This is a genomic window from Clostridium amylolyticum (assembly GCF_900142075.1).
Classification (GTDB): domain Bacteria; phylum Bacillota; class Clostridia; order Clostridiales; family Clostridiaceae; genus Clostridium_AA; species Clostridium_AA amylolyticum.
In genome coordinates, this window is the sequence record NZ_FQZO01000003.1 from 115,344 (window position 1) to 173,014 (window position 57,671).

44 protein-coding genes and 1 riboswitch (1 of these 45 only partly in view) are annotated in these 57,671 nt (G+C 31.0%); of the genes, 39 read left to right on the forward strand and 5 right to left on the reverse strand.

The genetic code is table 11. The features are described from left to right. Window positions 1–111 precede the first annotated feature (111 nt). Window positions 112–1,476, forward strand: a complete 1,365-nt coding sequence (locus BUA82_RS07935; protein ID WP_073006414.1) for an L-cysteine desulfidase family protein — start codon at window positions 112–114, stop codon at window positions 1,474–1,476. A 204-nt stretch (window positions 1,477–1,680) separates the two neighbouring features. Here BUA82_RS07935 and BUA82_RS07940 read toward each other — a convergent pair whose 3' ends face one another. Further along, complete coding sequence (locus BUA82_RS07940; protein ID WP_073006415.1) at window positions 1,681–2,016, reverse strand: magnetosome magnetite crystal formation protein family; 336 nt, start codon at window positions 2,014–2,016, stop codon at window positions 1,681–1,683. A 218-nt stretch (window positions 2,017–2,234) separates the two neighbouring features. Between BUA82_RS07940 and BUA82_RS07945 the strand changes: the two genes are divergently transcribed. Continuing rightward, on the forward strand, window positions 2,235–2,510 hold the full coding sequence (locus BUA82_RS07945) for a hypothetical protein (RefSeq protein WP_073006416.1): 276 nt from the start codon (window positions 2,235–2,237) through the stop codon (window positions 2,508–2,510). 274 nt (window positions 2,511–2,784) lie between these two features. Then, window positions 2,785–3,615 (forward strand): hypothetical protein, encoded by an 831-nt coding sequence (locus BUA82_RS07950; protein WP_073006417.1) that lies wholly within the window; start codon window positions 2,785–2,787, stop codon window positions 3,613–3,615. Window positions 3,616–3,995: 380 nt separating this feature from the next. On the opposite strand, the gene BUA82_RS07955 is transcribed toward BUA82_RS07950, so the two are convergent. Both BUA82_RS07955 and BUA82_RS07960 read right to left on the reverse strand, forming a co-directional pair. After that, window positions 3,996–5,585, reverse strand: a complete 1,590-nt coding sequence (locus BUA82_RS07955) for an ABC transporter permease/substrate-binding protein (protein ID WP_073007141.1) — start codon at window positions 5,583–5,585, stop codon at window positions 3,996–3,998. 8 nt (window positions 5,586–5,593) lie between these two features. After that, a complete protein-coding gene (locus BUA82_RS07960) occupies window positions 5,594–6,721 on the reverse strand; it encodes an ABC transporter ATP-binding protein (protein WP_073006419.1) in 1,128 nt (375 codons plus the stop codon). Window positions 6,722–7,027: 306 nt separating this feature from the next. Between BUA82_RS07960 and BUA82_RS07965 the strand changes: the two genes are divergently transcribed. Both BUA82_RS07965 and BUA82_RS07970 read left to right on the forward strand, forming a co-directional pair. Beyond that, on the forward strand, window positions 7,028–7,939 hold the full coding sequence (locus BUA82_RS07965; protein WP_073006421.1) for a helix-turn-helix transcriptional regulator: 912 nt from the start codon (window positions 7,028–7,030) through the stop codon (window positions 7,937–7,939). Between the two features lie 87 nt (window positions 7,940–8,026). Next, window positions 8,027–8,284, forward strand: coding sequence for a zinc ribbon domain-containing protein (locus tag BUA82_RS07970; protein ID WP_073006423.1), 258 nt, complete (start codon window positions 8,027–8,029; stop codon window positions 8,282–8,284). Between the two features lie 114 nt (window positions 8,285–8,398). Here BUA82_RS07970 and BUA82_RS07975 read toward each other — a convergent pair whose 3' ends face one another. After that, window positions 8,399–9,019: a GntR family transcriptional regulator gene (locus tag BUA82_RS07975; protein WP_073006425.1), complete on the reverse strand. Its 621-nt coding sequence runs from the start codon at window positions 9,017–9,019 to the stop codon at window positions 8,399–8,401. Between the two features lie 362 nt (window positions 9,020–9,381). Here BUA82_RS07975 and BUA82_RS07980 point away from each other — a divergent pair, with 362 nt between their 5' ends. From BUA82_RS07980 to BUA82_RS08035, 12 genes are all read left to right on the forward strand, one after another. Further along, window positions 9,382–10,149 (forward strand): SDR family NAD(P)-dependent oxidoreductase, encoded by a 768-nt coding sequence (locus tag BUA82_RS07980; RefSeq protein ID WP_073006427.1) that lies wholly within the window; start codon window positions 9,382–9,384, stop codon window positions 10,147–10,149. 369 nt (window positions 10,150–10,518) lie between these two features. Beyond that, the gene (locus BUA82_RS07985) at window positions 10,519–12,225 is read left to right on the forward strand and encodes a sensor histidine kinase (RefSeq protein ID WP_073006429.1); all 1,707 of its coding nucleotides are present in this window, start codon (window positions 10,519–10,521) and stop codon (window positions 12,223–12,225) included. Further along, the gene (locus tag BUA82_RS07990) at window positions 12,218–13,846 is read left to right on the forward strand and encodes a response regulator transcription factor (RefSeq protein WP_073006431.1); all 1,629 of its coding nucleotides are present in this window, start codon (window positions 12,218–12,220) and stop codon (window positions 13,844–13,846) included. Before BUA82_RS07985 ends, BUA82_RS07990 begins: the two co-directional genes overlap by 8 nt. 103 nt (window positions 13,847–13,949) lie before the next feature. Next, window positions 13,950–15,200, forward strand: coding sequence for an ABC transporter substrate-binding protein (locus tag BUA82_RS07995; RefSeq protein ID WP_073006433.1), 1,251 nt, complete (start codon window positions 13,950–13,952; stop codon window positions 15,198–15,200). 198 nt (window positions 15,201–15,398) lie between these two features. Then, window positions 15,399–16,271, forward strand: a complete 873-nt coding sequence (locus BUA82_RS08000; protein WP_073006435.1) for a carbohydrate ABC transporter permease — start codon at window positions 15,399–15,401, stop codon at window positions 16,269–16,271. Window positions 16,272–16,282: 11 nt separating this feature from the next. Then, complete coding sequence (locus BUA82_RS08005) at window positions 16,283–17,107, forward strand: carbohydrate ABC transporter permease (RefSeq protein WP_423230450.1); 825 nt, start codon at window positions 16,283–16,285, stop codon at window positions 17,105–17,107. A gap of 15 nt (window positions 17,108–17,122) precedes the next feature. Beyond that, on the forward strand, window positions 17,123–19,828 hold the full coding sequence (locus BUA82_RS08010) for a glycoside hydrolase family 2 (protein WP_073006440.1): 2,706 nt from the start codon (window positions 17,123–17,125) through the stop codon (window positions 19,826–19,828). A gap of 10 nt (window positions 19,829–19,838) precedes the next feature. Next, the gene (locus tag BUA82_RS08015; protein WP_073006442.1) at window positions 19,839–22,025 is read left to right on the forward strand and encodes a glycosyl hydrolase family 65 domain-containing protein; all 2,187 of its coding nucleotides are present in this window, start codon (window positions 19,839–19,841) and stop codon (window positions 22,023–22,025) included. Window positions 22,026–22,132: 107 nt separating this feature from the next. Next, on the forward strand, window positions 22,133–23,218 hold the full coding sequence (locus tag BUA82_RS08020; RefSeq protein WP_073006445.1) for a glycoside hydrolase family 172 protein: 1,086 nt from the start codon (window positions 22,133–22,135) through the stop codon (window positions 23,216–23,218). A gap of 44 nt (window positions 23,219–23,262) precedes the next feature. Continuing rightward, window positions 23,263–25,824 carry a glycoside hydrolase family 38 N-terminal domain-containing protein gene (locus BUA82_RS08025; RefSeq protein WP_073006447.1) on the forward strand — a complete coding sequence of 854 codons (2,562 nt, stop codon included), beginning with the start codon at window positions 23,263–23,265 and terminating at the stop codon, window positions 25,822–25,824. A 345-nt stretch (window positions 25,825–26,169) separates the two neighbouring features. After that, window positions 26,170–28,107: a sigma-54-dependent Fis family transcriptional regulator gene (locus tag BUA82_RS08030; RefSeq protein WP_073006449.1), complete on the forward strand. Its 1,938-nt coding sequence runs from the start codon at window positions 26,170–26,172 to the stop codon at window positions 28,105–28,107. A gap of 384 nt (window positions 28,108–28,491) precedes the next feature. Continuing rightward, window positions 28,492–29,565, forward strand: coding sequence for a 2,3-butanediol dehydrogenase (locus BUA82_RS08035; RefSeq protein ID WP_073006451.1), 1,074 nt, complete (start codon window positions 28,492–28,494; stop codon window positions 29,563–29,565). 80 nt (window positions 29,566–29,645) lie between these two features. Here the strand turns inward: BUA82_RS08035 and BUA82_RS08040 are convergent, their stop codons facing one another. Next, entirely contained in the window at window positions 29,646–30,407 is a 762-nt protein-coding gene (locus tag BUA82_RS08040) for a DeoR/GlpR family DNA-binding transcription regulator (RefSeq protein ID WP_073006453.1), read from the reverse strand. A 653-nt stretch (window positions 30,408–31,060) separates the two neighbouring features. Here BUA82_RS08040 and BUA82_RS08045 point away from each other — a divergent pair. The 22 genes from BUA82_RS08045 to BUA82_RS08150 all read left to right on the forward strand — a co-directional run. Continuing rightward, the gene (locus BUA82_RS08045) at window positions 31,061–31,294 is read left to right on the forward strand and encodes a DUF1858 domain-containing protein (protein ID WP_073006455.1); all 234 of its coding nucleotides are present in this window, start codon (window positions 31,061–31,063) and stop codon (window positions 31,292–31,294) included. A gap of 54 nt (window positions 31,295–31,348) precedes the next feature. Beyond that, a complete protein-coding gene (locus tag BUA82_RS08050; RefSeq protein ID WP_073006457.1) occupies window positions 31,349–32,656 on the forward strand; it encodes a DUF438 domain-containing protein in 1,308 nt (435 codons plus the stop codon). Between the two features lie 217 nt (window positions 32,657–32,873). Then, window positions 32,874–33,269, forward strand: a complete 396-nt coding sequence (locus BUA82_RS08055; RefSeq protein WP_143148597.1) for a hypothetical protein — start codon at window positions 32,874–32,876, stop codon at window positions 33,267–33,269. A gap of 307 nt (window positions 33,270–33,576) precedes the next feature. Beyond that, entirely contained in the window at window positions 33,577–33,762 is a 186-nt protein-coding gene (locus tag BUA82_RS08060; protein WP_073006461.1) for a hypothetical protein, read from the forward strand. A gap of 261 nt (window positions 33,763–34,023) precedes the next feature. Further along, a riboswitch (cyclic di-GMP riboswitch) is annotated at window positions 34,024–34,106 on the forward strand. Window positions 34,107–34,503: 397 nt separating this feature from the next. Next, window positions 34,504–35,226, forward strand: a complete 723-nt coding sequence (locus BUA82_RS08065; protein WP_073006464.1) for a hypothetical protein — start codon at window positions 34,504–34,506, stop codon at window positions 35,224–35,226. Window positions 35,227–35,561: 335 nt separating this feature from the next. Further along, window positions 35,562–37,250 (forward strand): sensor histidine kinase, encoded by a 1,689-nt coding sequence (locus BUA82_RS08070; RefSeq protein ID WP_073006466.1) that lies wholly within the window; start codon window positions 35,562–35,564, stop codon window positions 37,248–37,250. Window positions 37,251–37,421: 171 nt separating this feature from the next. Then, a complete protein-coding gene (locus BUA82_RS08075; protein ID WP_073006468.1) occupies window positions 37,422–38,042 on the forward strand; it encodes a response regulator transcription factor in 621 nt (206 codons plus the stop codon). A gap of 74 nt (window positions 38,043–38,116) precedes the next feature. Beyond that, the gene (locus BUA82_RS08080; protein ID WP_073006470.1) at window positions 38,117–39,292 is read left to right on the forward strand and encodes a signal peptidase I; all 1,176 of its coding nucleotides are present in this window, start codon (window positions 38,117–38,119) and stop codon (window positions 39,290–39,292) included. Window positions 39,293–39,711: 419 nt separating this feature from the next. Further along, window positions 39,712–40,311: a hypothetical protein gene (locus tag BUA82_RS08085; RefSeq protein ID WP_073006472.1), complete on the forward strand. Its 600-nt coding sequence runs from the start codon at window positions 39,712–39,714 to the stop codon at window positions 40,309–40,311. Window positions 40,312–40,495: 184 nt separating this feature from the next. Then, on the forward strand, window positions 40,496–41,236 hold the full coding sequence (locus BUA82_RS08090; protein WP_073006474.1) for a hypothetical protein: 741 nt from the start codon (window positions 40,496–40,498) through the stop codon (window positions 41,234–41,236). 77 nt (window positions 41,237–41,313) lie between these two features. Further along, window positions 41,314–41,997 carry a hypothetical protein gene (locus tag BUA82_RS08095; RefSeq protein WP_073006475.1) on the forward strand — a complete coding sequence of 228 codons (684 nt, stop codon included), beginning with the start codon at window positions 41,314–41,316 and terminating at the stop codon, window positions 41,995–41,997. A 428-nt stretch (window positions 41,998–42,425) separates the two neighbouring features. Then, window positions 42,426–43,466, forward strand: coding sequence for a DUF5305 family protein (locus tag BUA82_RS08100; RefSeq protein ID WP_073006476.1), 1,041 nt, complete (start codon window positions 42,426–42,428; stop codon window positions 43,464–43,466). A gap of 206 nt (window positions 43,467–43,672) precedes the next feature. Continuing rightward, window positions 43,673–45,061 carry an alkaline phosphatase family protein gene (locus tag BUA82_RS08105; protein ID WP_073006477.1) on the forward strand — a complete coding sequence of 463 codons (1,389 nt, stop codon included), beginning with the start codon at window positions 43,673–43,675 and terminating at the stop codon, window positions 45,059–45,061. Window positions 45,062–45,099: 38 nt separating this feature from the next. Next, window positions 45,100–46,302 (forward strand): ROK family transcriptional regulator, encoded by a 1,203-nt coding sequence (locus BUA82_RS08110; RefSeq protein WP_073006478.1) that lies wholly within the window; start codon window positions 45,100–45,102, stop codon window positions 46,300–46,302. Window positions 46,303–46,494: 192 nt separating this feature from the next. Then, window positions 46,495–47,763 carry an ABC transporter substrate-binding protein gene (locus BUA82_RS08115; protein ID WP_073006479.1) on the forward strand — a complete coding sequence of 423 codons (1,269 nt, stop codon included), beginning with the start codon at window positions 46,495–46,497 and terminating at the stop codon, window positions 47,761–47,763. 153 nt (window positions 47,764–47,916) lie between these two features. Continuing rightward, on the forward strand, window positions 47,917–48,786 hold the full coding sequence (locus BUA82_RS08120; RefSeq protein ID WP_083599845.1) for a carbohydrate ABC transporter permease: 870 nt from the start codon (window positions 47,917–47,919) through the stop codon (window positions 48,784–48,786). A 10-nt stretch (window positions 48,787–48,796) separates the two neighbouring features. Further along, on the forward strand, window positions 48,797–49,621 hold the full coding sequence (locus BUA82_RS08125) for a carbohydrate ABC transporter permease (RefSeq protein ID WP_073006480.1): 825 nt from the start codon (window positions 48,797–48,799) through the stop codon (window positions 49,619–49,621). A gap of 44 nt (window positions 49,622–49,665) precedes the next feature. Continuing rightward, the gene (locus BUA82_RS08130) at window positions 49,666–50,433 is read left to right on the forward strand and encodes a PHP domain-containing protein (protein WP_073006481.1); all 768 of its coding nucleotides are present in this window, start codon (window positions 49,666–49,668) and stop codon (window positions 50,431–50,433) included. 604 nt (window positions 50,434–51,037) lie between these two features. Continuing rightward, complete coding sequence (locus BUA82_RS08135; RefSeq protein WP_073006483.1) at window positions 51,038–52,021, forward strand: Gfo/Idh/MocA family protein; 984 nt, start codon at window positions 51,038–51,040, stop codon at window positions 52,019–52,021. A 13-nt stretch (window positions 52,022–52,034) separates the two neighbouring features. Beyond that, a complete protein-coding gene (locus tag BUA82_RS08140; protein ID WP_083599846.1) occupies window positions 52,035–53,027 on the forward strand; it encodes a Gfo/Idh/MocA family protein in 993 nt (330 codons plus the stop codon). 146 nt (window positions 53,028–53,173) lie between these two features. Continuing rightward, complete coding sequence (locus BUA82_RS08145) at window positions 53,174–54,235, forward strand: Gfo/Idh/MocA family protein (protein ID WP_073006485.1); 1,062 nt, start codon at window positions 53,174–53,176, stop codon at window positions 54,233–54,235. Window positions 54,236–54,322: 87 nt separating this feature from the next. Next, window positions 54,323–57,671: the 5' portion of an alkaline phosphatase family protein gene (locus BUA82_RS08150; RefSeq protein WP_073006487.1), read on the forward strand. 545 nt of this gene lie beyond the right edge of the window; 3,349 of the gene's 3,894 nt are visible here — the first part of the coding sequence; the start codon lies at window positions 54,323–54,325; its stop codon lies beyond the right edge, outside the window.

Here is a 57,671-nt window from a genome sequence, read left to right on the forward strand (position 1 = left end):
ATCATATGCACATAAATTTGAAGTGTTGTAAACTCTGTAGGAACTTAGATTTATAGCTAAAGATAAGTAAATAGTATATGTAAATCACTATTAGTTATAAGGGGTGGTTATATGAATAAAACTGCTGAATATTTAAACATGCTAAAAAGAGAAGTTGTACCTGCGTTAGGCTGTACTGAACCTATAGCAGTGGCCTATGCTGTATGTAAAGGTGCAGAAGTATTGGGAAAGCTACCAGAAATAATAGAACTAAATTTAAGTGTAAATATAATAAAAAATGCTTTAGGTGTAGGAATACCAGGTACAGGAATGTCGGGGATAAACATAGCAGCAGCTTTAGGAGCAGTATGCAATAACTCTAGCTTAGGACTTCAGTTGCTTTCAGATTTAACGGAAGAACAGCTGCTCATGGCTAAAAATATTGTTAAAGAAGAAAGGATTAAAATAACAGTTAGCGATACTGAGGAAAAGCTATTTATCGAAGCTATATGCAAATACAAAAGTAACATCTCCAGAGTGATTATAAAGCATGAGCACACTAATATAGTTTTTATAGAACATAACGGTGTAAAGATATTTGAATATGAAGATAGTGAAGATAATAAAGAAAAATTAAATAAAATAGAAGAATTACCTATTAAAGCTATTATTGATAATAGTGAGGAAGAGAGTAAGGGTACAGAATTAAGCAAGGAATGTGCAAGCGGGGACAAGCTATTTTCCATAGAAGATATATATAATTTTGCAGTAAATGTAGGCTTTGAAGATATAAAATTCTTATTAAATGGTGCAGAAATGAATAAGAAGGTATCTGATGAAGGATTAAATCAACCTTACGGACTGGAAGTGGGAAATAAAATTAGCAAGTCCACACAATTTAATGCATTAGGTAATAATTTAATAAACAAAATCGTTGCAGCAACCGCTGCTGCTTCTGATGCCAGAATGTCTGGTTGCAAACTTCCTATAATGACTACTGCAGGAAGCGGCAACCAAGGAATTACTTGTATTATACCTTCTGTAGTGCTGGCTGAAGAATTAGGGAAAAGCGAAGAAGAATTAGCCAGAGCCTTAGCTATAAGTAGCTTAATTACCATATATATAAAAGGTTATATGGGAAGATTATCCCCCATATGCGGTGCAGGCATAGCAGCTTCCACAGGAGCAAGTGCAGCTATGACCTATCTTTTAGGTGGAGATATTAAAAATATAAAATGCGCCATAAAAAACATGCTGGCAGATGTTTCAGGCATTATCTGCGATGGAGCAAAATCTACCTGCGCTTTAAAAATAGCAACAGCTGTTAATGCTGCCATTCAATGCTCTATATTAGCCATGAGTAATATAGAGCCCTGTAGCAATGATGGAATCATAAATGATGATGTGGAAAAGACCATAGAAAATATAGGAAGCCTTGTAGCCAACGGATTTGACAAAACTGACAAGGCAATATTAGAAATAATGTTAAACAAATGATGGAAAATAGTGGAGATACCCCTGGGGTGATAACATAAAATGTAAGCACCCCAGGGGTGGTTCCATAAAGTGGGATCATCAGGGATGCTTTTCTCTTTTATGCATATAAAAAAATAATAATAATAAATCACTTATTACCTATTAACTATTACTTATAACTTACAACTTATCACTTCTTACTTCTTACCTATTATCTATTACCTATTACTTTAGTATAACTATGCCGCCGATAAGAGGTAGGGGGTTGGCCTCGCCTTTGGCGGCATTAATAATTCCTAGGATGGCTAGAACAAATATGGCTAAATTAGCTAATGGTACAAGTATTAAGTATATCATTGCAGGCATAATTTGACTTATTATATTAAGTGCGACTCCTGCTATAAAAAGTAATAAACCCTGATTGGTATGAAATTTAGCAAACTTTGATTCCCTGGCAGCAAGAAGAGGAATTAAAAATATAATGTATGCTAATACAGCCATGCCTTTATTTTTATATATGTCTTCCTTGGTAAATTCAGCATTAGGTTGTTGATTATCCATTTATACACCTCCAATAAACTTTAAGTTGTTTACATAGCACTTAGAATTAGAACATAATAATACATATTAAATTTACAGAAGAAGTATGTATTATTTTTCCTATTTTTCTTAACATTTTTAATAACAGAATATAAATAGTTTCATGAAGGGAAAAAGATGTTAAAATTTATTGGGGATAAACGATTTTATAAATACAATAATAATAGGAGTGTATTGAGATGAATTATGTTATTGGAGTAGATTCTGGGGGAACAAAAACAGAGGTAATAGCTTATAATAGCCAAGGCGAGGAACTTGTCAGGGCTTTGGGTGGATTCGGAAATATATTTATAGATAGAGAAGAGGCAGTGAAAAATATTTGTTCTACAGTGGATAAGGTTAGAGATTCCTTAGGAAGTGAAGATAAATGCTCCAAGATATACATGGGTATAGGTGGGATAGAAGGCGGAAAGCTTAAGGATGATATGGAAAAGCTACTTACTGTGGAAGTATAACTCATATAGATCATCAAATAGGGAGATTCACTAAAGTTTTAGAAGAGCATAATGAAGATATTTTAGAAGTGGCTTCAGTTTTTGAGGTCACTTCTATTTTTTATTTAGTTGTATAGATTTATGCCAAAGGGCAAGAATTTAAATAAAGGTGAAATAAGTATTTTTTTAAGATATTTTGTGATAAAAAAGTGGTTTTTTCTAATGTTTTTAATCAATTAAATCCGTATCTATTAATATAATATCATGATGAATAATATCCTGGGGGGATTATACAGTGAAGACGAAAAAAACTAAAATATTTTATCTATTTATTTTAATTTTTATTTTTGTTGGTTGCAGCAAAGGCGAGTTACTAAAGGAAACCAAAGAATATAATAATGCACAATATACAAAAAAAACTAGCTATTCAGGTTTAAGTTTAACTTCTGTAGATAAAAAACTTTCACTAGAAATGCTTAGGATGCAAGAATTAAACCAAGAAGATACAAGCAAATCAAAGGATACAAAAGCTTCGGGAAATGAAATAGATAAGATTAATGAATCTAAAAACTTAAAAGAAAAAAGTGCTGAAGATAAGGCTAAAGGAAAAAGTCTCCAAACCCAGGGCTCAAATTCAACAAACTCAAAACCTTCCGAGATAGTTCCAACAAAGCCTGTAGAAATAAAACAAGAATTATCAGATGAACAGGTGGTTAAAATTGTTAAAGATGCATATTTAACTTCTATTAACTTTTTCAACAGGAATATTGACCATAATGATAGAATAGATGATGGAATTTTCTGCAGAGCCAAAGATAAAAATTTGACCTATAATAGAATAATAGCAACATTAAGAAATCATTATTCAATATCCTTTCTAAATAAATCTAAAATAGAAAAGGACTGCATAAAAGTAGTTGATGGCAAGGTATATGTACTAGCATTACAAGGACTATATGATGCTGAAAGAGAGTTTCAAGTTTTAAATCGTAAGGATAATGATAATTATATTAATGTTAAGGTTTTTGTAAAGTCAGAGGATGGCAATATAACTTCCAATATAGTTTTAGTAAAGGAAGCAGGTAAATGGAAGGTAGACTCAGGTAATATATTTCCACAAAGGTAGTATTTTAAGCCGCTTAAACCATGAATCAAATGTTTAACTTCTAGTATATGCCTGTATTAAATTTAGAATGTTATAAATTTTAAAAAATCAAAAGCAATAAAAGGGATTATCACCCAATATTTAACTTAGAATATTGTCGGTATTAGCACGTAGAATTGCATCTACATTTCTTATCTTCTAATATTAAACTTAGAATGTGGTAAAAGTTTTAGTAATTATAAATAATAAAAAGGCTTACCCTTATGATCTCGTAATAAGGATAAGCCTTCTTTCATTCTAAGTTCCAAAGTTTAAATTAATAGGTCATGTTTTTTCTATATAAGTTGCAAATTTTAAGTTAATGAATCATGCTTTTTTATATATAAGTGTCCAATGTTAAATTAATTAATCATTCCCTTTTCTTTTAAGAAATCATCAGCTACTTTCCTAGGGTCTTCACCTAATTTGTCCACCTTATAATTTAGTTCTCTCATGGTTTCTTCACTAATGGCATTAGAAAGTTTTTTAAATTCTGTTTTAATTTCCGGATGTTTTTCTAATACTTCATTTCTTACCACAGGAACTGCATAATATGGTGGAAAGAATTCCTTATCATCTTCCAATACTTTTAGGTCAAAAGCTTTTAATAATCCATCTGTAGCAAAAGCATCGATAACATCAGCTTGATTATTGTTTAAGGAATTATATCTTAAACCGCCATCTAGGGATTTTACATCATTAAAGTTTAAGTCATAAGCTTTTTTCATACCTAAATAACCATCTTCTCTATTGGCAAACTCCATAGTACAGCCAAGAATTAGATCCTTTGAAACTTTTGATAGGTCTGAAACTGTATTTAAATTATATTTACTTGCAAGGTCTTTTTTTACTGCTAAAGCATAGGTATTGTTAAAGCCTAAAGGATCTAGCCAAGTAATGTTATATTTTTCGTTAAAGTGATCTTTTACAATTTTATAAGCTTCATCAGGGCTATTTACAGGACCATGCTGCATTATATTTACTAATCCAGTACCTGTATACTCTACATAAGCGTCTATTTCTTTTGCCTTTGCAGCGTTAAAAACCACACTGCTTCCCCCTAAGTTCATTTTTCTATCTACCTTTAAGTCTGTATTTTTTTCTAATAAACTAGCTAACATGTGTCCTAGAATCAGCTGTTCATTAAAGTTTTTTGAGCCTATTACTATAGTAGAGCCTTTTTTGCCGTAAAAGCCTACTGTAACAACTATTATTGCTATACTTATAATAGCAAGTACAACCTTGCTGCCAGGACCTTTGCTTAGAGAAAATTTATTTTTGCCACCAACTTTTATGGTGCCATCTGCTGTTTTTATTCCTTTTGGTGTAACTGCTTTTTCAATTTTACTTATTATAAAGTCCATGAGTAAAGCAAGCAAACATGCTGGTATAGCTCCAGCCAAAATCATATTATTATTTACTGTCTGAACTCCGGAGAATACCATGTATCCGAGGCCGCCAGCTCCAATGAAGGCTGCGATGGTCATAAGGCCAACGGCTGTAACTGCTGAAATTCTCACTCCAGTCATTATAACTGGAAGGGCTAAAGGAATTTGTATCATTTTCAGTATTTGTCCTTTAGTTAATCCAATACCTTCTGCTGCTTCTAAAGTATCGGGGTTAATATTCATTAATCCTGTATAAGTATTTTTTACTATGGGCAGTAATGAATATAAGAACACCATAGCTATAGCAGGTTTGCTTCCTATACCTAATACTGGTATTAAGAAACCTAAAAGAGCCATGCTGGGTACTGCTTGTATAACGCTGGCTAATCCAAGAACTGGTGTTGCAAGTTTTTTAACTCTTGTAATTAATATTCCTAAAGGAATACCAATAGCAAGAGAAAATAAAACTGCCATAAAAGTTAATTCAATGTGTTCAATTATTAATCTAAATATTTCTGCTTTTCTAGTTATTATAAAACTCCAAAACTCATTGGTTGCTGTAATAAAATTCACTAAACTCCTACCTCCTGGTCTATATACTGGTTGGACATAACTGCTAAAAGACTACTTTTTGTAATAAGTCCCACCAATTTTTCTTTATTGTCCGTTACGGGGATATATCCTAAATGATGTTCATTAAGTACATTTACTATGTCTATAATAGAGTTTTCCATGGAAACTGTTTCAAAATTAGTTTCCATTATTTCAGATAGTTTTAAATTATCTTCTTGCTTCATTCTTAAGTATTTTAAAGTTACAATACCTTGAAGCTGTTGATCTTTATTTACTATTAAAAGGCTATCCACCTTGTTGCTTTTCATTATTTCTAATCCTTGAAGTAAAGTTCTGTTTCCTATGGTTTTTACAGGATTAGGTATCATAATATCTTTAGCTTTTATAAATTCAGGTTGATTCCATATTCTATTTTTACCTACGAATTCTTCCACAAATTCATTACAAGGCTTCTTTAAAATATTTTCAGGAGTATCATATTGAATAATATCTCCATCTTTCATTATGCAAATTCTATCTCCTAGTTTTAAGGCTTCATCCATATCGTGAGTTACGAAGACTATGGTTTTCTTTAGCTCATGGTGAAGATTGTAAAGTTCATCTTGAAGCTGACTCCTGGTGATAGGATCCAGTGCACTGAAGGGCTCATCCATAAGAATGATGTCAGGATCTGTGGCAAAGGCTCTGGCCACTCCAATTCTTTGTTGCTGGCCACCGCTAAGCTCTGCAGGATATCTATCCATATATTCTTCAGGATCCATGTCTACCATTTTCAAAAGTTCTACAGTGTTTTTTCTAATTTCTTCACTGTGAGACTTTTGAATAAAAGGGATGAGACCTATGTTTTCTCCCACGGTCATATGTGGGAAAAGACCTGTCTGCTGTATTACATACCCCATATTTCGTCTTAACTGGATGGTGTCTTCTTGACTTATATTTTTTCCATTTATTAAAAGTTCTCCTGAGGTTGGTACTACCAGTTTGTTAATCATTTTTAAAGTGGTAGTTTTTCCGCATCCACTAGGCCCTATAAGCACCACTAATTCCCCTTGATTTATTTTAAGATTAATATTGTTAAGTATAATTTTATTTTTAAATTTCTTTGACACATTTTTTAGCTCTAACATCTTGTCCTCCTTATAAAATTATCTATTAAAAGTATCTACTACCATGTAAGCTTCTCCATTTAATCCCAACCGACAACTCTAATGATATCATAAAGTTGTCATATTGTAAAATTCCATTCATATTTGTACAATCTAGAATAAGGAGAATAAATGATGATAATAGCAAAAAAAGGGCTTTTTTGTGTATAAACTTCAAATTCATTAGGAAATTTTCAGTATTTCAAAGGAAAGTATAGAAAAATATAGAATTGTTTTATTATAAAAATGAAATTAGTTATATTATTATTAAGATTTGGAGTGTAAAAGATGAAAGTAGAAAGACTACTGGCTATAGTTATTAAAATGCTAAATAATAAAAGGGTTACTGCAAAGGAACTAGCAGAGTATTTTGAAGTGTCGGTTAGAACTATACAAAGGGATATTGAAGCTATAAGTATTGCTGGAATACCCATAGTATCCTATAAGGGGCAAAATGGGGGCTATGGTATCATGGAGGATTACCTTATAAGTAAAAGTTATTTTTCAGATACTGAGCAGGAGTTACTTCTCACTGCACTTAATGGTGTATACAAAGCTTATGAAGACAAAAGCTTTAAAGATATTATGGACAAACTTTTGCTTTTAAAAACCAATTCTCAGATAGATACAAGGTCTAACTTAATTATGGATTTTAGCCCTTGGGGGAACAGCGAAAGAAGAAAGAGTCAAGTAGATATGTTAAGAAAGGCTATAAATGATAAAAGGGTTATTGAGTTTGATTATATGGATATTAACGGATGTAAAACCCAAAGGAAAGTGGAGCCAAGAGCTTTGATTTTAAAGGTTAACACTTGGTATCTGCACGGTTATTGTACTTTAAGAAAGGACTTTAGATTGTTTAAGCTATCCAGAATAAGAGAGTTAAAAATACTTGTAGAGAGCTTCTATGAAAGGGAATTACCTGAGCTTAATATTATTTATGAAGATAATAGAAAGAGGGTAACACTAGTATTAAAGTTTAATCACAGCGCATTAAATAGATTAGATGACTATTTTGAAATAGAAGAATTAGTGTTCAAAGAGGATGGATATATTTATGCAACTGTAGAATACCCGGAAGATGAGTGGGTTTATAGTATGATTTTAAGCTTTGGCGAAGCTGTAGAAGTGATGGAACCTCAGCATATACGAGAATTCATTAAGATAAGAAGTCAAAATGTTTTTAGCAAATACAAATAATTATTTTAATTACGACATAAGGGTGTCTTATTACCTCCTTTATAATAAGCATAACAAAATAAATTTTAAATATAAGGAGGAGTTTTAATGGACACTAAAATATGTCAAAGTTGTGCAATGCCTATGGAGGATGTTAGCTTAATGGGGACGAACCTTGATGGTTCAAAAAATGAGGATTACTGCACTTATTGTTTTCAGAAAGGTGAATTTACCTCAGAGGTTACCATGGAAGAAATGATAGAAATTTGTGTTCCTCACATGGTACAAGGAGGAATGGAGGAATCTGAAGCAAGAAAGTATATATCAAATATTTTACCTACCCTCAAAGCATGGAAGGATAAATAAATATTTAATTATAATATAAAACAAGCATTCCTTGGACATATAATAAATGCCCAAGGAATGCTTTATAATTTTTATTACCTATTATCTCTATATTCATTAAATCATAATTTCATTTTAATCATTTAAATATTTAACCGCTCTTTCATAAGCATTTTCATCCCCCACCATAACCAAGGTATCGCCAGCTTTAAGTTCTGCGTAAGGGCCAGGGGACAATATTATTTTACCATCCTTTTTTATGGCTATTATAGTGGAGCCGGTATTTTGCCAAAAGTTAGATTCACCAATGGTTTTTCCAAGGAGGCGTGAAGTGTTAGGAATTTCCACCTCTATAGGAGCAAAAGGGTTTGAATTTCTAAAGCGTTCTGAATAATCTATTATTTTATTAATGCAAGATTTAAGCTCTTCATCTAATTTGTTTTTTTCTTCTATGAGATTCCACATATCCTTCTTCAAAGATGTTATAGAATCTATATTTTTAAACTTTCCAATAAATTTAAAGGCTTCATCTCTTGATTTTACTGTTATTCCACTGCCGGCGTTCACTGATACTATTTCCATATCTTCAAGAAGCTTAACAGATCTCCTTATAGTTTCTGGAGATACATTATACTGTCCAGCTAAAGTAGACCTTCCATGAATCTTACTGCCCATGGGAAATTCTCCATTAGCAATTCTGCTTGCAATATCAATAGATATTTGCTGATATATTGGTTTCACTATATTTTCTCCCACTTATATCCCTCCTGAAGATAATTCTTGCTTAAAATAATTAGTTATTACAATAACTAGAACAGGTAATTATTATTATTGTTATCATTTAAGATTGTATAGCATATGAAACATATTTTGCAAGTGTGTTCCAATTAATGTCACTACCCCAGGGGCACTACCTTTTTTTGGTAGTGCCCCTGGGGTAGTGACATATATTGCTATATCATAAAACACACTATTTAAAATGTTTGTGAACATTGCGTATATTGGTATAATATAAGAGGAAAGATTAACTTTTTATAGAAATAATTACATATTAACTATATATAGTTAATAAAAATTCAATATTACTGTTTTTGGTATTAAAAGGAGGAGAGTGTGTTATGAGTAGTTTGTTTGATTTAACAGGAAAAGTAGCAATAATTACTGGGGCTTCCAGTGGTATTGGAACACAGCTAGCTAGGGCTTTTGCCAGAGAAGGTGCTGATGTAGCGATACTTGCTAGGAGATATGAGAAGCTGGAAGAGCTGAGTAAGGAAATTGAGGCTATGGGTAGAAAGGTACTTCCTGTAAAATGTGATGTAACTAATGAAGAAAATGTTAAGACTGCAGTAAAAGAGATAATAGATCATTTTGGTAAAATAGATATCCTAGTAAATAATGCTGGGGTAGCTGCAGAAGGAGCCGTGGATAGCATAACTGAAGAGGAATGGGATAAAGTGTATAACACCAATGTGAAAGGTGTATTCTTTATGACAAAGCATGTGGCTAAGGTTATGATTGAGAGAAAGTACGGAAAAATAGTTAACTTAGCATCCATTTATGGAATTACAGGAAGCAAGACTTCACCTGTACATGCATACCAAGCTTCTAAAGGTGCTATTGTAAACCTTACCAGAGGTTTAGCTGCATATTGGGGTAAATTTGGTATAACAGTAAACGCTGTAGGACCAAGCCTCTTTGAAACTGAAATGACTAAAGATGGTTTATTTGAGGAACAGAACCTTAGGATGTATAATGCCTTAGTTCCTTTAGGAAGACCAGGAAAACCAGGAGAGCTAGATGGAGCGGTAATTTATTTTGCTTCTGATGCTTCCAGCTATACTACTGGGCAAACTCTTTTTGTAGATGGTGGATGGACATCTGTATAGAATTTTAACTTAGGAGTTTAGTAAAGTGAGAATAATACTATAACGGTAAGAAATATTTATATATTAGAATATAATTATGTTATAAAAACAATTTTTTTTGAACATACTATTAAAATTTAATAATAGTGTATCTTTAGAAACTGTAGAGAGTTTTAATGCTCTTTGCAGTTTTTTTCTTAAATGATAGTATGAAAATGTTGTTACTAAGTATTTTTTAGTTTTTACAAAGTGAATATTATGTTATATTTTGTCGAAGTTTATTGGACACTATATTAATAAAGTGATAATATTTTCTTAAATAATACAATAATAATTGTATGTATTTTAATATACAGTTTTATTAATTTTATTGTTAAGGATAGTGTAAATATGAAGAAAACGTTTAGAAAGAAAATGTTTATTGTCTTGCTATTAGTGTTATTTATAAGTTCATTAGGGGTATCATATATTTGGTATTTTAAAAGCAGAAGCATGATTACAGACGAAGTTTTTAAATCAACAAAGATTTTGGTAGAGGAAAGAAATAAGGATTTTGAGAAAGCCATAAAAGATTTGGATTATATGAGTATGTCTATTTCTGCTAATAATTTAAAAGTAAGCAGAGTTATTAGCAATAAATGGGATGATGCTTATCTTAGAATACAGTCCGAAAAAAAATTGCAGGAATACATGGATAGCTTGTATGGCAGCAGAAATTATATATCTACCATTGTAATAAGCAATACCATGGGTGATATTTACAAAAGAGGTAGCTCAATTAATGATGATTATATATTAAATCAAAGTTTTTATAATACACTAAAAGATAAGGGCTTAGAAAGGATAATTGTCCCCTATTATGATAAATACAACAATGTAAAGGAAATATTTATTATAAGAAATATTATTTATAATGAAAAGATAATTGGATATTCTATAGTGGGAATGTCTTATGATTATTTGAAAGAAATTTTTGATAAAAATCTACCTCAAAATAGCCTGCTATTTATTAAGAATGATAAAGGAGATAATATATATAAGAATTTTACTGATGATTACCAAAATCTTTTATTAGAAACTGAAACGATAAAGATTGAAGAAAACGGATATAAGTTAACAAATATAAAGAGGGAAAAATATCTAGTAATAAAATTTAATTCTGATTATACAAAATTCAAATTAACAGCAGTGGTGCCAACCAAAAAAATGTTTGCAGATGTTAACAAAACATTGAATAACATACTTGTATTAATACTTGTTGGTATGGGGGCTTTAGTATTTTTAGTAAATTTTATTTCTAGAGAAATAAGTAAAAACGTTCAAATATTAAGTGAAGGAATGAGGTCTTTTAGCGAAGGCAATTTGGAGGCAAAGGTTAATATAAAAAGTCAGGATGAACTAGGAGAACTGGGTCACTCATTTAATGAAATGACAGAGAGAATACAGAACCTTTTAAATAATATAAAGGAAAATGAAAAGGAAAAGGTAAATCTGGAAATTAAAGCTTTGCAGGGGCAAATAAATATGCACTTTTTATTCAACACGTTAAACACCATAAAGGATTTATGTTATATACAAAGGGTTACCAATGTAGAAAGGTTAGTTAATTCCTTAATGCAGCTATTGCATATAAGTATGGGTAAAGAGGATGGACTAATAGTCTTAAAAAAAGAAATAGAATATATAGAGCATTATTTAGAAATATATAGATATAAACATTTAGATAATATTCAGTGTTTTATTAATGTGGATGAGGATATTATGGAATGTATGGTGTTAAAATTTATACTTCAACCTATAGTTGAAAACTCTATAATTCATGGATTTGAAGATATGACGGAAAATGTAAAAGGGGTTATTTATATTAAGGGTGCAATAGAAGAAGGGGATATAAGGATAACAATAATAGATAATGGAAAAGGTTTTAAAATGGAAGATGAAAATAAAAACTTTACTGGTATTGGAATTGCCAATGTGGATAAGAGAATTAAAATGAATTTTGGACATCGATATGGCATTACTATTAAAAGTATATTAAATACCTCTACCACTGTAGAATTATTAATACCTTACATAAGGGGGAATACTAATGATTAATATTTTATTGGTAGATGACGATGTGTTAGTGTTAACTAAAATAAAGCAACTTATATTATTCTTAAAATCTGACTATCAAGTGGTTAAAGATGTTACCAGCGCTAAAGAAGCATTAGAATTTTCAAGAAATAATGAAGTGGATATTTTAATTACTGATATGAAAATGCCTAAAATGGACGGAATAGATTTAATAAAAGAGGTAAAAAAACTTAACATTAATATTCAAATTATTGCCATAAGCAGTTATGAAGATTTCTATTATGTAAAAGAAAGCTTAAAAGAAGGCTCTATTGACTATATTTTAAAGTATAGTTTAAATGAAGAAACACTTAAATCCGCGTTAGATAATGCTAAGAGAAGAATTTTAACTAATAAAAGTTTGCAAGTAACTAAATTAGAGAGAGACAAGCTTATTAAAAGCAGTAAGGTACTTTTAAAAAAGGAATTTTTAACTGAACTTCTTCAAGGAGAGGTTAGCAAAGATAACATTATAAAAAACTTCAAGGATTATGATTTAAATATTGATTATGGTAATTTAATTATTATTATCTGCGAAATCGATAATTATAGAGTAATAACAGAAGATTTTGATGATAAAGATAAGAAAATATTTAAAGATGCTGCTTTTGACATAATATCAAAGGTATTAGAGAAAACTCAAAGAAAAGAAATAATTTATTTAAGGAATGGAGAATATGTTATTTTCATGTCTTCAGACCAAAAGAGCAATCTATATACCATTAATGGTGCATCTCAGTATGCTGAAAGAATAAGTGATAATCTAGAAAGGTTATTAAACATAGAGGTTTCCATTAGTATAAGTAATTGCTGTAATAACTTAACAGATATATCAAAGGTATATTCAAATGCTAAGAATAAGTTAAAAAAGAAGTTTTTTGAAGGTAAAGGAAAAGTATATAACGCTTTTGAAAGAAGCACTGGTGTACAGGTAATAAAAAATAATTTTGACTTTAACAAAAGAGAAATTATTGACAAACTTAAAAAAGGAGATGACAGTTTATTAAATGACATTAACTTGCTTTTTAATAAATATAAAGAAGAAAGATACCCCTTTGAGATTATAGAGTTAACTGCAATTGAAATGTTAAATGTTGGAAATGACGTAATTAAAGATTATAAAATTAACATTGACACTGGGAAGTATAATATGAATGTTCTTTATAGAAATATTTATAAGTACGAAACTATTGAAGACATAAATGAGCTCATTGTTTCATTTTACGTCACTATTCTTTCTAATGTTAATAAAATAAATAAACTTCTGGATGCTAGTTATAGTAAATATACCGTTAAGTGTATAAATTATATTGAAAAAAATTATTCAAAACAGGCATCCCTGCAAGAAGCAGCAGATTTTATAGGTGTTAATGCTGCGTATTTAAGTAAAATATTCAAAGAAGATGTAGGAGAAAATTTTGTGGAATATTTAAATAAGCATAGGATTAAAAGTGCACAGGAGCTAATAAAGTCAAAAAAGTATTCTATTAAAGAGATTTGTGTTATGGTAGGTTTTGCAAATTATAACTATTTTTTTAAGGTTTTTAGACAAGTAACGAATTTAACACCATCAGAATTTCAAAAAAATATAAAAATTTTATAGTAAATACAAAAATAGTGTAGTCCTTTACAGGCCTGCATTTTTTTATAATAAAGGTAGAAAGTAATTAAAATAATTTGTATAAAAATAAGGGGAGGAATATTTTATGAAAAGAAACTTTGTAAAAGGAATCAAAGCACTTCTTTGTGTAACTTTAGTTGGAACAGCTTTGGTTGGATGTTCTTCAGGAAATGCTAACAAAAGTGAAAAAGTAACAGATGGCAAGATCGTTTTAAAGTATGCCACTGGTGACTCAGGTCCTGCGGTAGAGGTTCAGGAAGAGATTGTAAAGGAATTCAATAATTCTCAAGAAAAAATTGAAGTTAAGCTAGAAACTTACGGTACTGCTTTTGACCAAAAGCTAGCAGCTGCTATTGGCGCAGGAACAGCACCAGATGTTGTTAAAATGTGGAATTTTCCTGCTTATTATAAAAGCTTAGTACCTTTAAATGACTACATAGATAAGCTAGAGGATAAAAAGGATTTTTATAGCACATTATTTAATTACGCAAATATGAAAGATAAAATATATGGAATGCCAATAGGATTCTCTACCAGAGCAATTCACTATAATAAGGATTTAGTTGAAAAAGCAGGAGTGGAAATAAAGGATAGCTGGAATTTTAATGATTTTAAAGAAGCTTCCAAAAAGATAACTAAAGGAGACAATTATGGATTTTATTTTTACTATAACCCTGATCCATATGCTCTAGAATCTTTCTTATGGTCCAATGGCGGTGAATGGTTAAATGATGCAGGTAAGCCTGTTATAAATAGCCGAAATAATAAAGAAGTATTACAAGCATTGCATGACATGGTTTATAAAGATAAGGTAGCTTTTGCAGCTAACCTTGGAGATGATTTTGGCCAGGCGTTTTCTTCAGGAAAATATGGTTTTGCAGAAATGGGTAAATGGTTCATACCTTCAATAAATGATACAGGATTAAAGTTAGGAATAGCTCCTATGCCTGGTTTTAAAGATGGTAATGGAATGAGTGCAGTACATGCAGCTTTTCTTTCTGTAACTACAAGTTCAAAGAATCAAGATGCTGCTTGGGAATTTATAAAATTCTATACATCTAAAGAATCAACAAAGAAACTACAAAAAATAGAAATGCCAGTAAGAGAATCTGTGGCTAAGGAATTAGGATTATTAGATGATGCTCAAATAAAACCTTTCTATACTATGCTAGAAAGATCCGTATCAAAGAGACCATCCTTAGTTAAATCTGAAAAATGGCCAGAAGTTAGTTCAGAAGTGGCAGCAGGTTTAGAATCTATATTTGCTCAACAAAATGCTGATGTTAGCAAAATATTAGATGATGTTCAGAAAAAAGTAGAAGAAATAACTAAATAGTACTACCTTAGTTTAAGTTTAAGGTTAATTAGATGTAATTAGCCTTAAACTTAAATATTATATTAGCGATTAGTCCAAGTAGTTACAAGAGCAATTATCTTAGTAATTAATCCAAGGATTATATTAGTTCTAACCTAGCCAATTACTTTAGCAATTATATTGGAATTAGTCAAAGCAATTACTTAAAGGAGGATGGTTATGTATCTTAAAGGAAAGCAAAAAGTTATTCCATATTTATTTATATCTCCTTGGATAATAGGTTTTTTAGTATTTACCCTGTTTCCCTTAATATTCTCGTTATTTATGAGTTTTCATAATTGGAGCATAACTGGAGAAAGAATTTTTATTGGATTTAATAATTATAAAACTATGTTTGCAGATGAAAATTTTTATAAATCTCTTACAATTACACTTAAATATGCATTGTTTTTAGTGCCTTTTAATGTAGGAATAGCATTATTATTAGCATTGCTTCTAAATACCAACATTAAAAAAATTGGTATATTTAAAACTATATTCTACTTACCAAGCATTATTTCCGGAGTTGCTTTAGCTATGATATGGACATGGATTCTTGGAGATAAAGGAATTTTAAACTATTTATTATCAGTTTTAGGCTTAGACCCTATTCCTTGGCTTAGAAGTCCTAAAGCAGCTTTGTGGGCTGTAGTACTTGCCACTGTATGGGCTCAAGGCTCTATGATGTTAGTGTTCTTAACTGGTCTAAAATCTATACCAAATCAAGTATATGAAGCAGCTGAAATAGATGGAGCTGGAGGATTAAAAAAATTCTTTAAAATAACAATTCCTCTTTTAAGTCCAACTATTGTGTATAACCTTATTATGGCAATAATAGCATCTTTCCAGCAGTTAACTGTAGTAATGAATTTAACTAATGGGGGACCTGTTAAATCTACCTACATGTATGCATTATATGTATATCAAAATGCTTTTGTAAAATTCAAGCTTGGATATGCAGCAGCAAATGCTTGGGTGATGTTTTTAATAATTTTATCTTTAACAGGATTAGTATTTTATATTTCTAAAAAATGGACTTATTACGAGGTTTAGGAGGGATTATGGTGAAATCAAAAGTATCTAAAGTTGCAACATATAGTATTCTTGTAATATTATCCATAGCATTTTTGTTTCCGCTTTTTTGGGCTTTCATTACGGCTGTAAAATCTCCAGGAGAGCTTGCTAAATATCCTCCAACCTTTTTTCCAAAGGAAATACATTGGGAGAACTTTGCCAAAGCTTGGAATTCACAGCCCTTTACAAAGTATTTAATAAACTCAGTTATTGTCACAGTGCTAGCTGTAATAGGTATGACCTTTTCCAGCGCCTTAGTGGCATATGGCTTTGCTAGGTTTGAATTTAAAGGCAACAAGATTATGTTTACCTTATTGCTATCTACTATGATGATTCCATGGGATGTACTAGTTATACCTCTATATATGCAATATAACTTTTTTGGATGGTTAAATACATTAAAACCTTTAATAGTTCCTGCGTATTTTGGAGGAGCCTTTTATATATTTCTTATGAGACAGTTTTTAAAGACCATTCCTAAAGATTTTGAAGAGGCAGCATTAATAGATGGTGCTAATCATATTCAGATATTTACTAGAATATTTTTACCACTATTAAAGCCACAGCTTGTACTATCTGCAATAATGTACATGATAGTGGTTTGGAACGATTATCTAGGACCATTAGTATATATTTCAAGTTCAGAAAAATTCACTTTACCTATTGGTCTATCATTATTTAAGGGAGCTTATACAACAGATTTTACATCCCTTATGGCAATTACTGTAATTATGACTATACCAACTATAATAGCATTCTTTATAGGACAAAAGCACATATTGAATAACAATGTTAGTGCAGGGATAAAAGGATAAATAGGAGAAATGTATATGAAAAATATCAGTTTAAATGGACAGTGGAATATATTTTTTGATGGAGAAAAAAATATTAATGAAAAAAATTATTTTCAAGGTGAAAAAAAGATTTCCATTGTACCTGAAGCAGTAGAAAAAATATTAGAAGATAGAATATTTTCCGGACCATTTTTCTATGAAAAAGAAATTTTTATTGAAGAAGTTAATAATAACAATTGTTATTTGTTAGAGTTTTTAGGAGTGAGTTATTATTGCGAAGTATATCTAAACGGAAATTATATACAAAGTCATGAAGGTATTTGGGATAATTTCAAAGTGGATATTACAGAGTATTTACAAGCTGGAGGAAATAAAGTTTTAGTAAAGGTTATTAAGCCGGATTTTAATAAAGACAGCAAGTATTTTTATAGGTCTGTACTTTTTGGATTCATACCTGATATATCCATTCCCTTTGGCGGTATATGGAAGGATGTAAATCTTTTAGTAAGAGGAAAGAATTATTTTAATGAGGTTAATTATAAATTTGATGTAGACAATAAGTGCATTATTATAGATAGCAAATTAAATAGCGTTGATGATGGTGAGCATAATGACATTAACCTAGAAGTGGAAATAGGTACACCAGAGGGTGGCGTTATTACAAAACACATGACATATTCAGAAAACATAGTATTAGCTATGGATAATATTAAGGTATGGTCACCAGATAAACCTTATTTATATACTGTAAAAATCAAGCTTTTAAAAGATGAATGTAATGGTGAAACCCAGGATTATAAAGAGATAAGAGCTGGATTTAGAAAAGTAGAGTTAAGAGATGGAGAAATACATTTAAATGATGAAAAATTCTATATGAGAGGTATTCTACATTGGGGAGCTTATCCAGAAAAGTTTACTCCAACACCTAGCTATGAAGAGGTGAAAGCAGAGCTTTTAAAGGTAAAGTCCTTAGGATTTAATACAATAAAGCATTGTTTATATTTTCCTCCTGCTTATTATTATGAACTTTGTGACGAGCTTGGAATTGTAACTTGGCAGGAGATGCCACTATGGCTGCCTTACAAAAATAGTTATCTATTAAATAGAATATATACTGAATATCCTAAGATGTTAAATTATTTTATGCATTATCCTTCAGTATCTTTGGTAAGCTTAAGCTGTGAGCTGGATGCCACTATTTCCAGCAATGTTTTAAATGACCTTTACAAAATGGTAAAGAGCATGGACAAGGATATGATTATTTGTGATAACAGTGGATCGGGAGAGTGCTTTGAAGGAGTAACTAATAGTGAATCAGACATTTATGATTATCATTTCTATGCAGAACTTTATAACTTAGATGGGCTTATAAATGAATTTACTAGAAGTTACAGGCCCTTAAGACCATGGATTTTTGGTGAGTATAATGATTGTGATACTTTTAGAACCATAGAAGATATAAAAAAACATTCTGATTATGAGCTTTGGTGGTTAAATCCAGATGAAAGAAAAAACCTTCTTAGAATGACTCATAAAGGTTTTAATTCAGATTTGCCAATATATCATCAAGAAGAGATTATAGCTAAATATGGCATACAAGAAGAAGTTAAAGCTATTAAAGAAATAAGCTACCAACAATCTTATATGATGAGGAAATATATTTTAGAGCTTACTAGAAGTTATAAAGAAATAAAGGGTTATAATATTACAGCTATAAGGGATGTTTCCATTACTACTTCAGGAATTTTCGATGACAATATGGAAAGTAAGTTTAGTGCTGAAGAGTTTAGTAAAATCAATGGAGATATTGTAGTAGCCTTAAGTAAAAATCTTACTAGAATATGGGACAATGGTACAGATAGATTTTTAAATCAAGATTTATATAACTATTTTTCAGAGGGAAATCTTATAGGAAAGCTTGTTGTATCTAATAGAAAGAATAAGGATTTAGAAGGGAAATATACTGTAACCTTAAAGGATGATAAGGAAGTATATTTCACTTATGAAGACAAGTTAAATATAGATAAGAATGTTACTACTCAACTAGCTGAACTTAATATAAAGCTGCCAAAGGTAGAAGAGACAAGAAGATTAAAGCTATGTGTTAACTTGGTATATAAAGATGAAAGTTACGAAAACCATTGGGACATATGGGTTTATAATGATAGCTTTTCTGATAAACTTATATATTTATTTGATAACACCAATGCTCTAGAGGGGATAGAAGAAAGTTTTAGGGTAAAAAGAGTATTAGGTTTGGAAGATTTATATCAACTTAATTCTGGAGATTTATTGGTAACTACTTATTTCGATAAAGGTATTGAAGCCCTTGGAGATAGAGGGGTAAATATTCTGTATTATCAAAAGGGTGAAGGCTATTTCCCATTAACTTATAACCCTTTCTTTAGAGAAGGTATAAAAAAGATATTTTCTCATAGTATTACAAATACCTTAAATCATCTTGGATATGGAGGCTATCAACTTTATGGAGTGGGTACTGATAGATATTATGATAAGCTTCAATTAGAAGAAATAATAGGGAAATATAATCCGATAATAAGAAGATATGATGCTAGAAAATTTAAAGCTGGGGACTATATATTTGAGTATAAAAAGAATAAGGGAACAATTATAGCAACTACTTTAAATTTAGATGGTGGTAAAGGAAGCCAGCCTTATAACTTTAAATATAATATAATGGCTCAATACTTACTAAATTCCATAATAGAATATTTAAAATAAGGAGGATAATATGTGCTGGTTAATACAAAATTATATATATAATCCTGAAGATAATAAGCACTATGAAGGTGCTTTTACTCAAGGCAATGGCTATGTAAATATTCGTGGAAGTTTTGAAGAGGATTTAGATGGAGCAACTCAAAATGATATATATTGGAGGCTGCCAGCCAATGTAACCTTGGAAAAAGCAAGACATAGTAAGAGTAAGTGGGGGGTATATGTTCCTGGAATATATGGAGTTCACCCTATTTTAGGAGAGGAAATAGTTAATTTACCATATTTTTTAGGTGTTAATCTTTACTTTGATTCTGAAAGATTGGACATGGAAGTCTCAGATTATAGAGATTTTACAAGAAGCTTAAATATGAAGAATGCAGTACTTGAAAGAAGCTTTACTTGGAAGATTAAAGGAAATGATATTGAAGTTAACTTCAAAAGATATTGCAGTATGGAAAATAAAAACCTTGTAGTACAGGAATTAGTGTTAAACTCTTTAGACAAAGATGTAGAGTTAAGGCTGGAAAACTTTATTGATGCTGGTATTACCACCAATGGATATAATCATTTTACCAAAGTGTTATTAGAAAATGATGAAGCTTTAAAGGCTTTTGTCACTACAGATACCAATCAGGAAGTTGGTATATACAGTAAGGTTTTTGTGGATGGTTCTGATAAAAGTGCTATTGGGTTTAGTAGTAGTGAAAGTAGAATCATAGAAAGTTTTAATATCCACCTTAAGAAAAACAATAGAATCATAATTAAAAAATACTCTATAATAACTACTTCAATAGATACTGACTATAAAAATGATATAAGAAGTTTACTTCATAGCAAGGCAAAAGCTATTAACAACAATATTACTATGGATAGCCATGAAAAACTATGGCAGGAAAGATGGAACATATCAGATATTAATATAGTTGGGGATAAAGAGGTGCAGCTTGCTACAAGATTTAGCATATATCATTTATTAAGAGCGGTTAATGATAGTGATAAAGTAGCGATTGATGCTAAAGCATATGCTGGAGAAGCATACTTTGGACATTATTTTTGGGACACAGAGATATATTTATTACCCTTTTATATATACACACAACCCCAACATGCTAAAAATCTACTAATGTATAGATATAATACTTTAAAAGGTGCTAAAGAAAATGCAAAAAGATATGGATATGAGGGTGCTAGGTATCCTTGGGAAGCATGTATTTCAGGGTGGGAGCAATGTTCAAATTGGCAGTATTCTGATTTAGAGATTCATGTTACAGCGGATATAGTTTATGGTATGTGGAACTATTATGAAGCTACCGGAGATGAGGAGTTCTTATTAAATGAAATGTTAGAAATAATGGTAGAGACTGCTAGATACTGGGTTTCTAGAGTGGATGTAGTTGATTGTAAATACAGACTTTTAGGAGTTATGGGGCCTGATGAGTATTTACCATTTACTAATGATAATTCTTTTACAAATTATATGGTAAAGTTCTCCTTAAACAAAACCTTAGAAGTCTTAGAAATAGCAAAGAAGAATAATTTAGATAAGTTTAATGAGCTTAAGGTGACAAATGAGGAGATAGATTTAATACGTAAGGTTTCTAGTGAACTAGTATTTTTATTGGATGATAAATCAAAGTTTATTCATCAGTGTGAAGGTTTTGAAAAATTTCTAGAGGTAGATTTTGAAAAAGTATGGATAGATAAAAGTAAACCTTTTGGAAATTTTATTTCTCAAGAGAAAAATTACAGAAGTAAAGCATTAAAGCAAGCGGATGTGGTAGCCTTACTATATCTTTTCAAAAATGACTTTGATGAGGATATTAAGAAAAATTGTATTAAATACTATGAAAAATTAACTACTCATGATTCCTCTCTCTCATATATATTTCATTCATTAGTCTATAGTGATATCAAAGACAGTAAATCAGCATATGAGTTTTTGCATAAAAGTCTTGGTATTGATTTGTATGGAAAGGGAAGTGCGGAAGGAATACACATTGCTAACTGTGGCGGAATATGGCAGGGGATAGTGATGGGCTTATGCGGACTAGGTTTATCATCAAATAATAAAGAATTAATTTTAAATCCTAATTTGCCAGAGCACATTAAGAAAATTGAATTTAAGATTTATTTGAAGCGTCGATTATATAAGGTTACAGTAGAGAAACAGCAAGTAGATATAAAAGAGATAACTAAATAGATTTAGAATTCTATCAAAAGTGTTAAAAGTTAATTAATATTCTTTTAAAACAGAGAGTTTAGCAGGTTTACACTAAGTCACGATTTGAAAAATGAGAGGGGAATATTATGTTTTCAAGTGGTATAGGCTTAGGCCTTGGAAATATATTTTGTACTTCAAATGCAAAAAGCAGATCTATTACAGCAGAGAACCCCAAAGGTGCAAAAGGTAAGGGAGCTATGGCTGAAGTTTCTCCAGAGGAAATAAAACACCCAGCTAGAGAATTGGGTAAGGGGTGGAAGGTCAGACCTTCAGTAACTCTTGATATTGGAGAAAAATTCTTATTAGCTGAAATAGAAGGACCAGGTATTATTAATCACATATGGATGACAGCTTTTCCAGAAGCATGGAGGCATTTAATATTAAGATTTTATTGGGATGAAGAAAAAAATCCTTCAGTAGAAGTGCCTATGGGAGACTTTTTCTGTAATGGGTGGTGTTCAAGAAGCAATGTATCATCCCTTCCAATATCCGTAAATCCTGCAGGAGGATTTAATATATATTTCCCTATGCCTTTCATGAAAAAAGCAAGGATAACTGTGGAGAATATAAGTTTTGAAAAACAGATGTTATTTTATCAGGTGGATTATGTACTAACAGACATCCCAGATAATTCTGCTTATTTCCATGCACATTTTAGAAGAGAAAACCCAGTTAAGTATAAAGAACCATATACAATAGTTCATAGTATAAAAGGGAAGGGACAATATGTAGGCACCTATATGGCATGGCAGGTTAATAGCAATGATTGGTGGGGAGAAGGGGAAATAAAATTTTATATGGATGGAGACAAGGAGTATCCTACCATTTGTGGCACAGGTACTGAAGATTATTTTGGAGGAGCTTGGAACTTTGAATTTCCTAAAGGGGAGTATGGTGAGTTTAGCAACTTATATCATGGGTTAAATCAGGTAATAAAACCAGATGGACTATATAAAGCCAATGAAAGGTTTAGTATGTATAGGTTTCATATTTTAGATCCCATATATTTTGAAAGAGATTTAAGGGTTACCATTCAGGCTTTAGGTTGGAGAAGTCATGGAAGATTTTTGCCTCTTCAAGATGATATTGCTTCAGTGGCATACTGGTATCAGGTAGAACCTCATGAAAAGTTTCCAAAGCTGCCAGATTATAATGACCTGGAAGTAATTTAATTAAATATATTGTTTTTAAGACTAATTAGAAAGTAGTTGATTTAATGGAAAACTTTTACTACGCCTTTTGTAATCACTGGACACAAGCAGGTATAGGATTTGCCTTTCCTTTTGGATATATGGGAAATAAGAAATATTATAATACTTTTTCTACAGTATATACTATAAATAAAATGTTAGATGCTGCAGATGACTTTCCAGGGTTGGTAGTGGGCCTTGAATTAGATTCTTATGCTTATGAAGAGGTTCTAAAGGAAGCACCTGAATGTATTGAAAGATTAAGAAAGTATATTAATGAAGGAAAGGCCTGTATTGAAGGAGGTACTTATGGACAACCTTTAGGACAGGATTATGGATGGGAATCTAATATAAAACATCTTACTCAGGGTAGAAATACTATAAAAGAAGTTTTACATTATGATACAAAAACCTTCTTGGTAGAGGAGCAATGGTTTCATCCTCAAATGCCTCAATTACTTAATAAAAGCGGATTTAAATATGCTTCACTTCAAAATCAAAACTCTGGTCAGGTTAAACCAAGTAATGAGTCTATAATTAACTGGAAGGGAATAGATGGATCCTCAATACCTACCATACCTTCAAATAATTTTATGGTTTCCTGTGTACGTCAATATACTGATTATAATGCCTATAAGAAAATAATTAATAATGTAGAAAGGCCTTTACTATTCCAATGGATTGAGATATGGCCACCAGGAATGGATTGGGGAGCTAGTGCTGTACCTTTTGAAAAAGCTATTAATCAGGTTTTAGCTTTAGGGGGGAAATGTGTTTCTTTATCAGAGTATCTAGATAATGAAGTGCCTAAGAGAAAACTAAAGCAAGAATATATAACTTTGGATCAGTCAAATTACGCAAATAACTGGTATCAAGGGGGAGGCTGGGGATATGATGGCGATAGGGTTATAGCTATGGACAGGATAGCAGAACAGCAACTCTTGGCTTATGATACCTTAAGAGGGATATATTTTATAAATAATAAGATTCAAAGCTATAAAGAATCAAGTGGTTTTTGGAAGAGAATAATGATTTTACAAAACCATGATGTTTCTGTGGCAAGAACCTATAGAGCCTTTAAAGAAGGTGTTCCTACTGAATGTGGACTTATGGCAGTGGCTGATTATAAAAGTCTCATAGATGATGTTAAAAAAGAGTATTCTAATAGTAGTACAAAAAAATGTGATGAATCCATTAAGGAAAAAACTGATATTTCTATATGTATATTAAATTATAATGGTATTAATGGAACAAAGAAAATCAGTATACCCATAAAAGATTTGAAGGATAACAATTTTAAATTAGATGGCTTTGATTTAATATGTGATAACAAAAGCATACCATATTATGTAGATAAAAATTGCGGGAGAGAAGAGATTAATTTTGCAATGGAACTTCCAAAGGTAGGCATTAAAAAAGTTAAGATGGTGGAAGGTAAAGGAGACTTACTAGAAGTAAAAGATTACGGAAGTGATAATTCTATTGAAAATAGCAAGATTAAGATTCAATGGATAGAAGATAGTTGGGGTGTAAAAATTACTGATAAGTGTACAGGTTCTGAGTACCAGTATTATATTTTTAGTGGAAACATTGGTAAAATGAATGAGCATGATGCAGGGGCTTTTCATGCATTGAGTCCTGGTCATGAAACTTTCACCTTTGCTTTTGATGGCACTACTCACTGTCCAGATCAGACTTCTACCATGAGAATAGAGTGTACAAGCGAAGAGGTTAAAGGTTTTGAATCTACCTTAGTATTAAGATCAAACCTTTTAACCTTGCATACCACAGAGATTCCTGTAGCTTTTGCTGAAGCAAGGGTTACTTATAATCATATAACTAGTAATATTGAATTTAATTCATTAATTTATACTGGTGTTTACCTCAATATAAATGCATTTAGTGTATTAAAACATAATATTAAAGGCGTAAATTATTACAGAGATTTTCCTTTTGGAGAGGAATTAACACAAATAAATAACATTTACTGTAATACTTACTTAAGAGCTGATAATGACAAAGAAGAAGGATTTACACTTATAAATTTTGGCAATCAAAAAGTTGATATAGTAAAAGAAAATAATTGTCATGAAATAAGACAAATGATATCTAGGGGTAAAGTCCTAGGAGAATATAATTTTAAATTCGTACTATCATTAGGTAAAAAGCAAACTTATGAGGCCATTAAACTCTCTAAAGATGAAAGAAGAGAAAGTATTCCTATAATTATTAGTAGCATTAATAATTCAGATATGTTCACTTGGAAGTCACCAGAAATAATACTTTCTGCCTTAGAACAAAGAGAAGATAAAGTTATTGTGAGAATAGCAAATTATTCAGAGAAATTTATCAATAAAGAAGAGTTTAGTTTTTCGTTTAATATAAAAGAAGCAAATTTAACAGACTTCAATAATATAATTGAAAAAGAAGAAATATACTTTAGTTCTTCCTCATATGATTGTGCTCTTTCTTATAATAATATTGGGAAAGTAAATAATGGAACTGCTAAAAATAAATTTAAAGCCATAAATTCTCTTAAGATATCCCTTAAACCTTGGGAAATAAAAACTCTTCAGCTAAAGATATAGTGTAACTTAAACATATTATTTATCTTATTGTTAATATTATAATTTGACTTAATCTTCCACTACCCCAGGGGGACTACCTTTTTTTGGTAGCGCCCCTGGGGTAGTGGCACTTTTATCCAAAACATTATTTTGCTAAAGCCTATATGGATTATTAGTCAAAAGTATCTATAATGTAATTATATAAGCTAAATTTAACTATATAAATTAAGTCAAATGAGGTTATGTTTTAAATAAAGTCACTATTGCTATGTTATGATAACCTAAATACTGTAGGAGTAAGTGATTGAGGATATTAATGATTATGAAAGTTAATAGAGTTATAAGTAATATTGGAGTGAGATAAAAATGGAAAATTACATTAGATTCATTGAAGGGGCATGGAAGGATTTTACTGATAAAGGATACCTTAATCCGTCCGTGAGGCCAGAGATTGCTGAATCTTGGAAAAGGTGTAGAAACTATGGGGTGGACCATAGGAGTGGTAAGGGAAATAAAATTTACAAGGTGCCTGTGGAAATTAAGCTTGAGGAGAATGCTGAGCTTATGGCAGTGGCTCGTCCTATTATGCAAGATGTTTATAATACTGTGGCGGGTTCAGGTTTTGCTATGATTTTAGCGGATAAGGACGGATATGTATTAGACACTTTTGGAGATAAGGAAATCATGAAAAAAGTTGAAGAGCTAAATTTTGTTAAGGGCATGCTTTGGACTGAGGAAGCTGTAGGTACTAATGCCATTGGTACAGCGTTATATTTAGATAAGCCTATACAAACCATTGGAGCTGAGCATTATGGATGGCATCAGCATTCTTGGACATGTTCTGCAGCACCTATTCATGATGAGGATGGTAATATTATTGGATGTATTAATATGTCGGGAAATTACTATAGTGCTCATTCTCACACCTTAGGCATAGTGACTTCTGCTGCTCAATATATTCAAAAACAGTTAGCTTTAACCTTATCTTATAAGCTTTTAAATGTAACCTTTGACTCTGTTTCTGAAGGGATGATTGTCCTTGATGAATTTCTTAATATAAAAAGAGTAAATGGTAGAGCGTGTACTATATTAAGAATGTCTTTGGAGGAAGCTTTAAAAATTAATATAAAAGAAACATTAATTGATGTTGATCTTAAGAAAATATTAAATACTCCAGCAAAAACCTATAATAATATAGAATGTGATTTTTATATAAACGAAAGTTCAATAAAATGTATAATCAATGCTGTACCTATGAATGCAAATAATAAAAATTCTGGTGTTGTTATCACCTTTAGAGAAGCTGAGTATGTGCATAAGCTAGTAAATAAGGTGGTAGGATATAAAGCTAACTATACTTTTAAAGATTTTATAACAGAAAATCATAAGATGAAAAGTATAATTGAACTTGCAAAAAAGGCTTCTACCAGCGATTGCAGCATAATAATAGAAGGGGAAAGCGGTACAGGTAAGGAGGTTATAGCTCAATCCATTCATAACTATAGCAGTAGGTCCTTGGGGGCTTTTGTAGCTGTAAACTGTGCCTCAATTCCTAGAGAATTAGTGGAAAGTGAGCTTTTCGGCTATGAAAAAGGGGCTTTCACAGGAGCGAATAAAGAAGGACACCCAGGAAAATTTGAGCTAGCTCATGGTGGAACCATATTTTTAGATGAGATTGGAGAGCTCCCTCTAGACATTCAAACTAAGCTCTTAAGAGTTTTAGACAATCATACTATTACTAGAGTTGGAGGGACTTCTCAAAAACAGTTAGATGTAAGGGTGATAGGTGCAACTAATCGTATTCTCAAGGAAGAGATAAAAAATAAGAGTTTTAGGGAAGATTTATTTTATAGATTAAATGTTATAAATATAAAAACTATTCCTTTAAGAGATAGAAAAGAAGACATAGAAACACTTGTACATAATTTTGTGGATAAACTTAATATGAAAAATAATTCTGTGGACAAAATTGTAGATAAATCATACATAGAAAATCTCAAGGGTTATCATTGGCCAGGCAATGTGAGAGAGCTGAGAAATGTGGTGGAAAGAGACTATTATCTTAGCAGTAATTTAATAAAGACACCTCATTCCATAGATGAAAATATGCTGATAAAATCTCAGTGTAATGAAGAAAAAATAAGTATTACCCCACTGCAGGAATTAGAAAATGAAAGTATAAGAAATGCTATAAGTTGCTGTCAAGGTAATGTGGTTATGGCTGCTAAAATGCTTAATATAAGCAGGGCTACTATTTATAGAAAAATTAAAAAATATGCACTACTAAATAATGATATATACTAATTAAATATTGAGGGTAAGGCTAAAGGCGGTTAGTAATTCTTACATAACGAAAAAAGATATGCTCTAATTATGCTCTGAGAGTAAGGAAAATATGAATTAGTAAATTTGTTATACTAAAGAAAAAGTAAGGGATAAATCCTGTATATATTAAATAAAAAGAAAAATTAATAGATTAACAAAGAGTAAAAATAAAGTTGTAGCAAAATGAGAAAAAAACATATTTATTCTCAATATGAGAATAAATATGTGTATCATTTTGAGAATAAAAAGAGGAAAGGGCTTGTTGTAAGCCTTTTTTACTTTTGGCAAGGTTATTGCTATTTAATAATAATGTTAAAAAATTAACATTAAAGTTAAAGAGATAACAAAGTAGGAGGGTTAATTATGAAAGCAGCATTATGGTATGCAAAAAATGATGTAAGGGTAGAAGAAATACAAGAACCAAAGGTTATTCCTGGAACAGTAAAGATTAAAGTTAAGTGGTGTGGAATCTGTGGATCAGATCTTCATGAATATTTAGGAGGACCGATATTCATTCCTGTTGGACAAGCTCATCCATTGAGTGGAAATGCTGCTCCTGTAGTATTAGGACATGAATTTTCTGGTGAAGTTGTAGAAATAGGGGAAAATGTTACTAATTTTAAAATTGGAGATAGAGTTGCTGTAGAGCCTATAGTTGCTTGTGGAAAATGTCCAGCTTGTAAAGAGGGTAAATATAACTTATGCGAATCTTTAGGATTCCATGGACTTTGTGGAAGCGGCGGTGGATTTGCTGAATATACAGTATTCCCAGAGGAGTTCGTTCATAAGCTTCCAGATAATATGTCTTACGAGCAAGCTGCTTTAATTGAGCCAATGGCAGTAGCGCTTCATTCTATAAGAATAGCTAACTTTAAAACAGGAGATACAGCATTAGTACTAGGTTCAGGACCTATAGGACTTGCTACTATTGAATGCTTAAAGGCTGCAGGGGCAAGCAAAGTTATAGTGCTTCAAAGAAAGTCTATCAGACAGGAATATGCAAAAAGAGCAGGTGCCGACATAGTTTTAGATCCTAACGAAGTAGATATAGTAGCTGAAGTTAAGAAAGCTACTAATGGCGTAGGTGTGGATGCATCCTTTGAAACCACAGGAGCTAAAATTGGTTTTGATATAGGACTTAATAGCTTAAAATATGAAGGAATCATGGTTATTACAAGTATATGGGAAAATGAAATTAGTATAAATCCTAACGCTCTAGTGTTCTCAGAAAAGAAAATTGTAGGAACTTTAGCCTATAGACATGAGTTTCCAGCCACAATAGCACAAATGAGTGATGGAAGAATAAAAGCAGAAGGATATATCACATCAAAGATTCATTTAGAGGATATAGTAGAAAAAGGCTTTGGAACATTAACAGGACCAGATAAGAAAAAACATGTAAAGATATTAGTAACTCCTGACGAAGAATTAATTTAGTAAAAAAATGGAGCCACCCCAGGGGGACTGACATAAAATGTCAGCACCCCTGGGGTGGCTCCATATAGTTCCAATACCTTTTATATAACTTGTATTTTATAATCTTCCAATACGCTTAGTGTCTCAGTATCAGGTAGCTTTTCGGTAATTATGGCATCTATATCATCAATTTTTGCAAATTTATAGTTTCCATCAGAATTGAATTTTTTATTTTCCATTACCAAATAGGACTTTTTGCTTGCCTCAATGATAGCTTTTTTTGTAATGCCATCTTCTATGTCGAAGGTAGTGATGCTTTTATCATAAACATCTAAACCACAACTTCCCAAGAAAGACATATCAAATTTGTATTTAGAGATAAGCTCTATAGTGGATGCGCCGGTAAAGCCATCCATTTGTTTGTTTAATACTCCCCCGGTTAAAACTACAGTGAGATTATGGTTTTTTGATAGTACATGTATGGCTTCAATCATATTGGTAATTAATGTAACATTCTTGGTGCTCTCTGAAAGAAGCTTTGCCAGTATTATATTGGTGGTGGATATATCTAAAAATATAATGCTTCTATCTTGGATAATATCAAAAGCTTTTTGTGCAATTAAGTTTTTAGCAGGAATGTCCATTTCTTTTCTAACTAAAATGTCAGATTCATGAAGTGAATCTCTTACTTTTACTGCTCCGCCATATATTTTTTTAAGGAAGCCCTGATTCTCTAAGTGTTTAAGATCTTTTCTTATACAGTCCTCTGTTACATTGAATCTAGAACTTAAATCTTTAACTTTTATTTTACCTTCTTTTTTTAAAATTTTATTGATTTCTTCCCATCTTTCTTCAGCAAACATATAATACTCCTCTCCGTAATTACTCAAGCATTATTATAATTATATATTATTAATTATCACTTTCATAGCATCAATAGTAATCAATAAAAAAGAATATGAATTTTTTCAAAAAATCATATATTTTTAGTTGCATTTACCATTTGAATGTTGTAAAATAAGATTAAACAATAATAAACAATATAAAACCATAAAAAATACAACTCAAACAATTACAACTAAGATTACTTAAGTGCTTTATTTATTAAAGTACAAAAATCTATAGCCTGTCCTAAAGGCTATAGCAACAAAATTTTATTAATATTATCTCCTCTTACAAAAATTAAGTATAGGGTAATTCTTTATAGAAACTTGATTAAATATATAAGTGCATGCCATGATGCATTTATGATAAAAGTATTTAGCTTGTTTCTATCATTGAAGCCTCATATACTTAATTTTTTTGCGTAAATATATTCTTAAGTTAGATAATTTTCTGGTAAAATTACTAATTTAAAATGTGATTTAAGTCACATATTAAATACTTATATTGAAGGATAATAAGTTCAAGACAATATATTATTAGGTTTTATGAATAGTGTGCAGTAAGAAGTAAAGTTTTATAACTACATAGGATATATGAGGATAAAATAACAATACTTAGGGGATGAGTTTATATGAAGTATGTGGATCTAAATGAAAGTGTATATGTGATGTGCAGCAACTATCCAGAAATAAAGAGTATTTTAAGAGAGTTAGGGTTTGACCATATAACTAATGCAGTTATGTTAAATACTGTTGGAAAAAGAATGACTATACCTAAAAGTGCATTGATGAAGGGAATAGAGTTAAACATTATTATTGAAAGATTAGAAAAAGAGGGTTATGAAGTAAAAGGTGATATCAAATAAGTAATAATATTTACTTAGTTTAAAATCTATATGAGGGATATAGGAGGTAATTTAATGAGCGAATTAATAAATAACAGGGAAAAGAATAATGAAATTATTAAAAGACGGCAAGAGATGCTTAAGGAGATTATACTGAAGCTTCATGAAGGAAAGGATGTAAAATCGGTTAAGGAGCAATTTGCAAGTCTTATAGAAGGGGTCTCAGCTAATGAAATTTCTGTTATGGAAGCAGGGCTTATAAAAGAAGGAATGGCTATAGAAGAGATTCAAAGACTTTGTGATGTACATGCAGAGGTGTTTAAAGGTTCTATAGAAGAAATTCATAAGGTTTTAAAAGAAGAAGAAAAAGAAGGGCATCCTGTTAAGGTTCTAAAGAAAGAAAATGCTGCTATTGAAGATTTAATTAACAAATCTATATTGACTAAAAGCCATAAGCTTATGAGTTATAATCATGAAAGTGACTTATTCAGTAGAAAGGTAGAGCTTCAAGAAGTAAAGCTAAACTTATTAGAAGATATTAACCTATTACTTGATGTTGATAAGCATTATAGCAGAAAAGAAAATATACTATTTCCTTACATGGAGAAATACGGTATTACTGCACCTCCAAAGGTTATGTGGGGTGTAGATGATGAGATTAGAAGAGAATTAAAAAATATAAAATCAATGCTTCAAAGTGAAGATATAAATGTCCTCAAGATAAATGAAAATATAAATAATACTTCAAAAAAGATAGTGGAAATGATTTTTAAAGAAGAAAATATAATGCTTCCTATGCTTTTAGACACTTTAACAGAGGATGAATGGATTAAAATTGCAGAAGACAGTGATGAAATAGGATACTGCATAGTAAGTCCATTTAAAAAGTGGATACCAGAAAGAAAAACTAGGATTTTATTAGATGATAATAAGATTGAAGAATCAAAAAAAGCAGAGCTAGAAGCCAATAATATAATCAATGGTTATGTAAATCTGGGCACAGGGATATTAAAAATTGATGAATTAAAAAATATATTAAATGTATTGCCTTTTGATATAACTTTCATAGACAAGGATGATGTAGTAAGATATTTTTCTCAGTCAGAAGAAAGAATATTTCCAAGGACAAAATCTGTTATTGGACGTTCTGTGCAAAACTGTCATCCACCAGCCAGTGTTCACGTTGTAGATAAAATATTAAATGACTTCAAAAGTGGAGTCAAAAGTAGTGAAGATTTTTGGATAAGTCTTAAAGGAATGTTAGTCTATATTAGATATTTTGCAGTAAGGAGTCATAGTGGAGAATATCTAGGAACCTTAGAAGTAACTCAAAATATTAAGCCTATTCAAGAACTTACCGGTGAAAAAAGATTGATGTCTTAAACACTAAATGGAAGAAGATGTAACCACCCCTGGGGTGATGACATAAAATGTCATCACCCCAGGGGTGGTTATATCTATTAATAGTTAATATTTGAACAAAATAAAAACATTATAGAAACACTTTAATGTTATTGAAAAACATTGCCTATTACTGTAAAATTTAAATAATAATAGCTAATAGTAGTTTTTTATTATATTTATTTTTTGGAGTGATGCTATGATGAGTGTTCAAGAAGAGGTGGAAAAATCTCTTTCAATCTTCAAAAACTTTTATGACTTTATAAGAATTGTGGATCCAATAAAGAAACAAGTGATTTATCCCGAATATGAAAATAAGGAAGAAATAAATGTTTGCTACAAATTTTGGGATAAGGGGAAAAACTGTAATAACTGTATATGCTTTAGATCTTTGATTAAAGACGATACTTTTTTAAAGATAGAGTCTAAGGATGGCAAGGTTTATATGATTACTTCCTGCATCTTTAATAAAGATAATAAAAAATATGTATTAGAACTTATAAAAGACTTATCAGATACAAGATATTTGATAGATGAGGATAAAAAGCTAAGATTAGAATTATTAATAGAAAAGATTAATGATGAATTATCATGACTCTATAATAAGTGATTTACAAATAAAGGGTTTATGTATATTATCATTGGAATTCAAAATAATACATCTATTTAGTTACTTTAGCTTATAGAGTTACAAGTTTAATTGAATAACTATATTTGTTATAGTAAGAGGTAAATATCACTTTGAAACTAACAATTTTAATAATAATTGGGACTTTACTGAGGTTATGGATATTGTTTAAAAGATTAGTGAATTGCAAACTCAAAGCTAAAAATTTGTTTAATAACTTCAACAAAATCATTTAATATTAAACAACTATGGTAGAAGTATCGGGGGTCACATTATGGAGGATTTGGATAAAAAGCTGTTAAGCTTAGATAAACATATATCTGAAATTAGAGATATACTTAATGAAATTAGTATTACAGAAGAAGAAGAAGACGCAAGGTTAATGCTGAGTGAGTTTTTGGACGAGCTTATAGTTACATACATGAAGACATTACATGAAAAGAATAAAGAATTATCATGATAAGTGGTGAAAAATAGGTATGCCCCTGGGGTGCTTCCTTTTTGTGGAAGTACCCCAGGGGCATACCTATTTATTGACAGCTGGCATTGCAATTAGACAAAAGGTGAATGAATTGTTCCAAGTAATATGTATATAAAAGGTTGATAAAGGAGTAAAATGTAATCTTAATTATGTGGAAAACAATCTTCTTAATTAGTATAATATTAATGTAATGGTAAATAATGTAATATAAGTAGAGAATAAAAAGTATAAGTTATGCAAATTTTTAATGGAGTGATGAAGTATATTCTGCATATGGTCACTTGGGATGTACGGAACTAATAGTGAATCCACCCATTCGGCATTTTAAATGCTGGATGGGTTTTAATTTTATCCCATAGCTAACCCCTCCTAATACCCCCACTTCTTCAAGTGGTGACATAATGAGAGCTAAACTCCTGGATAAGTTCTTCTAAGCTTCAGATGGAGGCGTATCCTTTTAAGCAAACTCCACCTAAATTTTAGAAGAACTTCATAGAAAACCTAATTCAATAAAGCACCAAATACAAAATGCCTTAAATGTAATAAAAACCCACAGGTGAAACCCCAAGTTCAATAAAACCTATTAAATAGTAAAGCTACAATATATTCTATAATTTAAAAATGTATAAAAATAAAAAAGTTATATTACAAATAATAATAGAATAATATTATTTTATGAATGTTTTATAAATTCATAAATAAGAATAAAGGGTGTTAAAAATGAAAAATTTATTTAAAAGGTTATCCTTGTTTGTTTTAAGCTTACTATTTATTTTTGGATTAAATGTTTTTATTGCAGGGAATGGTTCTTTTATTGATAAAGTAGATTTGTTTAAAGCTACTAAGGTCTTATTTTATATAGCAAATGCTGAAGAGGAAAAGCCTTCGAAAGCTTATTTTCTTAATGATAGAGGGCAGGTTAACGAATCTATTTTTACCAAAGAAGATGTTTTATGGCCTGGAAGAAAAATAGTAAAAGACTTTTATATAGTTAATAATAATGAGTTTATCTTTAATATTAAAAACTTTAAAACTAATGGCAGTATTACATTAAATAATAATAAAAATCTGACAAGTAATAATTCTGCTTATAAAGATTTTGTAGACAATGTTAATGTGAAATTGTATATGGAAAATAAGGAGATTTTTAATGGCAATGCAGAAGAGTTTCTCAATATGGAGATAATTAATGAGAAGATAATTGTTATGGCAAAGGACAAGATGAAGTTCAGCATGGACATAAGTATGAGTGAAAATGCTAGCAATGAAAGTATGGGAATTAGTTATATGTTTAAAATTCTTGCCAATATTAATGATGAAGATACAAGCACATCAACTTTGGTAAAAACTGGATCCCTGATTAACACAAAAATTTTAACTATTACTGGAGCAACTTTTATAATCCTTGGATTTATCATATTTTTAAATAAAAAGTTAGATTGATATACTGCCTTTTAATAACGGATAAGGCTTATTTACCCGATAGTTAATCGCTCCTGGATAAGTTCTTCTAAGCTTCAGCTAGAGAGGGGATTCCTTTTAAATAAGTCCATCTGAAGCTAAGAATCACTTGATATTTGGTATAAGCTCGTCCACTGGTGTTATATAGTTATCATAAGAATTCATAAGACTTATTTATATTTGGTGTAACTTTATAGCCAGAAAAGTTATTTGTTATTTTATAGTTATAAAAGCATATTAATCAATATTATAAGTAAAATGCCATTCGTTTAAAATATACAAAAATTCAAAAATATATGTAAATGGAGATGTGGAGATTGCTAAATGGTTTTATAGATAAGATATGTGAAGTGAAAAGATTAGATAAAGAATCAACCTTAATATATATTTATAGATACTTTTCATTGATTATTTGTAACATTTTTTATTTAATAAGCGATTTAGGAAAATCCTTTAAAATTAAATTGTTTGTAGTGGCCTCCATGACTTTAGCGTCTATAATAATGAATAACTTATTTGCTAAAAATAGAGATTCTCAAGGAATGATGAAAGTGCTAACTTCATTAGATATACTTGGCAATATATTGATACTAATACCTACAGGTGGTCTTAATAGCCCTTACATATGGTATTCATTTAATACAGTGCTCATTACCAGCAGTTTTCTAAATATATGTTATACAACATTTATCATAACATCCTATATTATTCTTTCCTCAGAAATTTATTCTTATATTACTTTTGAAAAATTTTCAAGTATGCTAGATATCTTAAAAAAGAATCATAATTTTATTTTAGCATATCTCCTAATTACAGGGGCAGGCTATGAACTTTTCACATTATTGAAACAGCTTAATGTAGAGAGGGAAAATCTTTTAGTTATGAATAAGGAACTCAATGCTGCAAATTCTAAGATAAAGGAATCCATAGATCATATGTTAGCCTTGTACAAAACGGTAAATTATCTTAATCACCAAAGTAATATTAAAAGTATTTCTAAAGTTATCATAGAGTATTCCCAAAAGATAATTAAAAGTGAAAATGTGTTTTTGTTCTTAATTATGGATAATAATTCTCAGTTTTTTGATTTTTCCGGAAATGAGGAGTGGAAGGATGAAATACTAAAATACATACAAAATAATTTGCTGATTAAAGACAATACAAAAAAAGTATCATCCTTTAATTTGCAGGGTAAAAAATTTATATGTTCAATTATTAATACTTCTCAAAATCAGTTTGGATTTTTAGGCTTTCAGGTGGATAGTATTGAAAACAATAAAGAATATAGACAAAACTTACTTCAAGGGAATTTTTTATCGGAGCTATGTACTCTTGTATTAGAAAAGATGAATTTAGAAAAAATAAATAACCATTTGATAATTTCTGAAGAAAAAAATAGAATTGCCAATGACATACACGATGGGGTTTGCCAAAAACTCTTTTCCATATCCTGTTCTGTACAAACTTTAAAGAAAAAATTATCTCCAGGAAATGAAGGACTTAGAGAGGATATTGATATTATTAAAGAATTGCTTTCTACTTCCATTAAAGAATTAAGAGAAACTATTTATGGACTAAGTTGGAACAAGTTTGCAGAAGATGTATTTATGGTGGATTTAAAAGAATATATAAATAATGTTTCAAGAATTTGCAATATAGATATTCAATTTATCACTAGGGGCAATGATGAATTTTTAGATGTGAACTCTAAGATTGCAATTTACAGAATAATTACAGAAACAGTGAGTAATGCTATGAGGCATGGGAAAGCAAATAAAGTAATTATAGAATTAGAGATGCTTAAAAAAATCACATATCTTACTATAAAGGATGATGGTGAAGGATTTCAAGTTCAAAGTACTTTGGATGCTTCAAGAAAAGGTCTAGGATTAAATAATGTTTTCCAAATGGTAAACTCACTAAATGGAAGTGTTAACATAGAAAGCCAAGAGAAAGGAACTACCATTAAAGTAATAATCCCTAGAGTGTTAAACTTTGCTTCATGAGTTAATGCTATAGAAGTTAATGTTTCATAAGCAGATGAAAATTTTTAATACTCATATTCACTTAGTGATAGTGAAAAGTGAATTGTGAAAAGCATATTGATTGATAAAATTTACTGAATAATTTTTCGGAAAATCTAAAAAATTATTCTTCATATATGGGAGGAGAGGAGTATGAATTTATTAATTGCAGATGATCATCCTATCGTTAGGAGAGGTATTAAGTCTATGCTTTCTTTTGAAGAAGGAGATTATAATATCTACGAATCTTCAAATTTAAGTGAAACTATGGAAGCTATCAAAAGGCAAAGCATTGACTTGGTATTGCTAGATTTAAGATTAGGCAATGACAACGGTATGGATATAATCAATAATGCTAGGAGTGTAAAACCCCGGGTAAAATATTTAATTTTATCTTCTTTCATATCTGAACTGGATTTTATCAAGGGTGAAAATTTAAATGTAGATGGATTTATGCTTAAGGATGCCTTTGCAGAAGATATAGTATATGCTATAAAAACTATTATGAGAGGGAGAAAATATTATGATCCCACTATAATGAATTACAGCAAAAATTTTGAGAAGGAATTAATGGGTAAAAAGCTCACCGAAAGGGAAAAAGAAATACTTTTAGAGATAGGAAAAGGAGCAACAAATGGTGATATTGCAAGTAAGTTCTATTTATCTGAGAGCACTGTGAAAAAGCATGTGAGCAGCATATTATGCAAGCTTAATTTTAGCCATAGAGCTCAGGTAGTATATTACTTGAACAGTATAAAAGGTGGCTGGTATTAAGGTAAGATAACATCTAGATAATATTATAGGGCAAAAAGTAAGGATTACAATAAACAAAAGGCGGTATAAATATAATGAATAAAAGATTTATAAATATAACCATATTTATTGGAGTTTTGTGCATATATATTTTAGATAATTTACCATATCTGAATATAAATAAAAATATTATGTATATTTATGTGGCTAAGCCAGTTATTTGGCTGCTTTTTTTTGTGATAATTTTGTTTTTACCTAAGGCAAAGTACAAAACAAAAGCAAAGTATAAACAATTTTTAAGAGGATGGGTTTTATATTTAGCAGCATTTTATATGGCTTTAAGGGCTTTTGGAGGGTTAATACATGGTTTTGGAAAAAGTCCCTATAATCTAAGTTTTTTAGGTATTATTCAAAATTTATTTTTGTTCATCTCCGTGCTTATAGGAAGAGAAATTGCTAGAGGATATTTAGTAAATAATCGAAGGAAGAAAGATATAAACATTAATCTTGTTGTTATAACTTTCTTATTTACTTTAACTAGTATCCCTTTGAGCAAGGTTATAAATATCCAAAATTCTTTAGATTTAATAAGATTTATTGGAGAAGAGGTATTACCTCAGATATCATTAAATATATTTGCAACTTATTTAGTGTTATTAGGGGGACCAGTACTTAGCATAATGTATATAGGTATAACTCAAGGAATACAATATATCAGTCCAATACTTGGAGACTTAAAATGGATCACTAGCGCTATAATAGGCATTTTAGCACCTATATTTAGCTTTATGTTTTTGCAATATGCTTATCTAAAAGAGTCTAAGGAGATAAAGATTAGAAATTTTAAAAAAGAAAAGCCCTTAGGATGGATTATAACTTCCTTTATTTCCGTCATGATTATATGGTTCTTTGTAGGGGTGTTTCCTTTGTACCCTTCAGTAATAGTTACAGGTAGCATGATGCCTATGATTAAGCCAGGAGATATGGTAATTGTAAAAAAAGTGAAGCCTTCAGAGGTGAAGTTAGGAGAGGTAATTCAATATAGACAGGATGATATTTACATATTTCATAGGGTGGTAGATATTATGGAAGAAAAAGGTGAAGTGGCCTATCAAGCCAAAGGAGATAATAATTCCGTACCAGATGCTGATTTGGTACCACCAGCAATGATAAAAGGTAAGGTGATAAAAGTAATACCTAAAATAGGCTGGCCTACTTTGCTTTTGAGGGATAAGAGGAATGATGTGGATAGGGAAAAAGTAGAATTTTAATAAGAGGGTTGCCCTAAAACTAGGACGACTCTTTTTTATTAAGAGTAGATGGAATAAATGGATTAGGAAAAATTTTAGATAAGTGAAGGGAGTCTCATTAAGAAAGAAGTTCCATAAATCTCAGGCGTTAAATATATAAAAACCTATAGATAAGTGAGTGCAACTTTGGACAAGAAACTGTAGGAGGAAATACATGTTTTGAGTATTTATTATAGAAGACCATAGCACTAAAGTACCATTACGAGGGGTTATTTAGTATAGTAAGAATCTATACTTAAGTTCATAGAAAATAATACCTTAGAGTGAAGAATTTACCTAATATTATCAATATAATTGTAATTGTGAAAAGAGCTAGAAGAGTTTTTTCAGCTGTATTTCAATAAAAAAAATAAATTTTTAATTCGAAAGGGGTATTTTTTATGAAAAAGGCAAAAGCATTAACAGCTGCCATAGTGGCTGGATTAATTACAGTGGGAGCAGGCTATGCGTGGTGGACAGACGCATTAACTATTAAAAACACAGTTAATACTGGAGACTTAAATGTTAAATTCACCGAAGCCAGAGTAGCAGATTATTCTGGTGGTTATGTAACTAGCGTTGTTAAGCCAGTACAAGATAAACTTATAGAATTCTCATTAGAAAACATGTATCCAGGTGCTCAAGAGACATTATATGCAAGATTTGATAATACCGGATCTATTCCCGCAGTTGTAGACAAAGTTAATTTCACTTCAAGTTTTCTTAAAGGAAACAATGTTAATATGATTAAGCTTGATGGAACAATAAAAGTATATGATAAAAACAATGTAGTACAAGCAACTTACAAATTTAATTCCACTGCAAACAATTTTGGTAAGGACTTACAAGATATAATAGGAGGTAAATTAAGGGTTGAGCCTCAAGGATATGTAAAATTTGAAGGAATGAATATAACCTTAGACAGCAATGCTCCTGATGCTTACGAGAAGGATACTTTAAACATGAATCTAGGATTATCCTTTAAACAACACAATCAATAATAAACCCTTTAATAGAGTGAAAGCTTCTTTTTATAAGAGTTACCATAAATTAGGTGTAATATTTTAATAGTAAGGATTCATTTCGGTTTAAAGCTATTAGAATAACAATAAGTAGAGGACATTATTTAATTAGTTAAAGTCTCTGTTCAAATAAAATAAAAATAAATTATAGAGGTGTAAAAACATGAAGAAATCAAGAATTATAGCATCAGCTTTATTAGCAGGGGTTATATTTATAGGTGCAGGTTACGCTGCATGGATAGATAATTTAAATATAAAAAGTGCAGTGAAAACTGGAGAATTAAATGTAGAATTTGTAGATACAGCAACCTTATTAAATCATAAATATCCTTTTGGTAAGGAATTAGAGCTAGGGGATAAATATGTTAAGTCAGAAGTTAAGATGCAAGATTCTAAGACAGTTACAGTTAAACTTGATAATTTATACCCTGGAACCGGGCTTTTGTATGCTGCAAGGTTTGATAATAAAGGAACTATACCTGCAGTTATAGATAGAGTTGAAGTTAAGTTTACTAAGGATAATCAGCTATTAAAAGATAATTTAGTGGTAGTAGGGGGATTTGTTCAACAGAGTGATAAGGGGAAAATAAAAGATGGATATATATTTCCAACTTTAAAGGACGGACTTTTTAGAGACAAAATATATTTAAAAGATCTTCAATATAACCTTAACAAAATGCTTGAAGGAAAAAGATTAGAACCAGGTGATTATATTACCCTAGATATTCCAGAAGAACTAAAACCTGAAATAGTCAATGTATTAGATGAAGAAGAAATAAAGGGCTTTAATGCTGCCGAAGATAATTGCGTTATTATGGGATTACCTTCAAAGGTAGGAAATAATCTAAAAAATCAAAGCGCAGAATTTGAAATTAAACTATATTTCAAGCAGCATAATCAATAGAGCTTTAGAGCTATAGTATAGATTTTAAGCCTATTTTGATAATTCCATCTTTACTATAACAAAGGGGATAGGGCTACATGAAAAAGGTTCGATTTTTATTATTGATTATGACTCTGGCTCTTATGATGTCCGGAGTAGGCTATGCAGCTTGGAGTGAGAGCTTAAGCATAAATAGTATCATAAGGACAGGAGAATTGGATGTTAGATTTGTAGAAGACACTACAGGTCAAGGGGGTAGGGGTTCAGAATATGTCATACCTTCTATGAGAATTGTTGATAAAAATGAAAAGAGTCACAAAGTTGAAGTTTCTTTGGATAATATGTATCCAGGTTCATGGGCAATGTTTAAAATAAAAGGTGTAAATAGCGGTACCATACCAGCTAAATTTGAAAAAGTTAAGGTGGAATTTTCAGGAGATAAGAACCTACTCAGCTATTTGACCTTCCAAGCAGGAGTTTCCATAGATACAGATGGGGATGGAAAGTTTGACAAAGTAAGTGATTTTAAAGGTGCTTTATCAGACCTGGAAAGCCTTTTTAACAAATCTATAGAAAATGAATTAAAAAATACCGCCATGAACCCTAAAAACAGCGGAACTTTTGTTCTAGGAGTTCCTTTTGAGAAAGCTAATGATATAGAAAAAAAAGGTATAAAGGATGATTATATAATTATTAGAATGGATGAAAAAGCACCTAACGATTTAAAACAAAAAATCCTTAATTTTAACTTAGATATAAGTTTTAAACAATTTAACAAATAGATAGAAAGTCAATAAAGCAAAGTATTATTAAATTGCTACGGATGATTCGTCCAATTAAATTGAAATATTATTTAATGGTTGATGATGATTTAAACAATTTAACTAATAAAGAGGATTTCATATTATATGAGATTTAAGTTAAGAAGTCAGTAGTGAATTTTAAAGTTAATATTTTAGTTTAAAGGTTTAAAGAGCGGAGTATCTTCTGCTCTTTAATTTTGAAAAAATTTATATTATACAGTAAAAAACAAGCTATATAAGTGCATACGAAAAATTTGGAAAATGTTTTTGTAAGTTTATACATTATATGGAAAAAAGCATGAGATAACATTATAATATATTTAGGGGAAAATAAATAACTTAGCTTTTGTTAAGCAGATGAAAGAATACCTTATCATTGTATTGAAATTCTGAGGTGGGGGAAGAGTATGAAAAGTATAGGGGTTAATAGAAATCTAAGAAAAGCAGCTCTGCTATTATGTTCATTAATTATAATGGCATGCTGTGCTCTTTTGATTAATACGCTATTAAAGAATAAACTGGTAGAAAAGAAAGAAGTGGTATTTAAATATAATCATAAAGCTTCAGTAAACTATGGTGTGAGTCTTGTACCTAATAATATATTTGATAAGAAGGTTTTAGAAGAAGGAAATATATATTTAACAGATTATGTTGATGGTATAAATACTTCTTTTAAATATAATTTTGTCTCAGACAAACCTGCAGAGATAAAAGGACAATATGAAGTAATAGCACTAGTTGAAGGCTTTTTAAGCAATGATAAAAATAGCAAAAGTGTATGGAGCAAGCAGTTTGTTGTAAAACCTAAAACAGAATTTAGTGTTGAAGATCCCAAAGGAGAAATGAAAAGTGATATAACTCTAGATTTAAGAACTTACAATTCTTTAGTACAACAGGCTAACAAAACCTTTGGAATGAATTTTATAGGCAAACTTACTGTGGTATGGCGTATAAATATGCAGGGAAGCAGCAGTTATGGAGACTTTTCAGAAACTTTCTCTCCTAAGATGGAGATGGCTTTAAATGAAAAATACTTTCAAATTACTGGCAACCTAAACGAAAACAAGGAGGGGAACAAGGAGAGTGTAATTAAAATTACAAACCCTAAGTTAAAAACCTACATTCTTATGTCTTTATCAGGAATAGCTTTTTCCATTATATTAGGGATTTGTGTTCTTATTTTTACAGTACCCAAAAGAAGAGAAAAGAACACCGCAGGAAAGGCTGCGAAAATATTAAAAACCTATGAAGATAAGCTAGTAGCCTTAAGGGACGACTCTGTGGATGGATCAGAAGTAATAATAAGAGTTGTATCCATGGAAGATTTACGAAAAATAGCAGAAGATTTGGACAAACCTATTTTTTATAAATATACTTCAAATCTAGAAGAAATAACCTACTTCTATGTGGTAGATAGCAGAAAAATATATGCATATTATATAATATAGCACATGGGAAAAAATGTATCCGCCCCTGGGGTGCTTCCATAAAAAGGAAGTGCCCCAGGGGAGGATACATTTTTATGGAAATTAAATAAAGTGTTTCAAATAAAAATTTTTATAAAAAGATATTGAAATTTTATAGAATAAGGTTTATGATGTATTTGTGATAAGGATTACATACTTATTTCAGTGAGTTGAAAAAGTGGTGAAATATGAACAAAGAATATTTTATTTATATGAACTTAGATGGGTTTGGTAGGTACTATTATGATATTGCTAATGAGAGCATGAATGGTACTCCAAATTTAAATAATTTAATAGAGCAAGGTGTTTTTTTTGATAATCTTTACACAGGGATTCCGTCTATAACATTCCCTATGCAAAGCTCTATATTAAGTGGAGCATATTCTGAAGTTACGGATAATTGTTGTCAATATTATGACAAAAAACATGGAAGACTAGTAAAGTGCAATCATAGCAATAAGGGAGAAACCTTAGGTGAAGTTTTAAATTCTCTCAATAAGCCTTTTATATCTATACAACAGTTTGTCCTTAATGAAAGAGGCTGTAATTTTGATGATGACAAGTTTGTATATTTTCAGCCAGGAGGAAATTATAAAGTAAGGTTTAAACTTTTGAAAGATATTATTAATGGGAAAAAAGTAAGTTCTAAAAATAAAGAATACATATTTAAAGATATGCCTGAGTACATTTTCTTTTATGCTGATGATTTGGATGCTTTAGGACATAACCCACCTTATACTAGCTATGCACCTTTAAGGGTAAAGGCTATTACTGAAGATGCTAGAGTTAGTTCTGTGATAGGAAGGCTAAAGGAAATTGATGAAGAAATAGGTAAGGTTATTAATCTTTTGAAAGAAAAGAATATATACGATAATACTACAATATTAATTACCAGCGACCATGGAATGATACCTTACAAAGGTAAGAGCAGCATTCTAAAGCTCATTAAAGCCTTAGAGAATATTGGATTTGAAAATATTAAGGTGGTTCAAGACAATAACAAAAAGATATGGAATAAAGATAAGCATAAGCTTATAGAGATTAAAGAAAATAATAAATATAAAGAAAAATCATTAACTATGAATGAACATACCTCATTGGATATGTACAATTTTGAAAATAAATACAATTCACAAGATACAGCTATAAGAGAAACAGAAGTTATAATAGCAAGTACAGGTATTCAATGCCAATTGTATTTTATTGGCAATATTAATCTAAAAGAGATTAAAAATAAATTATCTAAGGAAGAATATATAGAAAAGTGCCTCACTAAAGAAGAACTTAAGGAGAGAGGGGTTAGTGAAAAGTTTGCAGACATACTTGTTTCTCCTAAACCTTTTATGCATTTTAATTTAGATTTAAACACAAACTTTATATTAAATGCATCTCATGATTCTCTTAACGAGAAATGTCAAAAGGTATTTGGAGTTATTAAGGGATCAAAAATAAAACGTGGATTAATATATAGAGAAAAATCCTATAATATAGATTTAATCCCTACAGCATGCACTGTGTTAAATATTCCTTTAATGAGAGGTTCCAAGGGAAAAGTGATAGATGATATTATACTTTAGATACTTTTTCCAGTGAAAGAAGAAAGTGAGGTTTTATTTTGAATAAAAAAGCTGATAAGGATACCATAAAGTTTTTAAATAGACAAACTGTATTAAGTATTATAAGAAAATATAATGAAATTTCTAGAGCTGATTTAACGGAAAAAACAAAACTAAGTCCAACAACCATATCTGCTATTACATCCGAACTAGTGGAAAATAAACTTATAAGGGAAATAAGAATAGGAGAATCTAATGGTGGAAGACCACCTTTAATATTTGGAATTAATCCAATAGCTGCCTTTTCTATAAATTTAAGAATTACACCTAGTAGTGCTTTAGTGGCTATAGTAAATTTAGCTAATGAAATTGTATATAAAAAAGAAATAATTTTGCAGGTATATGATGAGGAAAGCCTACAAGAACTTTTAGAAACATCAATAAAAAGCGCATTGGATAACTTCCCTTACGATTTAGATCTCATTCAGGGGATAGGTATAAGCTTTCCTGGGCTTATAGATTATAAAAGCTGCAAGATAATTTTTTCAGCCAGCCTTCATGTGAAAAATTTTGATGTACAACAAGCTATATATAAGGTTGTAGGCAAAGAAGTTTATATTTATAAAGATACAGATGCTCTTTTATTAGGAGAATATCATTTTGGGATAGAAGAAAGTTATAAAGATGTTATTTACATATTAGTGGAAAATGGTGTAGGTATGTCGTATTTATATTCTGGCAAGCTGTTTAGACTACCAGAAGGAGGTTTTGAGTTAGGACACATAACCATAGATCCAGAAGGAGAACTTTGTAGGTGCGGTAATAAAGGATGTTTGGGAACTATGGTTTCAGAGATCCCTGCTCAGAAAAAGTTAAGTGAATTACTTGCTCAAGGGATAGAAAGCAGAGTTAGCCAAGCAGGTGCCTTAAGATATGAAGATATGATGAAACTCTATGAAGAAAAGGATATAGCATGCACTATGGTCATTAATGAACAAATTAATTTGCTAGGTACAGCTATATCTAATATGGTAAATATTTTTAATCCAGAGCTAGTTATATTAGGAGGTCCTTTAGTAGCTGGTGGAGAGGAACTTAGAAATAACTTAAAAAGTATCGTAAGTAAAAAATCACTTAAGAGTTTCTCACAAAAAACAAAACTGAAACTTTCAGCTTTAGGGGATAATTCAGCATTGTTAGGAATGTCTCATGAAATTTTTAGTGATAGGGTTTATAAGTTTATAGATATAAATAACAAGTAAGTTAGAGCATATATAAGCGGTTGGATGATTATAAATATGTTTCTTGATATAAAATAACTATTTCACAATAAGTGCAATCATTTATTTAACACATTTTACTAAGTATTACTGTTTCATATAAACTAGGGTTCATTTTATTTAATATAAACCAACAAACCATTGATGTTAAATTAATTAAAGGAGGTAGCTTTTATGAGAGGAAGAAAGCTCACAATTCTATTATTAACAACAGTACTTTTAGGTGGAGTAGTATCAGGATGTGGTAAAAAAGACAACTCACCAGCCGCAGGAGGAGGGGACAAAAAGGTTACTATAACTTATTGGCAACATAGCAGTCAAGCAAGGGACAAGATGATGCAGGATTTAGCTAAAGAATTTATGGACAAAAATAAGAATATTACGATTAAAACTGAATTTATTCCAGAAGATAGCTATTCTACAAAATTAATATCCAGCCTTGCCACAGATGCAGCTCCAGATGTAATGCAAGTGGAATCAGGCATGATACCAAGACTTGCAAAATCTGGATCCATACAGCCTTTGGATGAAAAGGTTTTATCCACAGATAAGGTAGCCAGCGAATTTATCCCTGCTACAGTAGATGGACTAAAATATAACGGTAAGTATTATGGCCTTCCAACAGATACACAAACTATAGTTCTTTATTGGAATAAGGATTTGGCTAAATCAGCTGGTTTAGATGCTGAAAAGGGACCAAAAACCTGGGATGAACTAAGAGATTGGGCTAAGAAACTTACTAAAACAGAAGGCGGTAAAATGTCTCAATCTGGATGGGGAGAAAAAGGATACAATCCAGAAGTACAAGCTTTGGTTAATCAGTATGGTGGAAAGATGGTAGATGAAAATGGCAAGTATGTTTTTGCTGATGATGCAAAAGCTGTAGAAGCTATTCAATTTATGGTGGACGTTTATAAAAAGGACAAGGTTTATGACACTCAATTTATGAAAAACTGGGCAGGCTTTAGACAAGGAAAAGTTGCTATTATGTTAGGACACCCAGCTATGCTTGGAAACTTAAAACAAACAGCTCCTAATGTTAAGCTTGGAATGTCATTAATTCCTGCAAAAGATGGAAAAAATACAACTATAGTAACTTCTTGGGCTTACGTTGCATCAAAGAAAGCTAACTCCGAAGCTGCAACAAAATGGATAGAATTCTTAACAAGCAAAGATGTTCAAAAGAAATGGACAAAACAAACTGGAGAACTTCCAGCTAGAAAAGAATTACTTACTGATTCAGAGTTAACTTCAGATCCACAAACAAAGCTTTTATTATCCTCACTTACAGATTCCAAGGTTGGATATCTTCAAATGGGTATCTTAAATAAAATTTGGAGTGAAGGTTTTGAAAAAATGATATTAACCGATGCTCCAGTTAAGGATACTTTAAAAGCAATGCAGGATTCTCTAAATCAAGAGGTTTCTAAAGATCTTAAGTAGAAAATTAATTTCTTAAAGCTAGAAATCCCTTAATAAATTAATTACTAAAATCAAAATAAGATAGCTATATTTAAAACTATACATAATGAGGCTGAGCCTCAAAAGTCTTAATATGCTTTTGGGACAGCCTCTTTTTTAGAAGGAAGTGATATTTTGAGGAAAAATAAGCTTAATCCCATGAAAATAGCTCCATACTTATTCATAGCGCCAGCAATTTTATATTTGCTAATAGTAACAATTATTCCTGCTATTATGGCTCTGCCTATAAGCTTTACAGATTGGTCAGCCCTTAGCACTAAGATGAGTTTTGTGGGATTTGAGAATTATAAAAGATTATTACATGATGCAGAATTTAAAAGATCCTTATTAATAATGAGTAAGTTTTTCTTATTTGTACCTTTAAATATGTTCTTTGGTTTGATGCTGGCTTTACTTTTAAATAGTAAGATAAGGGGTATGGTTGTTTTCAGAGTTATATTTTACTCCCCAGTAATAACTTCTACAGTAGCGGCAGCCATATTATTTGATTGGTTTTATCAACCAAGCTTTGGACTTTTTAATAGTATATTAGCTGTGTTTGGAATAAAGGGCATTGGATGGATAAATGATGCTAAAACAGCAATAAGTTCGGTAATGATATTTAAAGTTTGGAAAGGTGCTGGAGCAGCAATGCTCATATACTTGGCTGGACTTCAAGATGTAGCAGAAGAAATAAAAGAAGCTGCATCAATAGATGGGGCTACTCCTTGGCAAAAGTTTAAATATATTACATTGCCTCTTTTAAGACCAGCTCATATATATCTTCTTATAACAGGGATAATCGGTGTATTTATGATATTCCAAGAAACATACATGCTTCAAGGACCTCTTAAGAGCACAAATACTGTAGTTAATTATATTTATGATAAAGGCTTTATGAGTTCTGAGATGGGATATGCCAGTGCTATGTCCTTTGTACTATTCATAGCAGTTCTTATTATAACTATTATTCAATATAAAGTTCTAAAATTAGATTTATCATAAGGAGGAAAATATGAAGAGTAAGAGCTTAAAAAAGATTCTATTATTATTGCTTCTCATAGGAGCTTCTGTAGTAGTTGTTTTTCCATTCCTATGGATGATATTTTCCTCTTTTAAAAAAATAGATGAATTCTATTTTATACCGCCTAAATTGTTTCCTAAAGAATTTACTTTGGATAACTTTAAGGAACTCTTCGAAAGAGGAAACTTCTCTGTTTATTACATGAACAGCATTATAGTTACAGTAGTTCAGGTTTTCTTCAACATGATTATTGTAACTATGGCAGGGTATGGCTTTGCCAAGTTTAATTTTAAAGGAAAAAAGCTTCTTTTTATGTGTGTTCTAGCTACTACTATGATACCTTGGGTTGCTACCATTATTCCTTTATACATAATGGCATATAAGTCTGGAACTATTAATACTTATTTTGGTTTGATATTTCCAGGAATAGTGGATGTTTTTAGCATATTTTTAGCTAGAAACTTTATGGAAAGCATACCTACAGCATTATTGGAGGCGGCTAGGGTAGATGGAGCAGGGGAATTTAAGATATTTAGAACTCTTGTGCTACCACTAACTAAACCACTTATAGCGGTTATTACCATTAATAAGTTTATAGGTAGCTGGAATGCCTTCCAATGGCCGCTGTTAGTTGTAAGCGATGATAGTTTAAGAACATTACCTTTAGCAGTTGCAAAGTTCTCCAGCCAATACTATGATGCTTATAATTTGAAGATGGCAGCAGCAGCATTAGCAATAATACCTGTATTGCTTGTATATATAGCTTTCCAAAAATACTTTGTATCAGGAATTTCACTTTCTGGAATGAAGGAGTAGTAAAGATAAATTATCACCATTAAATATAATGAAGGGGTGATTAAATGAAGATAGATTTGCATATTCATACTAATTTTTCTGATGGACAACCTACTTATAAGGAAGTTATTGATAAGGCCAAGGAATTAAGAATGGATTGTATTGCTATAACAGATCATTTTGATAATTATGACCCATCTCCTCACATTAGAAAAATCGGAGATGACGAGCTCATAGAGTTTTATGAAAAAATAAAATCTTATGCTGAATTAAAAGAGCAAAAGGTACTTTGCGGCATTGAAACATGCACTGATTTCAAAGGTGATTTAAGAATAAGTGATAGAGTGTACCAGGCCTCTGAAATAATAATTACCAGTGTGCATTATGTAGAATATAATGAAGAGCTGGTTCAAGGTGAATATTATAATGATAAATATTGGGAAGCATTTAAGCAAAAGCTTTTAAATATGGCTGGTTCCGAAGGACATGTCCAAGGTCATCCGGAGGGGTACTTACCTATTAATCCTTTAATAAAACCTGGAACTACTACCTATGAGGAGAGAAAAGCATTATGTAGAGAGATATCCGTTAGGTACCTTGATAATATTTATCTTGAAGAACTAGCTGAGAGGTTTCTATTAAGCAATAAAGCCTACGAACTTCATGGAGCTACTGGTACTCCTAGAGAAAGCGTAGTAGAGCTTATGACTTCTAAGGGTGTGAAATTTAGTATAGGCAGCGATGCACATATATTGGATTGGATTGGGAAAAATCAGCTTGGAGAAGAAATGATTAATAAATATAAGGGTAGTCTTTTTAGAAGTTTTAGATAATGTTATTATATAGAAATTATTATAGGTGATATTAAGTTAACGATATAATATTAGGATTAACTAAGGATAATACAGTAAAAGTTTTATTCTTGAAAGAACAGGCATAGATAAGACAAAACAGTTAATTAATGTAATATAGTAAGAGCTTTTATATCTATTATTAGGTTGCAATATGATATCTGTTTTAACTTAATGAATGCATTTTCTTACTTGATTTATTTAAATTAGATTGCAGCATAATATCAGTTTTAACTAAGAGTACTATATGAAAACAATTAGCATTATATTATTCAGTTTTAAAAAGTTATTGATATTATGAATAATTTTATTGATACTTATATTGATTTTAAAAGTGAGTTGTTTTATTAGTGCTACATTATAAAATAAAAATTATTTATTGTGTAGAAGTCTCAATAAAGTATTAATAATAAAAAATTATTTTAAAACCATAGATTTTTTATTAGTTAACATTAAATTTGTTATATATAATAATGAAATATTCTATAGAAAATTTGAACATATTTTAATACACATGAATTTAATATAGAACAACATATTAAATTCATAGTGCTTATTTTATATTTAAGTTAAGGAGTGAAGAAAAATGATTAAGGTAGCTATTGTAGGGTGCGGTACCATGGGAAACGTACATGCAAAGGGTTATGTGAACATTAAAAATGCAAAAGTAACGGCTGTATGTGATATAAGAAAAGAAAAAGGCATGGCTATATCAGAACTTTTAGATGCTAAATATTATGAGAGCTATGATGAAATGCTTAAAGAAGATGTAGATATAGTGGACATATGCTTGCCTACATACATGCATAAAGAGTTTGCATTAAAAGCTATGGAACTTGGGAAACATGTATTTTGCGAAAAGCCTATAGCTTTATCTGTAGAAGATGCTGAAGAAATGGTTAATAAAGCAAAGGAAATGAAGGTTAAGCTTTCAGTAGGTCATGTAGTAAGATTTTTCCCAGCTTATAAAAATGCAGTTAACTTAGTAAAGCAAGGAAAGATTGGAACCCCTAAGCTTATAAGGACTACTAGAAATGGGGCATATCCAGGATGGAGCTGGGAAAATTGGTATTCCAACTATGAGCTAAGCGGAGGTCCTTTATTAGATCTTGTAATTCATGATATAGACTGGATTATCAGTAATTTTGGAGATGTACAAAGAGTATATGCCAAGAGTTTTAATGGAAAGGTAGAGAGAAAAGATCATTGCTTAGTTACATTGACCTTGAAAAATGGTTCTCTAGCTCATGTAGAAGGAAGTTGGGCATATCCAGATGGGGCAATTTTTGGTACAACCTTTGAGGTTATCGGAACTACAGGTCAAATAGAAAGCGACAGCAGAAGCAGTTCACCCATTAAAAAGTATACAAATAATGGAGCCTTTAATATGGCACTAGATTCTCCTTTACAATATAAAGATGAGCCATATACTGCAGAGCTGCAGGAATTTATCAATGCTGTGATAGAAGAGAGGGAGCCTTTAATAACAGGAGAAGCAGCAATAAAAGCTATAAAAGTATCCCTAGCAGCAATTAAATCATCAAAAACAGGAGAAGCTGTAGAGCTATAAGGAGGTAAGAGCTATGAAAAAAGTGAAAATTGGGGTTATTAGTTTTGAACATATGCACGCCTTAAGTTATACTCAAGGGCTTATAAATACCCCAAACGTAGAACTAGTGGGAATTGCTGATGATAATGAGTTTAGAGGCTCAGAGATGTCAGCTAGATTTAACACAAGGTATTACAAGGATTATAAGGAATTACTAAAAACTGATGTACAAGGTGTAATAATCTGTACCTGTAATAAACTTCATGCCAAGGTGGCTGTAGATGCTGCTAATGCTGGAAAGCATATATTAGTAGAAAAGCCTTTTGCCACTAATTTTGAAGATGCCAATCTTATGTTGGAAGCTGCAGAGAAGAATAATGTAAAAATAATGACTGCATTTCCCATGAGATTTAATGAAGGGATAATTAAAGCCAAAGAGGCTGTAGATAACGGAGATATCGGTGATATATTGAGCATAACAGGAATTAATCACGGCAAGATTCCTTCTGGCTGGTTCTTATCAAAAGAACTTGCAGGGGGAGGAGCTATAATGGATCATACAGTTCATATAGCAGACCTTATGCGATGGTTTACTGGGAGCAAATACAGTTCTGTATATTGTCAGGGTGGAGAACTTATCCACAATAAAGGCATAGACGATTGCGGAATAGTTACCGTAGAGTTTGAGAATGGTGTTTTTGGAACCATAGATTGCAGTTGGGGACACCATAAGAATTATACCATTTGGCCAGAAGTATATATGGAAATAGTAGGTACTAAAGGGGTTATAGAAGTTGAGGGCTTTAGACAGAACATGAGAGTCTTTGATGCTTCTAATAATACTATTGAAGATGTTATCTGGGGCAGTGACGGTGATGAAGGCTTGGTAAAAGAATTTATAAGAGTTGTAGAAACTGGAGATGAGCCTGCGGTAACAGGCTTGGATGGAGCTAGAGCCATGGAAGTAGCTGTAGCAGCTTATAAGTCAAAAGAAAGCAATTCAAAAGTAACAGTTAATCATATTTAAGATGAGATTCTAGAACAGTGGAGTGATGGATTTAGGATTCAAAAGTAACAGTTAATAATATTTAAGGGTATTTCCAATATGCTCTACACTTTGGAATAGTATTCAAAAGTAGCAGTTAATCATATTTAAGTTAGGAGTTGATAGCTATGCTTAAAACTGCATTAATTGGGTGTGGAAGAATATCTCCTCTTCATCTAGTATCTATAAAAATGTTAAAAGAAGCAGAACTTATAGCGGTATGTGATATAAAAGAGGATAGAGCTTTAAGCACAGCTCTGCAATACAATTGTAAACATTATTTAGATTATAAAGATATGCTTTTAAAGGAAAGGCCAGAAGTGGTGCATATATGTACCCCTCATTATCTTCATCATGAAATGGCTGTCTTTGCTGCAAAGCTTGGTATTCACGTAATAACGGAAAAACCTATGGCCATAAAATATGAGGATGCAGTGGATATGGTGAACTGCTGTAAAGAAAATAATGTGTCTCTCTCTATTATGTTTCAAAATAGATTTAACAAAGCTGTTAGATTTATAAGAAATGAGATTACTAAGGGTTCTTTAGGTAAACCTTTAGCTGCTAGAGTCATAGTGACTTGGAGTAGAAGTGATGACTATTATGGGAAAAGTGACTGGAAAGGAACCTGGGAAAAAGAAGGCGGTGGGGTAGTTATAGATCAAGCCATACATTCTTTAGATTTAGTAAGATATATAACTGATAAAAAACCTCTTTCTGTACAAGCCAACATATTTAACAGAAAACATAAGAAATTTGATATTGAAGATATATCTGAAGGTATTGTAGAGTTTGAAGATAACTTTACCCTAAGTTTTTACACCATGAACTACTTTACCTGCGATCTTCCTATAGATATTACCATTCACTGTGAAAAAGGCATAGCCAAAATCATTGGAGATGAAGGAGTAATTGACTATATAGATGGAAGAAAGACAAGCATTTTACTTCAAGAAGAAGATAAAATTGACTACGGTGGTAATGTGAAAAAATATTGGGGATATTGCCATTATACTGAAATAGAAAGCATATACCAAAGTCTACAAAAGAATAATTCTAATGACCCTAAAAAATTTAACGACCTAGTTGAGGTCTCGGGAGAAGACGGACTAATCACACAACAAATAATCAATGCTATCTATGAATCTGGCATTAACAGTAAAAAAGTGGAACTCCCCCTGGGGTACTAACAAATAATGGAACTCCCCCTGGGGTGCTTACAGTTATTGTAAGCACCCCAGGGGCGATTCCTAAAAAAAGGTAAAAGGAGATTTGCTATGAGGTATAAAAAATATTTGAGTGTTCTATTATCCTTTATTATGACTGTATCGCTTATAACCTTTAACATTGATAAAACTCCAGTAAAAGCTGCTGGAGAAAATAATAAGAATGTTGTACATATTATTTTAGATGGAATATCTAACAAACTTTATGATGATTTAATTAAGGAAGGATACGATTTTCCTAATATAAATGACCTTATTGTAAACGGTACCAAGATTGAAGACATGAAAACTACCATTCCTTCATATGGAGGAGCTCAGGCTGCCGTGCTTACTGGAGCTTATCCTGAGGCTAATGAGTTTTTTTACAGGTACTACGATAAGAGTACTAATAAGATAATCTCTTCCACAAGTGAAACTTATGCATTAAAAGGTGAAACATATCTAGAAAATATACAACGTAATTATCCTTTGGTTAAGACTATGGCATTAGGTATGTCTGTGGCGACTTTAGGAATAGAAGGAAGAGGTGTAAGTGTTTCAGATCCTAATCATAAGCTTATAGAGTATAAGGATAATAAGTCCGTTGCTAAACGAGGGGACAAGTTAGTAAGTCTTGCTGAAGAAATGGAAGATTTGAAAGTAGCTATTAGAAATGATGAAATGCCAAGATATATTTTATCATATTCTAATGATATAAAAATGCAGCTTTGGAATGGTGGAGCAAACAATTATGATGCTATAAAAAAGGCTTCTGGAGATAAGCTTAAAGAATTAGATAGTTTAATTGGGGAGTTAATAGCAGAACTTAAGTCTCAAGGCAAATATGAAGATACGATTATTATACTAAATTCTCTATCTTCTATATATGCAATAGAAAAGAAGATAAATGGTGATGTTATGGCTTCCAATATCAGTAACGCTACTGGAGTTACTACTACTTTTGGAACTGTATCATCAGATTCTAAGGTAGTTATAATAAAAAACTATGTTATGAAATATGGTCAATTGTACTTTACCAATAAGGCTTCCCAAGAGGATAAAATTAAAGTTTTAGATTATTTAAGAAATAATGAAGCAATGAAGAATGAAATTAAAGAAATTATAGACCCTAAAATAGTATCTGCACCCTCTATTTTCGCAGATTATCTGTTAAATCCAAAGGAGGAATACACCTTTTCTCAGGCAGGTTTAAATACGGTAAGAACAGATAACTTAGAGGATATGAGTCAGTTATGTATATTTTCTGGAAAAGGCATAATTAAAGGTAAGAATGTGCCTCAGTCAAATTTAGTTGATATTGTACCTAGTATAGCAGAAATCCTAGGAATAACTAATCCAGCTAATAACGAAGGAAAGAAGCTTGACATATTTGATTTTCAGCCTCCTATAGCTAATATATTTCTAGAAGGTTCTAAGAATTCAGAAGGATTGTATACTAGTGAAGTAAAGGTTACTATTAACTCTCAAGATAATAAATATGTTGTTACAGAATATGATTTAGGAGAAGGGTTTATAAATTATAAGGAGCCTTTTAAAGTTAATAAAGATTGTACATTAAAGGTTAGGGTTAGCGACCAAGCAGGAAATATTAAAGAATATAATGAGGATATTAAATTTGTATCACTTTATAAAAATGTTGATATACAAGGAATTTTTGATGAAACTTTAGGTTATAAACTAACAGACAAAACCAGTATTACTGTAAAAGGTGAAATAAATAGTGATCCTAATATAAAGATTACTGTAAATAATGCACCTGTAGCCTTAGATAACTATAATTTTACCCAGGTGATAAATCTTACTAACGGAAAAAATGTTATTCAAATAGAGGCTGAATTAAATGGACTTGTATCTAAAAAGGAATATATAGTATACAAGGCTAGTGAACCAGAGATAACTTCTGTTAAGGAAAGTGAAGTCTTTTCTACTTCATTAGTAAATATTAGTGGAAAAGCATGGCCCAAAGCAAATATGGAAATTATGGGAAATTATGCTAAAGCAGATGAAGAAGGTAATTTTAACATGGAATATAATCTTAATTCCGGGAAAAATGCTATAGGTATTAAAGCTAGTACTGGAGATATTATAAAGGAAAGAAATATAAATTTATATTATTATACTCCAGTGAACATTGATATAGTAAGCCATAGAGATAAGGATGTAGTTAAAACTGAAGCCATAAAACTTTATGGAAAATTGGATAAGGCGGCTAAGATAAGCATAAATGGAGAAGATACTATGCTTTCAGTAGACAACACCTTTAATAAAGATATAAAACTAAATAAGGGTATTAACAATATTATTATTGAAGCAGATATTATGGGAGTAAAATCCTCTAAAACGTTAAGAATTGTAAGGGTAGTTCCTGAAGACAAATATGTAGTTTATATTAATTGGGATGGATTTGCAAAATATTACTTTGATGAAGCCAGTTCAGAAGGAAAAACTCCTATTCTAGATAGTTTGATAAAGAAAGGAGTGTATTTTGAAAATGCCTCTACAGGTATACCATCTATAACCAATGCAATGCAGGCAGCTATAGTATCTGGAACCTATTCTCAAGGGACAGGCAACTCATATAGATACTATGATAAAGATAAGAATTTAGTGGTCCAATATTCAAGAGAAAACGAAGCTGAAACCATTGCAGAAGCAGCGGTAAGACAAGGCCTTAAGGTGGCATCAGTACATCAATTTGCGTTGCAGGATAGAGGAACAGCCTTTGGGGATGTGGATAAGGCTTATATACAAGTCCCAGACCCTTCAGATTATTCAGTTAGATTTGATGAAGCTATTAAACTTATAAATGGGGAGCCAGTTCAAAGTGGTATATCCTCCATTGAAATTATAGATATTCCAAAATTTATGGCCTTATATATGGATGATCTAGATGGTATTGGTCATAATGAAAAAGGCGCTTACGGCAACGAAGTAGCTGGTTCAGAAGTAGAAAGAAAAAATCTCGTAAAGGCAAGACTAGGAGAAATGGACACAAAGCTGGGAGAATTTATTGAAGCCTGTAAGAATAGAGGAATTTATGATAACATGTCCTTTATTTTAACTACAGATCATGGTATGTCTCCTTATGGACAACAAGGTGCTAAGGCAGATGAATATTCAAAATCAAAACTTCCAGAGGTTTTGGCTAAGCTTCAATCTATGGGATACAAGCCAGAAGCTCTTTTATCAGGCCAAAGTGCAAAGGACGATACAGATTTAGTAGTGGTTTCAGTAGGCTTGCAAGCCCAGTTGACTTTTAGAAATAAGTTTACTGCTGAAGAGGTTGAAAATATAGTTTCAGCATTTAAAGATGAAGCATATGTGGGCACCATAATGAAAAACCAAGAGATTATAGAGAGAGGTTCCAGAGCAGACTTTGCAGATATTATAATTTCTCCAA

Bases quoted from the DNA above. Each gene is read 5' to 3' on its own strand.
- BUA82_RS08145 (WP_073006485.1), top strand. From the start codon at position 53,174: ATGCTTAAAACTGCATTAATTGGGTGTGGAAGAATATCTCCTCTTCAT.
- BUA82_RS07940 (WP_073006415.1), bottom strand. From the start codon at position 2,016: ATGGATAATCAACAACCTAATGCTGAATTTACCAAGGAAGACATATAT.
- BUA82_RS08025 (WP_073006447.1), top strand. From the start codon at position 23,263: ATGGAAAACTTTTACTACGCCTTTTGTAATCACTGGACACAAGCAGGT.
- BUA82_RS07965 (WP_073006421.1), top strand. From the start codon at position 7,028: ATGAAAGTAGAAAGACTACTGGCTATAGTTATTAAAATGCTAAATAAT.
- BUA82_RS08010 (WP_073006440.1), top strand. From the start codon at position 17,123: ATGAAAAATATCAGTTTAAATGGACAGTGGAATATATTTTTTGATGGA.
- BUA82_RS07980 (WP_073006427.1), top strand. From the start codon at position 9,382: ATGAGTAGTTTGTTTGATTTAACAGGAAAAGTAGCAATAATTACTGGG.
- BUA82_RS08060 (WP_073006461.1), top strand. From the start codon at position 33,577: ATGGAGGATTTGGATAAAAAGCTGTTAAGCTTAGATAAACATATATCT.
- BUA82_RS08015 (WP_073006442.1), top strand. From the start codon at position 19,839: ATGTGCTGGTTAATACAAAATTATATATATAATCCTGAAGATAATAAG.
- BUA82_RS08000 (WP_073006435.1), top strand. From the start codon at position 15,399: ATGTATCTTAAAGGAAAGCAAAAAGTTATTCCATATTTATTTATATCT.
- BUA82_RS08035 (WP_073006451.1), top strand. From the start codon at position 28,492: ATGAAAGCAGCATTATGGTATGCAAAAAATGATGTAAGGGTAGAAGAA.
- BUA82_RS08075 (WP_073006468.1), top strand. From the start codon at position 37,422: ATGAATTTATTAATTGCAGATGATCATCCTATCGTTAGGAGAGGTATT.
- BUA82_RS08135 (WP_073006483.1), top strand. From the start codon at position 51,038: ATGATTAAGGTAGCTATTGTAGGGTGCGGTACCATGGGAAACGTACAT.
- BUA82_RS08090 (WP_073006474.1), top strand. From the start codon at position 40,496: ATGAAGAAATCAAGAATTATAGCATCAGCTTTATTAGCAGGGGTTATA.
- BUA82_RS08080 (WP_073006470.1), top strand. From the start codon at position 38,117: ATGAATAAAAGATTTATAAATATAACCATATTTATTGGAGTTTTGTGC.
- BUA82_RS07935 (WP_073006414.1), top strand. From the start codon at position 112: ATGAATAAAACTGCTGAATATTTAAACATGCTAAAAAGAGAAGTTGTA.
- BUA82_RS08125 (WP_073006480.1), top strand. From the start codon at position 48,797: ATGAAGAGTAAGAGCTTAAAAAAGATTCTATTATTATTGCTTCTCATA.
- BUA82_RS08100 (WP_073006476.1), top strand. From the start codon at position 42,426: ATGAAAAGTATAGGGGTTAATAGAAATCTAAGAAAAGCAGCTCTGCTA.
- BUA82_RS08055 (WP_143148597.1), top strand. From the start codon at position 32,874: ATGATGAGTGTTCAAGAAGAGGTGGAAAAATCTCTTTCAATCTTCAAA.
- BUA82_RS08130 (WP_073006481.1), top strand. From the start codon at position 49,666: ATGAAGATAGATTTGCATATTCATACTAATTTTTCTGATGGACAACCT.
- BUA82_RS07990 (WP_073006431.1), top strand. From the start codon at position 12,218: ATGATTAATATTTTATTGGTAGATGACGATGTGTTAGTGTTAACTAAA.
- BUA82_RS08040 (WP_073006453.1), bottom strand. From the start codon at position 30,407: ATGTTTGCTGAAGAAAGATGGGAAGAAATCAATAAAATTTTAAAAAAA.
- BUA82_RS07960 (WP_073006419.1), bottom strand. From the start codon at position 6,721: ATGTTAGAGCTAAAAAATGTGTCAAAGAAATTTAAAAATAAAATTATA.
- BUA82_RS08050 (WP_073006457.1), top strand. From the start codon at position 31,349: ATGAGCGAATTAATAAATAACAGGGAAAAGAATAATGAAATTATTAAA.
- BUA82_RS08030 (WP_073006449.1), top strand. From the start codon at position 26,170: ATGGAAAATTACATTAGATTCATTGAAGGGGCATGGAAGGATTTTACT.
- BUA82_RS07995 (WP_073006433.1), top strand. From the start codon at position 13,950: ATGAAAAGAAACTTTGTAAAAGGAATCAAAGCACTTCTTTGTGTAACT.
- BUA82_RS08095 (WP_073006475.1), top strand. From the start codon at position 41,314: ATGAAAAAGGTTCGATTTTTATTATTGATTATGACTCTGGCTCTTATG.
- BUA82_RS08085 (WP_073006472.1), top strand. From the start codon at position 39,712: ATGAAAAAGGCAAAAGCATTAACAGCTGCCATAGTGGCTGGATTAATT.
- BUA82_RS08105 (WP_073006477.1), top strand. From the start codon at position 43,673: ATGAACAAAGAATATTTTATTTATATGAACTTAGATGGGTTTGGTAGG.
- BUA82_RS08045 (WP_073006455.1), top strand. From the start codon at position 31,061: ATGAAGTATGTGGATCTAAATGAAAGTGTATATGTGATGTGCAGCAAC.
- BUA82_RS08140 (WP_083599846.1), top strand. From the start codon at position 52,035: ATGAAAAAAGTGAAAATTGGGGTTATTAGTTTTGAACATATGCACGCC.
- BUA82_RS08065 (WP_073006464.1), top strand. From the start codon at position 34,504: ATGAAAAATTTATTTAAAAGGTTATCCTTGTTTGTTTTAAGCTTACTA.
- BUA82_RS07970 (WP_073006423.1), top strand. From the start codon at position 8,027: ATGGACACTAAAATATGTCAAAGTTGTGCAATGCCTATGGAGGATGTT.
- BUA82_RS07985 (WP_073006429.1), top strand. From the start codon at position 10,519: ATGAAGAAAACGTTTAGAAAGAAAATGTTTATTGTCTTGCTATTAGTG.
- BUA82_RS08115 (WP_073006479.1), top strand. From the start codon at position 46,495: ATGAGAGGAAGAAAGCTCACAATTCTATTATTAACAACAGTACTTTTA.
- BUA82_RS08020 (WP_073006445.1), top strand. From the start codon at position 22,133: ATGTTTTCAAGTGGTATAGGCTTAGGCCTTGGAAATATATTTTGTACT.
- BUA82_RS07945 (WP_073006416.1), top strand. From the start codon at position 2,235: ATGAATTATGTTATTGGAGTAGATTCTGGGGGAACAAAAACAGAGGTA.